The organism is Nocardiopsis quinghaiensis, assembly GCF_008638365.1.
Classification (GTDB): Bacteria; Actinomycetota; Actinomycetes; order Streptosporangiales; family Streptosporangiaceae; genus Nocardiopsis; species Nocardiopsis quinghaiensis.
In genome coordinates this window covers 57,350-115,020 of record NZ_VWVU01000021.1, presented here as the reverse complement: position 1 = coordinate 115,020, position 57,671 = coordinate 57,350, and the positions used below count along the sequence as shown (strand labels likewise).

Genomic DNA, 57,671 nt, shown 5'->3' with positions numbered 1-57,671 from the left:
GTTCCCTCCCTGTTCGTGCGGATCGCGCAGCGGCTCATGCTGGTCCGGCTGTGGGGACCCCGTGCGGTGACGGGCTACTACAACGCCCTGAACACCGGACGCACCCCCGAGGGACACCGGGAACACCTGGACCGCGTCCTGAGGATGCTGCGCCCGGCCGACAGGTACCGCTCCGTGTACGACACCATCTACGCGCCCCACGAGGAGGTCCTGGAGGCCGCGGACCTGCGGGCCGGAGCCGTGGTGATCGTGGGCGAGCAGGACTCCGACTGGAAGGACCCGCGCGCCGAGGCCGAGTGGGTGGCCTCGGTGGTCCACGGCTCCGTCGTGATGGTGCCCGAGTGCGGCCACTACCCCCAGTCCCAGCGGCCCGACGTGGTCGTACCCGCCCTGGAGGCTCTGATCGGCAGGGCCGGATCCAGTGCCTAGGGCGGGTCTGACACCGGCGCTGGTGGCCGAGGAGGCGGCACGGCTCAGCGACGAGGAGGGCTTCCGCTCCCTGTCCCTGGCCGCGGTCGCCAAACGGCTCGGGGTCGCCACCCCCAGCCTGTACAAGCATGTCGACGGACTGGCGGGGCTGCACCGGGAGGTGGCGCTGCTGGGCGCGAACGGGCTCGGTGAACGGGTCCAGCGGGCCGCCGTGGGCCGGTCCGGCCCCGACGCGCTGCGCGCGGCGGCCGGGGCCTACCGCCGTTACGCGCACGCCCACCCGGGGCGCTACACCGCCCTGCAGCAGTTGCCCAGGCTGGCCGGAGCCGAGCCGGACCTGACCACCGACCCCGTGCGGGTGTTGGCGGCGGTGTTGCGCGGGTTCGGGATCCCCCAGGACCAGATGGTGCACGCGATCCGGACACTGCGCAGCACACTGCACGGGTTCGTGGACCTGGAGACGCACGGCGGCTTCGGACTCCCCGAGGACGTGGACGAGACCTACGCGCTCCTGGTGGAGGGCCTCGTGCGCGCCCTCCACCAGTGGCCCGGCGCGACGGAACGGACGAACACGAGACGGAGTCGTGGCTGATGCTTGCCGGACACTTCGGAGTGGCGGGGATCGTCAAGGCCTGGCGTCCAGCGCTTCCCATGGGCGCGCTTCTGGTGGCGGCACAACTACCGGACCTGGTCTTCCTGCCGCTGTCCGCGCTGGGAGTCGAGGACATGGAACCGGCCGAGCCCGGTCTGAGCGGCTACGGGTCCCTCCTCATCACCGCGGAGTACTCACACGCCCTGGTCAGCAACCTGGTCCTGGCATTGCTCGTGGGCGGACTGACGCACGTGTTCCTTCGGGACCGATGGGGACGGGACGCCGGCGCGGTCCTGGGTGGGGTGGTGTTCAGCCACTGGCTCCTGGACCTGCTGGTGCACCGGTCGGACCTGGTGCTCCTGCCCGGTGGTGCGGGTGGGCTGCCGTTCCTGGGGCTGGGGCTGTGGGAGTTCCCCGCGGTGGCGGCCGTGGTCGAGGGTGCGCTGGTGCTGGCGGGTACGGTCCTGTACGCCTGGCGCACGTTCCGGGACCATCCGAACCGCACCCGGGCGCGGCTGTACAGCGCTGGGGTCGGCCTGCTCCTGGCGGGCTCCCTCCTGTTCGATCTCCTTGCGGGCTGATCCCTCCGTCCGCCCTGGCCAGGGCGGTGTTCCCTCCGGGTGCGGGCATGGGCCAAGCTGGTGGCACGACCGTCGCCGTTCCCGTGCGCGGTGCCCGAAGCGTTGTGGAGTTGCCTGATGTCCAAGAAGGCCTCGTCGAAGATCGGCGGCCTCATGTCCGCCGTGGTCGGCGTCCTCGCCGTCGCCGCGTTCGCCCTGTACCAGCTGGGAGTGATCGACCTGGACCTGGAGCCGGAGGGTACCGCCGAGTCGCAGACCGGTGGCACGGTCTCCTCCGACCTGTCGGTGGAGCAGGCCCGCCGACAACTGGAGGAGCTGCGGGTGGAGGCGGAGAACGATCCGGAGGGGTACGACCGCGCGCTGTTCCCCCACTGGGACTCCGGTGTCCAGGACGGCTGCACCACCCGCCAGGTGGTCCTGCTGCGCGACGGCGAGGACGTGGAGACCGACGAGGACTGCCAACCGGTGTCCGGCTCCTGGTACAGCCCCTACGACGGGGAGACCCTCACCGACTCACAGGACCTCGACATCGACCACATGGTGGCGTTGAAGGAGGGATGGCGTTCGGGCGCCCACGCGTGGACGACCGAGAAGCGCGGACGCTTCGCCAACGACCTGGACTCCTCACAGCTGTGGGCGGTCAGCGCCTCGCCCAACCGTTCCAAGGGCGATGACGACCCCGCGCAGTGGCTGCCGCCCCTGGAGTCCTCCCACTGCGACTACGTGGTCTCGTGGATCGAGGTCAAGCACGTGTGGGACCTGACCGTGGACCCGGCCGAGGAGACGGCGCTGCGCGAGGTGCTCTCCGGCTGCTGAGGCCGTTCAGCCGGAGTCCCCGGCCCTGATCCCACGCGCGGTGGCCAACAGCTCCTCCTGGCCGATGAGGCCGAAGGCGTCGCGGACCTCCACCGCCACGCCCTCGGCCGGTGTCCAGAAGGCCTCGGTCTCGCCGTGCAGGGCGGTGTGTCCGTCGTTGTGGAACTCGGTGAGTTCCCAGTCGGGCGCGCGCTCGTGGTACTCGGCGAGGAAGTCGCGGACGGCCGCCAGGTCGGTGATCCCGGCACCGCGCATGACCAGGACCTGTAGGACGACCCTGGCCCCTCCTCCCTCCAGGGTCCTCTCCCACACCCGGCTGGAGAAGGACACGCCGCCCCACTCGTACTCGAAGTCGGAGACCGAGGTCCGGTCGTCGATCTGGTCGGGCAGGTGCCCGATGGTGAATCCGTCCAACTCTCCCCCTCGTGGGCTGGTGGCGGCCGGGGCCGCGGTGAGTACGGGCACGAGCGCGATGGCGAGGAACGCCGCGACCCACCGGACAACGCGCATGGTCACCTCCGGCGGCGGTCACGGGACCGTCCCGGACCAGCGCCGTCTCCTATGGTGGAGCGCCGCGAAGGCCACTACCAGGGTGTCCTCCAGCCTGTGGAAAACCCGCTCCGCCACGCGCCGGACCCGTGTCGGAGCGGTCTACCCGCGAGGTCGGGTGACGAACGTGTCAGCGGGGAACTCGGCGATCGCCGGCGAGGACGTGGCCGCGGGCGGGGCCGGTACGAGGGCCTCCCCGGCGCCCCCGGTCCAATGGCGGCGCGCCGGGGCCGGGGCCGGCGGGGCCCTGCGGTCAGAGCGAGCGCAGTCCCACCAGGACGGCGTGCAGGATGTCCTGGCGGCCGAGGGAACGCGAGGGACCGCAGCGCTGGAGCGACCCGTCGGCGACCATGGCGGCGACGATGCCCCTGACCTGGCCGACCGGCAGGCGCACCTCGGCGGCGAGTTCGACCACGGTGCGGGCGCGCAGGGCGTGGCCGAGGATGGCCCCGCGCTCGGGGCGCAGCCACTCGTGGCGGCCCGGGACGCGCGCGGCGACGACCAGGCTGAGCATGTCGAGCCCTGAGGACTCGGGGCCGAGGACCGCGTGGGCGTCGGGATCGCCCGCGGTCACGGCGAAGGGACGCAGGAAGCGTTCCTGCCCGAACTCCTCGTCATGGCTCCGGGCGTCCGGCTCCGAGCGCCGGAACACCTCCTCGGGAAGGGCGCTGGCGGCCGCCCCGCGGCCGTGGACACCGTCAGTTCTCACCGTTCCCCCTCGGTGGTGCGGGATCGGACGGCCGGTACCCCGGGTCCTCGGGGCGGGCGTGCCCGTTGGCCGGGACGGTCCCCTGGGGACCGGTCTGGACGGCCGGCACCGTGAAGGGCTGCGGACCGCCGTACCCGTTGGGCGGAACGGGGGTCTGGGGACCGGTCCGCACCGGCCCCTGGGGCCCGGTCGGGAAGGGCTTCTGCGGGCCGGTCCGCGCCGGACCCCGCGGACCGCCGTGCCCCGGGCCGACCGGTGGGCGCACCGCCCCGTTGACTGGCGAGGAACCGTGCAGCGGTAGGGGGCCGGTCTGGGACACCGTCCCGTACGGGCCTCCTGTGCCGCCAGGCGAGCCGCTGCCACCCGTCGGAGCGCCCGTGACCGTCACGGGGTTCTCCGCCGGTTCCAGCAGCGAGGCGGGGATGAGCGTGGTCGCCCGGGTGCCCCCGTAGGGCGAGGGCTGCAGCCACACCCGCACGCCGTGCCGGTCGGCCAGGCGGGACACCACGAACAGACCCAGGCGGGGATCGTCCGGCAGCGCCATCACGTCGAACTCCGGAGGCTGGGTGAGGGTGCGCCTGGCCTCCGCGTACCCGTGCTCGGACATGCCCAGGCCCCGGTCCTCGACCTCCACCACCAGGCCCTCCGCGGCCGGGGTGCAGCTGACGTCCACGGGGGTGCCCGCAGGGGAGAACTGGGTGGCGTTCTCCACCAGTTCGGCGAGCAGGTGCACCACGTCGGCGACCACCTGGCCGTGCATGAGCACGCGGGGCGCGGAGATCAGGCGGACGCGCTCGAAGTCCTCGGTCTCGGCGATGGCGGCACGCAGCACGTCCACGAGGGGACGCGGCTGGCGCCAGCGGCGGACCGACTGGCCGCCGCCCAGGATGATGAGGTTGTCGGAGTAGCGGCGTGCCCGGGTGACCAGGTGGTCCAGACGGAACAGGCGGCGCAGCGCCTCGGAGTCCTGCTCGTGCTGTTCGATCTCGTCGAGCAGACGCAGCTGGCGCTGGACCAGGTTCTGGTTGCGAAAGGCGATGCCCAGGTAGGCGCGGTTGGCGCCCCGCCGGATCTCGGCCTGGCGTACCGCCGCCTCCACGGCGGTGAGCTGTGCGGCGTCGAAGGCCTCGGCGACCTGCCCGATCTCGTCGTCCCCGCACTCGTCCAGCTGCGGCAGTTCCTCCTGGACGTCGACCTTCTCGCCGCGCTGGGCTCGGTCGACGATGTCGGGCAGGTCCTCGTCGCGCTCCAGGATCTGTCCGCGCAGGCGGGCCAGGCGGTCGGTGAGGCGGCGTGAGGAACGGCCGACCACGGCGATGGCGGCGATACCGCAGACCAGGGTCAGCCCGGCCGCCGCCGCGGCGAGGGAGACCTGCAGCAGGGCGGCGCTCCAGGCCAGGTCGACGGTCCGCCCGGTCTGGGCCCGGACCAGCTCGTCCAGCGCCAGCACGGCCTTTCCCGAGGACCCGTCCCACTCGTCGGCGTCGACGTCGACGTCGGTGTTCCACCGGATGCCGGGCTCGCCGCCCTCGGGTTCGGACGGCTCGGCCGTGTCGGCCGTGTCGGCCGACTCGACCGGATCGGTCCGATCGGTCGGTTCGGGCTCTGCGAGGGGAGGCCGGGTGACCACCTGGCGGCTGAGCTCCTCGGCGCGGGTCCAGGACTGCTGGGAGGCCATCGCGTCGTAGCGTGACCGCACGCTCGGGTGCATGACCGAGTCGGCCGAGTCCAGGGTGTCGCGGTAGGAGGCGGTGAGGTAGGTGAAGTGCGCCGTTTCCTCGTAGCTCATCTCCCCGCGGGCGATGTTCCCCGCGAGCAGGGCGTCGGCGGTGGCGTAGGCGGAGCGCGCGTTCAGGAGTTCGCTGGCCAGGACGACGTCGGTGAGGTTCTCCCCGCCGTCGGTGGTGTGCACGAGCGCGGTGATGGCGCCGGCGGCGGAGTCCAGGACCTCGCCGTAGCGCACGAGGGCCTCCTCCTGTTCGACGGTGTGCTCGTCCAGGCGCAGGCGGGCCTCCGCCAGGGCCTCGGGGGTGTCCAGGAAGGCGGTCGCGCTGCGCTGGACCTCGTGGTCGCGGGTGCCCTGCAGCCGTTCGGCGAAGGCGACGGCGTCCGCCATGGCGGCGTCGGTGGCCTCGCGCTGCTCGCCGAGGGCGGGGCTCGCCTGGGTGTCGGCGCCCTCTCGTTCGAAGCGGCCCAGGTCGATCATGGAGAGTCTGCGTTCGGCGCGCAGCTCCTCGGAGACGTCCGAGAAGACCCGTGTTCCCTCGCGCGCCTGGTTGACGGCGCCCATGAGCTGGACGGCCTGGACCGTGCCGACAGCGGCGACGACGAGCCAGAGGGCGAGGAAACACAGGCTCGGGATCAGCACGATGCGGGTGAGCTGCCCGCGGATCGTGGGCGCGTTGTCGCGGGTACTGCGCATGGCCCCCTCCAGCCTGTGCGGTTGCCGGGCTCCGGGAGGGCGCCTCGGCGGCTTTCGGTCGTGCCGAGGCTATCGAAAAATTCTTGCTTTATGCTGTCAAACGATCACTATCAGTTGTCTTTTCTTTGGCCGTGTCCAGAACTCGGGATGTGTCAGCAGGGTCCCCCGGAGGTGAAACCGCAGGTCCTCCGGCGATGACGAAGGGCCGCCCGCTGCGCGGACGGCCCTCGGGACGCGTGATGCCCTACGGGGCACGGCGTGTCGTGTTCTACACCTGTCCTCAGGCCTCCGGACGGTGCCGTGAGCCCACCGGGGCGGGCAGCTCCTCGACCGTGGGAGGCTGTTCCACCCCCAGCGAGTTCAGGACCTCGGCGTAGCGCAGGGCGGCGATCTTGCCCAGCAGGCTGTCCGAACCCAGGGGGTCACCGAGCCTGGCCCCGAAACGCGCGGCGAGCGCCTCCAGCTCCTCGCGGGGCAGTTCCGGCCCCAGGGCGCTGGGCGCGATCACCGGACGCTGGCAGCCGCCCTGACGCAGCTGGTCCACCATCTGCTCGACCGCCGCCTCGTTCTCCAGGTCGGCGGGCAGCACGGTCAGGCCCAGGCGCGCGGCGAGCAGCACGGCGGTCACCCCGGCGGCCCCGACGGCGCCCTCACCGCCGACGGCCCCGACCACCACCCCGTCCGCCATGGTGGTGTCGCGGGCGACCACGCTGATCAGGCGCATGCGGTCCGCGCGCACGTACCCGGCCTCGGCCAGGCGCAGGTGCAGGACCTCGGCGAGCATCGGATGCGGGCCCAGGCCCTCGGTGACGCGCGCGTCGGCACCGGTCTGGGCGACAGCCGCCTCGATCGCGGCGGACACCCTTGTGTGCGGGGCCGTGACCAGCGGGACGACGACACCGGACAGGGGCCGGTCGTCGGAGCGCTCCAGGCCGCGGAGCGCCTCGACGAGGGGCTGCTCGTCGCCCTCGGTGTGCCCGTAGCGGATGGTGACCTCGGGACGGTAGGCGCGCACGAGGTCGGCCATGCGGGCACCGATCGACTCGCCATCGGCGCACTTAGCCGCTTCGGCCCTGCCTGGGACCGCCATAATCAGGGCGGGGGTACCGAACCAGTTGTCGAAGGACAGAGGGTTGCGGTGGCGGCCGGAACGGCGCTTGGGCAGTTCGCGTGGAGGAAGTCGATCAGAGTTTCGCATACCAGGATTCAGATGAGAGGCGGATGGGGGTGCCCGGTCGGGCCGGTGGTCACTGCCGCGACATTGTAGCGTTCGGCACCCTGTTTCATGGGCGTGTCCCTCCGAACGTATACCGGATCGAATCCGCAGGGAGTGCCCGGGTGGCGCCCCGCGGGGATCAGCCACTCATGACGGGATTCCGGCCCCGGATCACGTGGGTGACCAGCTCGACCAGGACCTCTTTGCAGGACTCGCGCTCGCGGGCGTCGGCCAGGACGACGGGTACCTCGGCGGAGACGTCCAACGCCTCGCGGACCTCCTCCTCACGGTAGACGGTGGAGCCCTCGAAGCGGTTCACCGCGACCACGAACGGTACCCCCCGCCGCTCGAAGAAGTCCACGGCGTGGAAACAGGTGTCCAGGCGTCGGGTGTCTGCCAGGACGACCGCGCCCAGCGCCCCCTCCGCCAGTTCGTCCCACATGAACCAGAAGCGGTCCTGGCCGGGGGTGCCGAACAGGTACAGGACGACGTCGTCGTTGATGGTGATCCGGCCGAAGTCCAGAGCGACGGTGGTGGTGGTCTTCTGCTCCACTCCCCCGGTGTCGTCCACCCCGTAACTGGCCTCGGTCATCACCTCCTCGGTGCTCAGGGGGGTGATCTCGCTGACGGAGGCGACCAGGGTGGTCTTGCCCGCGCCGAACCCCCCGGCGATGATGATCTTGACCGCCTGCGGGATCGCCTCCTGCGGCCTGGTCTCAGAGTCTGCGGATGCCATCGAGAACCGCCTGAAGTACTTTCTTCTCGGGAAGCTGTGTCATGGTCGCCCTGGTCCGCACGTCGCCGTCGGCGAGTAGGTCTCCCAGGAGCACCCTGACGACGGTCAGGGGGATGTCGAGCCGAGCGGAGATCTCCGCCACCGATATCGGTCTGTGGCACAACCGCATGATCGCCTCGTGCTCCGGTTCCCTGACCCGCTCCCTGAGGTCGCGCGCGGTGACCACGATGGTGACCAGGTCCAGGCGCGGGCCGGTGGACGGACGGGTACGGCCCCGGGTCATGGTGTAGGGGCGCACCAGGGGGCCCGCGGGTGCGTCACCGAACGCGACCCCCACCGACGGCCCCTCGGAGGTGGGATGCCCCCGGCCCCGGTGCCACGGCGGCGGCTGGTGGCCGGACGAACGGCCCGGTGGTCCGCCGTCCCCGGGGACGGATGCGCGTACTCCGTAACGCTCGTTGGACGTGCTCACGAACCGGTTCCTCCCGTGGTGGTGAGCTGGTCGGACCTGCGCGGCGCGGCGGTGAGGAACTGGCCCACCCGCTTGACCCTCAGGTTCATCTCGTAGGCGACCAGCCCGACGTCCGCGTCCTCGGTGGCCAGTACGGACAGACACGCTCCCGCGCCCGCGGCGGTGACGAAGAGGTAGGAGTGCTCCATCTCCACCACGGTCTGGCGGACGTCCCCGCCGCCGAAGTGCCGTCCCGTTCCCCGTGCCAGGCTCTGGAACGCCGAGGCCAGGGCCGACAGATGCTCGGCGTCCTCCGGGACCAGCCCTCGCGAGCGTCCGAGCAACAGCCCGTCGGCCGACAGCACGATCGCGTGCTCGGCACCGACGACGCGGTCGACCAGGTCGTCCAGGAGCCAGTCCAGGTTGTCCGCGGCCTTGCTCATGCCCACCATGTCAGTCGCTCTCTCCCATGTGATCGTCGGCGCTCGCGCCGACCTGGCCGTCACTGCTGTGTTCACGCCTGTCGGCGTCAACTTCGGCGTCGATGTCCTCGGCCCGACCGCGCCGGGTCCCGGCGCTGAAGGCGTTCATCATCCGCCGTGCCTGTTCGGGGGTCCTCTCGTCGGAGATCGCCGGGGCGGATTCGGTCCGCTCCACCGCGGGCTCGGTCCTGAGCTGGGGGGCGAGGCTGGCCTGGCGCCTGCGCCTGGGCAGTGCGGTGCGGCCCGGTCCCGTACCGATCCGCTCGGCGGGGGCCGAGGGGTCGGCGTCGGGGCGCGCACCGTGCTCCACGGGCACGGAAGGCGATTCGGGGGCTGGCTGGGGGACCCGGCGCAGCAGCGGGGGGCGGGTGGGGTTCTCGGTCGTGCGCCCGCCGTCGTCACCGTGCCGGGGCACCGGGCGCAGAACAGGACGGACGTGGTGGGGGGTGTTGCCCACGGCGAGCAGGTCGGCGGGCTCCTCCGCCCCCGACGGTTCCCGCGCCGTGGAGTGGGCGCCCTGCCGGACGGCGACGCGGGGCCGTTCGGGTGAGGTGGAGGAGGCGGCGACGAGGGCGTTGGGAACGAGCACCACGGCCCGGGTCCCGCCGTAGGGCGAGTGCCGCAGCTGCACCCGGATGTCGTGCTTGGCGGCGAGGTGCGCGACCACGAACAATCCCAGGTGCGAGTCCGCGCCGGGCGTCATGACGTCGAACTCGGGCGCCTCGCTGAGCGTCCTGTTGGAGTCGGTCAGGACCTGCTCGGTCATGCCCAGGCCGCGGTCCTCGATCTCCACGGCCACGCCCCTGGGCACGGACTCGGTGGCGATGGTGACCTCGGTGTGCGGCGGCGAGTAGGCGGTGGCGTTCTCGACGAGCTCGGCGAGCAGGTGGATGACGTCGGCCACGGCCGCGCCGGACAGTGACAGGTCGGGGACGGAGGTCAGCCGGACCCTGGCGTACTCCTCGGTCTCGGAGATGGCACCGCGCAGGACGTCCACGAGCGGGACCGGCCGGCGCCAGCGCCGACCGGGCTGGGCGCCGCCCAGGATGATGAGGTTCTCGGCGTGACGGCGGCCCCGGGTGGCCAGGTGGTCGAGCTGGAAGAGGTTCTCCAGCAGGTCGGGGTCCTCCTCCTCGCGTTCGACGCGGTCCAGAAGCTGGAGCTGGCGTTGCAGGAGGGACTGGTGGCGGTGGGCGATACCCAGGAAGACCCGGTTGACGCCCGCGCGGATGTCGGCCTGCTTGACGGCGGCGCCCACGGCGGTGCGCTGGGCGATGTTGAAGGCGTCGGCCACCTGGCCCACCTCGTCGTCGCCGTGGTCGAGCTGCTTCATCTCGGTGTCGAGGTCGACGTGGTCGCCCGCCTCCAGACGGCGCACGATGCGGGGCAGGTCGCTGCGCGCGGTGCCCAGGGTGTCGGCGCGCAGCTGGGCGAGCCGGTAGGTGAGGCGTCCGGCGGAGCGTGCGGCCACCCCGTAGGCGAGGGTGCCCGCGAACAGCGAGAGGATGCTGCCGCCCACGGCGAGGGTGAGCATCCAGGAGCTGGCGTCCTCGATGACGGTGACGACGGAGCCCGCGCGCTCGGTGGTCATGTCGCCCATGGCGGCGTTGACCTGGTCGGCGTACTCGCGCCAGCCGTCGGTTCCGGAGGGCGGTTCGGAGTCGCGTGTCTGTTCGGAGGTGGCGGGGTCGACGCTGACGGGCGCCTCGTGGTGGGCGAGGGTGTCGGCGATGGCGAGGGCGTCCTGCCAGGCCCTGCTCCCGGCGAGGGTGCTCACCGCGGAGGGCCCGCGGTCCTCGGCGGCACCGGGGTGAACGGTGTCGACGCGGTGACGGGCGTCGGCGGTGAGAGTGGCGATCCGCGTCTGCTGGCCGCGGTCCAGGGAGTCCCCGGCGAGGACGACGCTGATGAGCGCGTCGGCGTGGCTGAAGCTCTCCTGGGCCCACATCAGGTCGGTGGTGGCGGCGGCCTCGGCGGTGGCGGGCCCGTTGTCCAGGGAGCGTGCCGTGCTGGCGTAGAGGCGGACGCCCTGTTCGACGGCGGTGGTGTAGACGGTGACGGCGTCGTCGGCCGGGCCGGGGTCGGAGAGGCCGTCGGTACGCAGTTCGACGACGGCGTCCAGTGACGCGAAGAAGTCCTCGGCGAGGGGCGCGGTGGCCGGGTCGTCCTGGTCGCCGAGGTTGCCGCGCAGCTCGCGTACGGGCGCGAGCGCCTCGTCGGTTCGCTCGGCCGCCTCGGCCAGCGCCTCGCGCCCGGCCCCTCCGGGCGCGGCGAGGTACTCGGCGTTCAGCCGGCGCTCCTCCTGCAGCCGGCTGAGGGCCTCGGCGAGCTGGATCCCGGCCCGTCCGTCACCGACCGCGGCCCGCAGCGACACCGCCTGGGCGAGCGTGGCCGTGCTGAGCACGACGAACAGTGCCAGGAAGGTGATGCTGGGGATCAGCACGATCTTGTTGATCTGAGCCCTGATGCCGCCTCGGCCGGTTCCTCCCGTGTTCCCCATTGCGTTCCTCCCACGGACTGGTCGCGGACGCCTGTCGAGCGTGGGTGCACCGTGCACCGCGCTGGTACGCCGACGGTCCTCGGCCGAGGGGGCGTCACGGTGCGCACAGGGCACACCACGCTTGGTGCCCACAGACTCAGGACGCTATCGCACTCTCACGGCCCTCGCCGGGTTAATTCCAAAATGGGAGCGAGGAGAACGCGGGCACCGTGGACGCGGTCGCGTGAGGGGGCCGCACGAACGCGTTCGGGCGCGCATCCGGTGGGGACGCGCGCCCGAACGAGGGTGCCGGGGAGAGCCACCGCGGCCGCGGTCCGACCGTTGAGGGGCCCGGCGGGATCAGGCGACGAAGCCCTTCCGGTACTCGTCGATCCCCGAGCGCAGCCGCTCCAGCTGCTCGGCGACCCGGACCGGCGCGGTGCCGCCCTTGCCGGACCGGGAGGCCAGCGACCCCGGCACGGTGAGGACCTCGCGCACCGCCGGGGCCAGGTGCCCGGAGATGGCGGCGAGGTCGTCCTCGCCGAGGTCGGGCAGGTCGATACCGCGCTCCTCGCACACCCGCACGCAGGTGCCCGCGATCTCGTGCGCCTCCCGGAAGGGCACGCGCTCGCGCACCAGCCACTCGGCGATGTCGGTGGCCAGGGAGAAGCCCTGCGGGGCCAGATCGGCCATCCGGTCGGTGTGGAAGGTCAGGGTGGCGACCATGCCGGTCATGGCGGGCAGCAGCAGGTGCAGGGTGTCCACCGCGTCGAAGACCGGCTCCTTGTCCTCCTGCAGGTCGCGGTTGTAGGCCAGCGGAAGCCCCTTGAGGGTCGTGAGCAGTCCGGCGAGGTCGCCGACCAGGCGCCCGGCCTTTCCGCGCGCGAGTTCGGCCACGTCGGGGTTCTTCTTCTGCGGCATGATCGAGGAGCCGGTGGAGAAGGAGTCGTCGAGCGTGACGAAGGAGAACTCCTTGGTCGCCCACAGGATGACCTCCTCCGACAGCCGGGACAGGTCCACCCCGATCATGGCGGTGACGAAGGAGAACTCGGCGACCACGTCGCGGGCGGCGGTGCCGTCGATGGAGTTGTCCACCGAGTCGGAGAAGCCCAGCTCGGCGGCCACCGCCTGGGGATCCAGCCCCAGGGAGGACCCGGCCAGGGCGCCGGAGCCGTAGGCGGAGACCGCGGCGCGGCGGTCCCAGTCGCGCAGCCGCTCGACGTCGCGCACCAGCGGCCAGGCGTGTGCCATGAGCTGGTGGGCGAGCAGCACGGGCTGGGCGTGCTGCAGGTGGGTGCGCCCGGGCATGGCGGCGCCGGGGTGGGCAGCCGCCTGGTCCGCCAGGGCCTGCACCAGGTCCAGGAGCTGGTCGGCGATCTCGCGGGCCTCCTCGCGCAGGTACATGCGGACGAGGGTGGCGATCTGGTCGTTGCGCGAGCGCCCGGCGCGCAGCCGACCGCCCAGCTCGGAGCCGACCCGCTCGATGAAGCCGCGCTCCAGCGCGGTGTGCACGTCCTCGTCCTCCAGGACGGGGGTGAACGCCCCGGACACCACGTCGGCCTCCAACCGGTCCAGGCCCACGAGCATGCGCTCCAGCTCGTCGGCCGTGAGCAGCCCGGCGCGGTGCAGCGCGCGGGCGTGGGCGCGCGAACCGGCGATGTCGTGGCGGGCCAGACGCCAGTCGAAGTGGGTGCTCAGCGACAGCCGCGCCAGGGCCTGGTCGGGGCCGCCCTCGAAGCGGCCTCCCCACAGGCGCAGCGCCTCGGGCTGGTCGGCCATGGAAGTCTCCTTGACGTGTGGTGTGCGGGTGGTGCGGGGCCGGTGCGGCCCCGCACCGCCGGGGTGTTACCTGGTGCGGCGCTGGTCGCGCAGGCTGGCGATCTTCGCGGACATGCCGAAGATGTCGATGAAGCCGCGGGCCAGGGACTGGTCGTAGGTGTCGCCGGTGTCGTAGGTGGCCAGGCCGTAGTCGTACAGGGACGCCTCACCGCGGCGGCCGGTGACCACGGCGCGACCGCCGTGCAGGACCATGCGGATGTCGCCGGTGACGTTCTTGTTGGCCTCGGTGACGAAGGTCTGCAGGGCGTCCTTGAGCGGGGAGAACCACAGGCCGTCGTAGACGAGTTCGCCCCAGCGCTGGTCGACGCCGCGCTTGTAGCGGGCCAGTTCACGCTCGACGGTGACGTTCTCCAGCTCCTGGTGGGCGGCGATGAGGGCGATCGCGCCGGGGGCCTCGTAGACCTCGCGGCTCTTGATGCCGACGAGGCGGTCCTCGACCATGTCGACGCGGCCGATGCCCTGGGCTCCCGCGCGGCGGTTCGTCTCCTCCATGACCTGGAGCGGGGTGAGGTCCCTGCCGTCGATGGCGGTGGGCACACCGGCGGTGAAGGTGATGACGAGCTCGTCTGGCTCGCGCTGCTGGGCGGGGTCCTGGGTGTAGTCGTAGACGTCCTCGATGGGACCGTTCCAGATGTCCTCCAGGAAGCCGGTCTCCACCGCGCGGCCGAAGAGGTTCTGGTCGATGGAGTAGGGCGACTTCCTGCTGACGTCGATCGGCAGCCCCTTGTCCTCGGCGAAGGCGATGGCCCTGTCGCGGGTCATGCCGGAGTCGCGGACCGGGGCCAGGACCCTGAGCTCGGGGAAGAGGGCGGCGAGCCCGGCCTCGAAGCGGACCTGGTCGTTGCCCTTGCCGGTGCAGCCGTGGGCGACCATGGTGGCGCCGTGGTAGCGGGCGGCTTCGGCCAGGTGCTTGACGATGAGCGGGCGCGACAGGGCCGAGACCAGCGGGTAGCGGTCCATGTAGAGGGCGTTGGCCTGGAGGGCCGGGACGCAGTACTCGGTGGCGAACTCGTCGCGCGCGTCGGCGACGACGGCCTCGACGGCACCGCAGTCCAGGGCGCGCCGGCGGACCACGTCCAGGTCCTCTCCGCCCTGGCCGCAGTCGATGGCCACGGCGACGACCTCGGCGCCGGTCTCCTCGGCGATCCAGCCGATGGCGACGGAGGTGTCGAGTCCTCCGGAGTAGGCGAGTACGACGCGCTCGGTCATCTGGTCCCCCTCGGTGCTTCGTCTGGTGCTGCGGGACGGTCCGCGCATACGAGGTTACGGTCTGCGGTCGGCCAGGCGCAGGAGCGCGGCGGCCAGCTCCTCACCGCCCTGGGGGTCGCGGGAGATCACCAGGATGGTGTCGTCCCCCGCGATGGTGCCCAGGATGGTGTGGAAGTCGGTGTGGTCGATGGCCGAGGCCAGGTACTGGGCCGCGCCGGGCGGGGTGCGGACGATGACCATGTTGGCGGAGGCCTCGGCGGAGACCAGCAGGTCCTCGGCGAGCCGGGTCAGGCGTGCGCCGGAGACCTGTTCGAGGTCGAGGCTGTCGGGCCGGGTGCGCTGCAGGCGTTCGCCGCCCTCGCCGGGCAGCACGTAGGCCAGGTGGCCGTCGGCGGTGCGGAGCTTGACCGCGCCCAGCTCGTCCAGGTCCCTGGACAGGGTGGCCTGGGTGACCTGGACTCCCGCCTCGGCCAGGCGCCTGGCCAGTTCGCCCTGGGACCGGACGTCCTCGCGGGTGAGGACCTCGGTGATCCGTGCGTGTCTGGCCGCCTTGGTCATCGGTGCCGTGCCGCCGCTGTCCACCGTCACCGTCGATCGGCCCCGGGGCTGTCGCTGGTTTCGAGCAGGAAGGCGAGCAGGGCCTTCTGGGCGTGGCGGCGGTTCTCGGCCTCGTCCCAGACCACGCTGTGGGGCCCGTCGATGACCTCGGCGGAGATCTCCTTGCCGCGGTAGGCGGGCAGGCAGTGCAGGACGACGGCCTCGGGGTGGGCGGTGGCGAGCAGGTCGGCGTCGACCGCGTAGGGGCGGAAGGGCGCCTCACGCTCGGCCGCCTCGTCCTCCTGGCCCATGGACACCCAGGTGTCGGTGGCCAGGGCGTCGGCTCCACGGGCGGCCTCGCCGGGATCGGCGGTGACCGTGACCGACCCTCCGGTGCTCTCGGCGATCTCGGCGGCGCGGGCGACCACCCCCGGGTCGGGGAGGTGCCCCTCGGGGGCGCCGACGCGCACGTGGAGTCCGGCGGTGGCACCTCCCAGCAGGTAGGAGTGGGCCATGTTGTTGGCGCCGTCGCCGAGGTAGGCGAGGGTGAGTCCGGCCAGGGCGCCCTTGCGCTCGCGGACGGTCTGCAGGTCGGCGAGGACCTGGCAGGGGTGGAACTCGTCGGTGAGGGAGTTGACCACCGGGACGGAGATGTGCGCGGCCAGGCCCTCCAGGTCACTCTGCGCGAAGGTGCGCCACACGACGGCGGCGACCTGGCGCTCCAGGACGCGTGCGGTGTCCTCCAGGGGCTCGCCGCGGCCCATCTGGGTGCTGGCCGTGTCCAGGACCAGTGGGCTGCCGCCCAGGTCGGTGACGCCGACGGCGAAGGACAGGCGTGTCCGTGTGGAGGGCTTGTCGAAGATCAGGGCGACGGTGCGCGGACCGGCGAGCGGCCGGTGGCCGAAGCGGTCCTTCTTCATGTCGTCGGCGAGGTCGAGCACCCGGGCCTGCTCGGCCGGGGTGAGGTCGTCATCGCGCAGGAAGTGGCGGGTCATGTTACGGCTGCTCCTTCGTCGCGGCGGCCTCGGCGGCGTCCAGGATGGTGGGCAGCGCCTCGATGAACAGGCCGATCTGCTCGGGTGTGATGACCAGGGGCGGGGCGATCCGGACGGCTTCGGGGGCCACGGCGTTGACCAGGAAGCCGCGTACGGCCGCCTGCTCCTGCACGTGGGCGGCGTGCGGCCCGGTCAGTTCCAGGGCCCGCCACAGTCCGCTGCCGCGCTGTCCGGCCAGCAGGGGGTGGTCGAGCGCGTCGATCTGCTCGGCCAGCAGGTCGCCCGTGACGGCGGCGTGGGCGAGCAGGTTCTCGCTCTCGATGGTGTCGATGACGGCGAGGGCTGCGGCGCAGGCGACGGGGTTGCCGCCGAAGGTGGAGCCGTGGTCGCCCTTGTGGAAGGCGTCGGCGTAGCGGCCGAAGCCGACGCAGGCGCCGATGGGCAGGCCGCCGCCCAGGCCCTTGGCGAGGGTGAGCACGTCGGGGCGCACGTCCTCGGTCTGGTGGGCGAACCACTGGCCGGTGCGGCCGATGCCGCTCTGGATCTCGTCCAGGACGAAGGCGGCGCCCACGTCGTCGCAGACGCGGCGGACTCCGGCGAGGTAGCCCTCCGGGGCGGGGACGACTCCGGCCTCGCCCTGGGTGGCTTCGGTGAACACGGCGACGCACTGCTCGTCGACGGCCTCGGCGAGGGCGTCCAGGTCGCCGTGGGGGACGAAGCGCACGTCCATGCCGAAGGGGCCGAAGGGTTCGCGGATGGCGTCCTTGCCCGTGAGGGCGAGGGCGCCGGAGGTGCGGCCGTGGAAGCCCTTGGCGGAGGCCACGAAGTAGTGGCGACCGGATCCGGCGGCGCGCTTGACCAGTTTGAGGGCGGCCTCGTTGGCCTCGGTGCCGGAGTTGGCGAAGAAGACCTTGGCGTCGCCGCCGACCAGTCCGACCAGGCGCTCGGCGAGCTCGACCTCGCGCTCGTGGACGAAGAGGTTGCTGGTGTGGGCGAGGGTGGCCGTCTGGTGGGCGACCGCCTTGACCAGGGCGGGGTGGCCGTGTCCGAGGCTGGAGACGGCGATCCCGGCGATGAGGTCGAGGTACTGGCGGCCGTCGGCGTCGTAGACCTCGCAGCCGCGCCCGAGGGTGAGGGCGACGGGCGGGACGCCGTAGGTGGGCATGAGCGAGGCCGCGAAGCGCTCGCGCAGTTCGGAACCACTGGTCACTGTGCGCCTCCTGTGTACGTGGCGGTGGTGTCGTTGGGGCGCCAGGGGCGCGGGGTGTGGCCGTTTCCGGCGAGCAGTGCGGCCTCCAGCTCCGCGTCGGCGACCATGGTGCCGACGCCCTGGTCGGTGAAGACCTCCAGGAGCAGGGAGTGGGGAAGGCGGCCGTCGATGATGTGGGCCTGGGGGACGCCGCCCTCGACGGCGTGCAGGCAGGCCTCCATCTTGGGGACCATCCCCGAGGACAGGGAGGGCAGCAGCGCCCGCAGCTCGTCGACGTCCAGGCGGCTGACCAGCTCGGTGTTGTGCGGGTAGTCGGAGAACAGGCCCTCGACGTCGGTGAGCATGATGAGTTTGCTGGCTCCCAGGGCGACCGCGAGGGCGGAGGCGGCGGTGTCGGCGTTGACGTTGTAGACGCCGCCGTCGTCGGCGCGGGCGACGCTGGAGACCACGGGGACGCGGCCGTCGGCCAGGAGCGCGGCGACGGCGCCCGGGTCGACGCCGGTGATCTCGCCGACGCGGCCGAGGTCGACGGTCTCGCCGTCCACCTCGACCGTCTTGCGCCGGGCGGTCAGGAGGTTGGCGTCCTCGCCGGACATGCCGACGGCGAAGGGGCCGTGCTGGTTGACCAGTCCGACGATCTCGCGGTTGACCTGGCCGGTGAGGACCATGCGGACGATGTCCATGGCCTCGTCGGTGGTCACGCGCAGTCCGGCGGTGAAGGTGGACTCCACCCCGGCGCGGTCGAGCTGGGCGCTGATCTGGGGCCCGCCGCCGTGCACGACGACGGGGCGCAGGCCCGCGTAGTGCAGGAAGACGATGGACTCGGCGAAGCGGACGCGCAGCTCCTCGCTGACCATGGCGTTGCCGCCGTACTTGACCACCACGGTGCGGCCGTGGAAGCGGGAGAGCCAGGGCAGCGCCTCGATGAGGTTGGCGGCCTTGTCTATGGCGACGTCCCGCGCCTGGTTCTCGGTGGACGGGGTGGAGCGCGCGATCATGAGTTCTGGGCCCGGTCGTGGTCGGTGGCGGGGGTGTCCGTGGCGGGGGTGTCGGCGCCGATCTGGGTGGCCAGCTCGGCCAGCACCTCGGTCAGCAGCGCGGCGAGGGCGTCCTCGTCGGGAGTGGTGCCGCTGGCACCGCTGGCCATGAGCAGCACGGTGTCGTTGGTGGCGGACAGCGGGTCGAGGGTCTTGCCCGCGGCGGCGGACAGCAGGCGCCGGCACTGGTCGGCGGTGATGTCCGCGTCGGTGGTGAGCACGCACAGTGCCGTGGACAGGGAGGGGTCTGGGCCCTTGGCCATGGCACCGACGGTGTAGCCGTCGCCGCGCCGGAAGGCGATCTTGACGACGGTGTCGGTGGTGCGGATGGCGTCGGCGGCGGCCAGTCCCCCACCGCGCGAGGCCTCGGCCAGGGCCGCGGTGACGCCCTGGCGCAGGGCGTCCAGGGGCGGACGGGTCCCGACGGAGCCGGTGGCGCACAGCACGACCTCGGCGGCGGAGTCGGTCAGCAGGTCGGCGGTGTGCTCGGCCTGGGCGTGGACGTCCTGGAAGCCGGGTGGGCCGGTGCCCGCGTTGGCTCCGCCGGAGGTGAGGACGGCGGCGCGCACGCGCCCGCCCGAGACGACCTGTTCGGACCACAGGACGGGGGCGGCCTTGTCGCCGGCGGTGGTGAAGACGGCTCCGGCGGCGCGTGAGGGGCCGTCGTTGACGACCACGGCGACGTCCCGGGCCCCGTCGTCCTTCAGGCCCGCGGCGACTCCGGCGGCACGGAAGCCCTGGGGCGCTGTGACACTCACGGTGTTGCCTTCCTAGGGTGCGACCGCGGCGAGCGGCAGACCGGTGGCCTCGGGCAGGCCGAGGGCGAGGTTGGTGCTCTGGAGGGCGCCGCCCGCGGTGCCCTTGGTGAGGTTGTCCAGGGCGGCGACGGCGACCATGCGGCCCGCGTCGGGGTCGACGGTGACCTGCACGAGGGTGGTGTTGGCGGCCAGTGTCATGGCGGTGCTGGGCCAGGTGCCCTCGGGGAGCAGGTGGACGAAGGGCTCGTCGGCGTAGGTGGCCTGGTAGGCGGCGCGGACCTGGTCGGCGGTGGTGCCGGGCTTGAGGGGCGCGGTGCAGGTGGCGAGGATGCCGCGGGGCAGCGGGGCCAGGACCGGGGTGAAGGACAGCCTGACCGGCTCGCCGGTGACCGAGGTGAGGTTCTGGACGATCTCGGGGTTGTGCCGGTGGGTGCCGCCGACTCCGTAGGGGCTCAGGGCGCCCATGACCTCGCTGCCGATGAGGTTGGGCTTGGGCGCCCTGCCCGCGCCGGAGGTGCCGGTGACGGCGACGACGGTCAGGTCGGGCTCGACGAGCTGTTCGGCCAGTCCGGGCAGCAGGGCCAGGGTGGCGACGGTGACGTGGCATCCGGGCACGGCGACCCGGCGGGCCCCGGCGAGCCGTTCGCGCTGCCCGGGCAGTTCGGGCAGACCATAGGGCCAGGTCCCGGCGTGCGGTGTGCCGTAGAAGCGTTCCCAGGCGGCGGCGTCGTTGAGCCTGAAGTCGGCACCGCAGTCGACCACGAGGGTGTCGTCGCCGAGCTGCTGGGCGATGTCGGCGGACTGGCCGTGCGGCAGGGCGAGGTAGACGACGTCGTGGCCGCGCAGCTCCTCGACCGTGGTGGGCGCCAGGACCCGGTCGGCCAGCGGCAGCAGGTGCGGCTGGTGCTGGATCAGGGGTGCCCCGGCGTTGCTTCCGGCGGTGACCGCGCCGATGGCGATCTCGGGGTGGTCCAGGAGCAGGCGCAGCAGCTCGCCTCCCGCGTAGCCGCTGGCTCCGGCGATGGCCGCTGTGTATCCCATGGTGGTGCCCCCTGGTCGAAACTGACTGGACCATCATGCATGACCATGCAAATTTATGCAAGCAGCTGCGGGGGCCGCACCGCCCCCGTGGGCGAGGCCCCTCGCGCGAGCGCCCGGCTGGGCCTCAGCGGCCAGAGATGCGGGTGGCGATCCCGGCGAAGCGGGAGGTGTGGGCCCTGTCCTCGGTGCGGGACTCACGGCGGTCGGCGGTGCGGTACAGCCCGTAGATGACCTGGGTGCCCACCCAGCGCAGGGGCTCGGGCTCCCAGCTGCGGATCTGGTGGCCGACCCAGGGCAGGCGGGTCAGGTCGGTCTCGCGGCGCAGGATCAGGTCGCGCAGGGTGCGCCCGGCCAGGTTGCTGGTGGCCACGCCGCTGCCCGCGTAGCCGCCCGCCCAGCCCAGGCCGGTCCCGGTGTCCATGTGCACGGCCGGGCACCAGTCGCGCGGCACCCCCAGCACACCGGACCAGGCGTGCTCGACCGGCACCTCGGCCACGTCGGGGAACATGCGGATGAGCGCATGCCACAACTCGGCGATGACCTGCGGCTGGGTGGCGCCGTCCTGGTCCTGGGCGGAACCGAAGCGGTAGGGGACTCCGCGTCCGCCGATGGCGATGCGGTCGTCGGCGGTGCGCTGGGCGTAGACGTAGGAGTGGGCGGCGTCGCCCAGGACCTCGCGCCCCTCCCAGCCGATCTTCTCCCACAGCTCGGCCGGGAGCGGCTCGGTGGCGATCATCGAGGAGTTCATCGGCAGCCAGTCGCGGCGCTGGCCGCGCAGCGTGGAGGTGAAACCCTCGGTGGCGCGCACGACGTGGTCGGCGTAGACGGTGCCGTGCTCGGTGACGGCCGCCGGACGCGTCGTCGCACCGCGGGGGCGGATCTCCTCCACGGCGGTGCCCTCGAAGATCGTCACTCCCAGGTCCTCCACCACCCGGGCCAGGCCGGTGACCAGCTTGGCGGGGTGCACGCGGGCGGCGTGCGGGGAGTAGGCGGAGGCGACCGCGCCGGACACCGACAGCCGGGGCTCGTGGTCGCCCTCCACCAGGTGGATGTCGTCGGGCCAGTAGCCCCACTCCTGGAGGTACTCGATGTCCTCGGCCAGGCGTTCGCGCTGGGCGGCGTTGGTGGCCACCAGGCGCATACCGCCGCGGACGATGTCGGCGTCGACGCCCTCGGCCTCGGCCACCGAGATCACCTCGGTGACGGTGTCCATCATCGCCCGCTGCAGGGCGACCATCGCGGCCTTGCCGTGTGACTGCGCGTAGCGCTCGCGCGAGCCCGCGAACTCGGCCGACAGCCAGCCCCCGTTACGCCCGGAGGCGCCGAAGCCGGCGAACTCGCGTTCGACCACGGCCACCCGCAGGTCCGGCTGTTCCTTCTTGAGGTAGTAGGCGGTCCACAGGCCGGTGTAACCGGCCCCGACCACGCAGACGTCGTAGTCCGCGGTGCCGGGCAGGGACGCACGGCGTTCGGGGAGCCCGGTCTCGCGGAACCAGAAGGACACGGATCCGTTGGCGAAACGTGAGGACCGGGGAATCGCCCTCATCTGCGCGGCAGTGGTGAACAATCCCATCTTTCCCCCCGAAACCTGTGTGCTCACGGTGCACCCCGCGTGGGACCCACGAACTCCCGCCAACTTACACCGGAACGACGGTTTGTGGGATGTTTCCGTGCCTTCGCGGGCACTGGAGCCCCGGAGGGAAGCGGATTCGGCTACCCGCGGTGTCGAGTCGAACGCACCGTCAGCAGCAGGAGTGGTCACGGAGGGTGCGCGCGATGTCGGCGAGCCGACGGACGCCTTCGTCGCCGAGCGGGGCCAGGACGTACTCGCGCAGCCGTTCGACGTGCTTGCCACGCGCCTTTCCGATGAAGTCCAGGCCCTTGTCGGTGAGCACGGCGTAGACGACCCGGCGGTCGGAGGAGCAGTTCTCGCGCTCCAGATAGCCCTCGCGCTCCAGGCGGTCCGCGAGCTTGGTGAACCCGCCCGTGCTCAGGCTGACCTCGCGGGCCAGGCAACTCATGGGCAGCCGGTGACCGGGGGTGCGCTGCAGGCGTATGAGCACCTCGAACCAGGGACCGGCCATGTCCTTGCCGTCGGGGGTGATACCGCCCAGGAGCCTGGGTTGGACGGTGTTCATCGCCTCGTGGACCAGTCCCCACGCGGTGATGAGGTCGTCGTCGCTCGGCGCGGTTCCCGCTCCCGCCGCGGTGTCGGTCTGCCGTGTGCTCATGTCCGCTCCCTGTCCCTGACCGGGCGGACGCCGGAGCGCATCTCACCCACAAGAAATATCTTCCCAGTAAATTTTACTCCACAGCGGACGTTTCGCCCAGTGTTTTTCCCACGGACACATCACACCCGGCGCGCCTCGTCACGCGCCGGGTCAGTACACCGGTGTGGGATTGGAAAGATACTTTCCATGGGGTCCCGCCGCGTCCCTCGGGGGCGGCGGGACCCCATGGTCAGTGACGGGCCGCGACCGCGTCCAGCGCGGCCGCCAGGGTGGACACCAGGTGGTCGATCTGCTCCCAGGTGATGATCAGGGGCGGCGAGACGAGCAGCGCCGTCGGGATCGGCCGCAGGATCGCCCCGCGGGCCCGCGCCTCGGCGAACACCTCCGCCGTGGTGATCCCCCGCCCGACGAGGGCCTCCTCCGTGAGTTCCACCGCGCCCATCACCCCGAGACCCGAGCGGACCTCGGCCACCAGCGGGTGGTCGGCCAGGCCGCGCAGCGCGCCGTCCAGGTGGCGCTCGACCTCCAGCGACACCGTGAACAGGTCCTCGCGCTCCAGGATGTCCAGATTGGCCATCGCCGCCGCGCAGGCCGTCGGGTGCCCGGCGTAGGTGGTCCCGTGCATGAACGGATTGCCCTCACCGTTGTAGAAGGGGTCCGCCACGCGCCCGCTGACCACGACGCCGCCCAGCGGCAGGTATCCGCTGGAGACGCCCTTGGCGAAGACGATCATGTCCGGGTCGACCCCGAAGCGCTCGATCCCGAACCAGTTACCCATACGTGCGAAACCGCAGATGACGCTGTCGACGACGAACAGCACGCCGTACTTGCGGCAGATCCGCGAGACCTCGGCGAAGTAGCCCTCCGACGGCGGGAACACTCCGCCCGCGCCGACCACCGGCTCGGCGAAGAAGGCCGCGACCCGCTCGGGGCCCACCCGCAGGATCTCGGCCTCCAGGGCCTCGGCCGAGTCGTGGGGCACCACCGAGGTGTCCTCGACCAGCTTGCCGTAGCCGCTGCGGAACCGGTCCATGCCGGAGAGGCTCGTGCCGAAGCCGTGCAGGCCGTGGTAGCCGCCGGTCCGGCTGATCAGGTGGGTACGCCCGGGCTGGCCGGTGACCGCCCAGTACCGCCGCGCCAGCTTGGCGGCGGTGTCGATGGACTCTCCCCCGCCGCAGGTCAGGATCACCCGCGGATCGACCACGGGCGCGTGCGCGGCCAGGCGCTCACTGAGCTCCGCCGCGGGACGGTTGGTGAAGTCCCCGTAGACGGTGTAGGAGTCCAGGGTGCTGATCTGGCGGTGGACCGCGTCCGCGATCTCGGTGCGTCCGTGTCCGACGTTGCAGTACCAGAGACTGGCCGTGCCATCCAGGTAGCGATCGCCGGAGTCGTCCCAGAGCCACACGCCCTCGGCACGGGCCACCATGAACTCCGGGCCCTTGGCCACGGTGTTCATATCGCAGAAGGTGTGCCACAGGCGGCCGGGTTCCCTGTGCTCCCGGGGAGCGAGTGCGGACGAGACAACCGTTTCGGTCATATGGCGACCTCCGAGCCGAGTCATGCGCCAAAGCGCAGCGGAAAACTCAGGTTGATCTGACCTGCACCCGGGCGCCCGATGTTGGCAGGTGCTTGCAGGCTAATCCGGCGACCCGCTACACAGCAAGAGACAAAACGACGATTCATGCCCCGAAACCCAAACTTCATGCCCGCTACCCTCCGGGAGCAGCGAGAAAACCCTTCCTGGCCTGGAAAAACTGGCCAAAAAATAATCCGGGATCCGGCTGTTCCATCGGAGCTTTCGGAAACACTCGGAGCGTCGCGGCCACGCCGCGCGGCCGTTCCCCCGCAGAAGAGGGGCGGGGCCGGCCGCTCCCCCGTCTCCGGGAAGCGGCCGGCCCCGCACGGGTCCGGTCACGGGACCGGGCACCGGCCCCTTCACGCGTCTCAGCCGCGCAGGACCGCCCCCGTGCGCTCGGCGGCCGCGGTGACGGCCGCGTCGCGCGCGGCGCCGGCCTCCTCCGCGGTCAGCGTCCGGTCCCCGGCCCGGAAGCGCAGGGCGAAGGCCACCGACTTGCGGCCCTCCCCGACCTGCTCCCCGGTGTAGACGTCGAACAGGCGCACGCTCTCCAGCAGTTCACCCGCGCCCTCGGTCAGGGCCTCGCTGATCCGGCCCACCGGCACCGAGGAGTCCACGACCAGGGCCACGTCCTGGGTGGCCACCGGGTAGGTGGACACCTCGGGAGCGGTGGCGGGGACGCGGGCCCTCTCGATCCGGTCGAGCTCGACCTCCACCGCCACCGTGCGCTCGGGCAGCCCGAAAGCCTTGACGGTGCGCGGGTGCAGTTCACCGGCGTGCCCCACCAGCAGGCGCTCGCCTCCCGCGCGTACGTACAGCGCGGCACAGCGGCCCGGGTGCCACGGGGCGTGCTGGTCGGCCTCGACCTCCAGCTCGACCCCGGCGACACCGGCGGTGTCGCGGGCGGCCTGGACGGCGTCGGCCCAGGTGGCCTCCCGGCCCGGGCCCCACCATCCGGCGCGCTCGACGAGTCCGGAGAGCACCGCGCCCACCCGGCGCGGCTGCTCCGGCAGCGCGGCGTCGACGCGGGCCAGCTCCTCGGCGCTGGGGCCGCGGTCCACCGGCAGCATCGGGGCTCGGGCGGTCCCGGGCCCGGGCCGGTAGACCAGACCCATCTCGTACAGGGCCACGTCGGTGAGGCCGCGCCCCACGTTGCGGGCCAGGGCCTTGAACAGGCCGGGCAACAGCGTGGTGCGCAGCAGCGGCTCGCCCTCGTTGAGCGGGTTGGCCAGGCGCAACGCCCTCCTGCGGTCGTCGGCCGCCCCCAGCTGGAGCCCGTCCAGGTCGCGCTCACCGACGAACGGGTAGTTCAGCACCTCGTGGAAGCCGGTGTCGGCCAGGGTGCGGCCGACCGCGCGGCGCAGGCGCTGGCTCGCGGTCAGGCCCCGGCCCGAGGCACGCGGGCGGATCGAGGGGATGTTCTCGTAGCCCTCGAAGCGGATGACCTCCTCGGCGAGGTCGTTGGGGTCGGTGATGTCGGGACGCCAGGTGGGCGGAGTGACCCTCAGCAGGTCCCCGTCGGCCTCCACGGCGCAGCCGATCGCGCGCAGCCACCTCTCCGTGGTGCCCTCGGGATAGTCCATCCCGGCGACGGAGCCCGCGTGTGAGGCCCTCACCCCGATCGCCTCGCGGGGCGGGGTCCGGTCCAGGTGGGTGTAGGCGGTCTCGACGGTGGCCCCGCCCAGTTCCGCGAGCAGCTCGACCGCACGGCTGGCCGCGGCCAGCTGCACCGCGGAGTCCACACCGCGCTCGAAGCGGCGGGAGGACTCCGAGGACAGCTGGTGGCGGCGCGAGGCGCGGGCGATGTGCATGGCGTCGAAGTGCGCGGCCTCGACCAGCACCTCGGTGCTGTTCAGGGAGATCTCCGTGCTCAGGCCGCCCATGACGCCCGCGATGTTGACCGGACCGCTGTCGTCGGCGATGACGATGTCGTCGGCGTCCAGGGAGCGCTGGACGTGGTCCAGGGTCTCCAGCTTCTCCCCCGCCGAGGCGGCGCGCACCCGCAGGCCTCCCCGGAGCTGGGCGCGGTCCCAGGCGTGCAGCGGCTGTCCGAGTTCGAGCATCACGTAGTTGGTGACGTCCACGGCCAGGGAGAGCGGGCGCACACCGCTCTGGTGCAGGCGGCGCTTCATCCACAGGGGGCTCGGCGCGTCGGGGTCGAACCCGGTGGCGCCGCGCAGGACGTAGCGGTCGCACAGCGCCGGGTCGATCTCCGCGGGCGTGCCCTCGCCCACGGGTTCGGCCACGGCGAGGTCGGCCGGGTCGCGGAAGCCGACCCCGTACAGCGCGGCCGTGTCGCGGGCCACGCCTCGCAGGGACAGCGCGTAGCCGCGGTCGGGGGTGACGGCGATGTCGAGGACGTCCTCGCGCAGGCCGAGCGGGCCGATGGCGTCCTCGCCCACCTCGCCGAAGCCCTCGGGCAGGACGACGATGCCGGTGTGGTCCTCCCACAGGCCCAGCTCGGTGGCCGAGCAGATCATGCCCGCGGACATCCTGCCGTAGGTCTTGCGGGCGCCGATCCGGAAGCCCCCGGGCAGTTCCGCACCGGGCAGGCAGACCACGACCAGGTCTCCCTCGGCGAAGTTGCGGGCACCGCAGACGATCTCCTGCGGCTCGCCGGTGCCGTTGGCTCCTCCCACGTCCACGAGGCAGAAGCGGATGGGCTTCTTGAAACCGGTGAGCTCCTCGATGGAGAGCACGCGGCCGTGGACGACGGGGCCGCTGATGTCGGTGCCGAGCTCGTCGACGGTCTCGACCTCCAGGCCCGCCAGCGTGAGGCGGTCGGCGAGGTCGCGGGCGGTGACGTCGGCCGGCAGGTCGACGTACTCCCGCAGCCAGGTAAGGGGGACGCGCATCAGTTCTCACTCCCGAACGCCGAGGTGAAGCGGATGTCGCCCTCGACCATGTCGTGCATGTCGCGCACGCCGTGCGCGAACATCAGTGTCCGTTCGATTCCCAGGCCGAAGGCCCAGCCGGTGTACGCCTCGGGGTCCACTCCCGCGGCGGTGAGCACACGCGGGTTGACCACGCCGCAGCCGCCGATCTCGATCCAGCCCTCGCTGGAGCAGGTGCGGCAGACCGCGTCGGGGTCGCCCACGGAGGCGCCCCGGCACACGAAGCACTCCATGTCCACCTCGGCGGACGGCTCGGTGAACGGGAAGTAGGAGGCCCGGAAACGGGTCCGCAGCCCCTCGCCGAAGACGCCCTCCACGTAGGCGTCGATGGCACCGCGCAGATGGGCCAGGGTGACGCCCCTGTCCACGACCAGGCCCTCCAGCTGGTGGAAGACCGGGCTGTGGGTGGCGTCGAGCTCGTCGGTGCGGAAGGTCTTGCCGGGCGCGACCACGTACACCGGCAGCTCACGGGAGAGCAGCGCGCGGACCTGCACGGGCGAGGTGTGGGTGCGCATGACCAGACCGGACTCGCCGCCGTCGGGGCCCTCCACGAAGAAGGTGTCCTGCATGGTGCGCGCGGGGTGGTCGGGCTGGAAGTTGAGGGCGTCGAAGTTGAACCACTCGGCCTCGACCTCGGGGCCCTCGGCGATCTCGAAGCCCATACCGACGAAGAGGTCGGCCACGCGCTCGGCGACGGTGGTCAGCGGGTGGCGGGCACCGCGCGGGGCGCGGTCCCAGGGCAGGGTGACGTCGACCCGCTCCTCGATGAGGACGCGCTCGTCGCGCTCGGCCTCCAGGACGGCCTGACGGGCCTTGAGGGCCTGGCCGACGTCGCGCCGGGCACCGCCCACGCGCTTGCCCGCGTCGGCCTTGGCCGCCGGGGGCAGGGCGCCGATCTCCCGGTTGGCCAGTGCCAGCGGGGAGCGGTCCGAGGCGTGCGCGAGGCGGACCTCCTTGAGTTCGGCGAGGTCGGTGGCGGCCTCGATGGCGGCCAGGGCCTCCTCGCGCATGCGGGCGACCTCGTCGGGGTGCAGAGGGGTCACCTCGACCGGGTCGAAGGAATTGTTCGGTGCAGACATGGTTGGTTGCCTCGCCGCCGGAGTCCCCGACCAGGACGGGGGAACAGGCGGCAGTCACGGTCCGCGACGGGGCGGACGAAGCCGACAGGGAAAGCAGGCGGATTGCGGGCATGCCCGGAAAAAGGATCCGTTACGGGACCGGGAGCACGCCGTGGCGCCCACCGGGGAGGCTGGAGGGTCCGAAGGGTCTTCAGACGAACTCGGGCGTCCCGGCGGGCATGGTAAATCGGAACTCGGCGCCGCCGCTGGGGGCGCGTCCGACGGTGATCGTGCCGCCGTGGGCCTCCACGAGGCCCTTGACGATGAACAGTCCGAGGCCGGTCCCGCTCCGGCGCTTGCTGCGCCAGAACTGGCGGAAGACGCGCGGAATGGTCTCGGGCGCTATGCCCTGGCCTTCGTCGCGCACCGACACCGCTGTTCCTCCTTCACACGGCTCGATCACGATACTGACAGTACCAGCGCCGTGCCGCACGCCGTTTTCCACCAGGTTCAACAGGATCTGCTCGATCTTGTCGGGATCCAGCCACATGCGCGGAAGCTCACCGCGGGCCTCGACGCGGAAGCGCTCCTCGGGCTCGCCGGAGGCCACACGCCCGGCCACGACCCGGCGTACGGCCTCGTGCAGGTCGACGACCTGGCGGCGCACCTCCAGGCGGCCGGACTCGATGCGCGAGACGTCGAGCAGGTCGTGGATGAGGCGGGTGACGCGGTCCGCGTCGGCGTTGACCGTCTCCAGCATGAACAGCTTCTGCTTGTCGGTGAGCCGTTCCCACTTGGTGAGCAGGGTGGAGGTGAAGCCCTTGACGCTGGTCAGGGGCGACCGAAGCTCGTGGGCCACCTGGGAGACCAGGTCCGCGCGGGTGCGTTCGGCGCGCGCGGAGGCGTCCCGGAGGGTGACGACCAGGCGGACGAGCTCGCCGCCGGGGCGGGCGCGCACGTAACGCGCGGCGACGAGGATCTCGCGGTCGTCGGGTAGCAGGAGGGCGCGCTCGGGCTGGCGGACGCGGTCGCGGGCGCCGCCGTAGGGGTCGCTGGCCTCCCACCAGTCGTTGCCGTCTATGCCCAGCAGCGGCAGGACGGAGCGGTAGTCGCGTCCCAGGGCCGCGCCGACGGGGATGCCGATGAGCTGGGCGGCCTGGGCGTTGAAGAGCACGACGTGGCCACGCGCGTCGGCCACCACCACACCGTCGGGCAGGTCGTCCGGATGCAGGGGGCCGGTACCGGTGAAGGAGCCGTCGACCTCCTGGAGGACGGCTGCGGACCGGGTGCCGGAACGGTCGAAGGCGCCGGGTGCGCGGTCGTCCTCGGTCCCGGGGGAAGCGTCCGGGGGGTGTGCGGTCCCGTCACCCGAGTCCTCCGCCGGGTGGTCCGCCTGCCGGCCGCTGCCCACGCCTCTCCCCGCTCCCCTCGAAGGTCCACGACCACAGGCTCCTGGGCCGAGGACCGCTGACCGGTGGTCGCCCCGTGGGCACCACCGCAGGTTGTCTACCCTGCACTTCCGCCTGGTACGCCTCGCGGCCCGGGATCGGACGCCCGGCGGGAGAGGAGCGTACAAGCCCTCTCCAGGCGCCCCGCCACCCGGGAGACAGGGACCGCCGATCCGAGCGCGTCACGCGTGGTCACGCGGTGTCGTCAAGCCTGCCGGGTGGTCCGGGTCGGCACGGCGCCCCACCCGTGACACGGGTGGGCACGCCGGGTCCTACGCGTCACGCGCATGGACCCTCCGCGGTCCCTCTCCTACCGACCCTATCGGCACCCGGGCCCCGTGCACGTGCATTTTGGATGGACGGGCGCATGAACTGAGCACGCGTGTCCCTGTCGCGGCGTCTGCGGTGGGGGTGGATCGAGCATGACAGGCCTGTCACACAACGTAATCACCCGAGGTCAGCGCCGGGGCGTTCCGGGATCGCCGGGACCGGCTCAGGAGTGCCGCTGCTGCCGTGCGGTGGTGTACAGACACACGGCCGCAGCCGTGGCCAGATTCAGGCTTTCGGCCCCGCCGTAGATCGGGACGCTGACCGCGCCGTCGGTCAGGGTGACGACCTCCCCGGGCAGGCCCCAGGCCTCGTTGCCGAACACCCAGCCCACGGGGCCGTCCAGGTCGCCGTCATCGGCGACGCTGTGCAGGTCACGGGGGCCGCCGCCGTCGGCGGCCCACACCCGCGCACCCGCCTCGCGCAGGAAGCCGACCGCGCGCGCCACCGGGACGCCCACGACCACGGGCAGGTGGAACAGGCTTCCGGCCGAGGCCCGCACGCACTTGCCGTTGTAGGGGTCGACGGAGGCGTCGGTGAAGATCACCGCGTCGGCACCGGCCGCGTCGGCGGTACGCAGGACCGTGCCCGCGTTGCCCGGATCACGGACGTGGGAGAGCACGACCGCCAGGCGGACGTCGCCGAGGCCGTCCAGGGGGACGTCGACGAACTCGCAGACCGCGATGACCCCCTGGGGGGTGACGGTCTGGGCCAGCTCCGACATCACGTCCAGGCTGACCCTGTGGGTGGGCACGTCCGCCGCGCGTGCGGCGTCCACCAGGTCGATGTGGCGCTGCATGGCCTCCGCGGTGGCGTAGACCTCGACAACGCACGGGGCGGCCCCGTGGGGCCGCCCGTCACCGCCGCTCGCGGCGGTCAGCGCCTCCCGTACCGCCTGCGGCCCCTCTGCGAGGAAGCGCCGCTCGCGCTGGCGGAAGGTGCGCTTGGCGAGCCGCCGAACCCCCTTGATCCTGGGTGAGCGGATACTCGTGAACTCGTGGCTCGCCATCGCTATTCGCCGCTCACTTCCGCCCTAGGCCGCGGCCTCGGTGGGGAGGGCCTTCTTGGCCGTCTCCACCAGGCTCGCGAAGGCGGCCTCGTCCCTGACCGCCAGCTCGGCGAGCATGCGACGGTCGACCTCGATGCCGGCCAGCTTCAGGCCCTGCATGAAGCGGTTGTAGGTCAGGCCCTGGGCCCTGGAGGCGGCGTTGATGCGCTGGATCCACAGACGACGGAACTGCCCCTTGCGGTCCTTGCGGTCCCGGTAGGAGTAGGTCATCGAGTGGAGCATCTGCTCCTTGGCCTTGCGGTACAGGCGCGAACGCTGACCGCGGTAGCCGCTCGCCCGGTCGAGAACGACCTTGCGCTTCTTCTTGGCGTTGAGAGCCCGCTTCACGCGTGCCACTGGAACTCCCTCGTTGTCTCTTCCGGCGCGCGCGGCGCGCCGACCGGCCCGGCTCCGACGAATCCGGCGGCCGTGTTGCTTCGTGTGGTTCCCTCCCGGGGGCCGTCACCGTGCCGACTGGTTCGGCGCGCGGGCGCTCCCGGGGAGGGAGAGGGTCCTCGGAACTACCTGCCGAGCAGCTTGCGCATGCTCTTGGTGTCCGCGGGGGAGAGCACCGCCTCGTTGCTCAGCTTGCGCTTGCGCTTGGAGGTCTTGTGCTCAAGGATGTGGTTCTTGTTGGCACGACGGCGCATGATCTTGCCGGAGCCGGTGACCTTGAAGCGGTCCTTGGCCCCACTGTGGGTCTTGTTCTTCGGCATGTCGCCGCGTCTCCTACTCCGTCGGCGTGTCATCCGTTCCGGACGGATGACACGGTTCTTCCGCTGCTTTGGCGGGGGACCCTGCGCGCCGGTGCGACGCATCCGGGCCGTGCGAGCACAGCCCATCCCACCACCCGGTGCCTTCCCGGCGACCGGGCGGTGGGTACTTCCCGTCGCTAGGCGTCCGAGCGCTGCTCGCGGCGGGACTTGTCCTCCGCCGCCGCGCGGGCCTCGGCCTTGTGGTCGGACCGCCGCTTGTGCGGGCCGATCACCATGACCATGTTGCGGCCGTCCTGCTTGGGCTGCGACTCCACGGTGCCAAGATCCTGGACGTCCTCGGCCAACCGCGCCAGCAGTCGGCGGCCCAGCTCGGGCCTGGACTGCTCACGGCCTCGGAACATGATCGTCACCTTGACCTTGTCCCCGCTCTTGAGGAACCGCACCACGTGACCCTTCTTGGTCTCGTAGTCGTGCGGATCGATCTTCGGGCGGAGCTTGATCTCCTTGATGATCGTGTTCGACTGGTTCTTGCGCGACTCACGGGCCTTGACCGCGGACTCGTACTTGAACTTGCCGTAGTCCATCAGCTTGGCGACCGGCGGGCGCGCGGTCGGAGCGACCTCGACGAGGTCGAGGTCGGACTCCTGGGCCAGACGCAGGGCGTCCTGCACGGAGACGATTCCGACCTGCTCACCATTGGGTCCGACGAGACGGACCTCGGGCACCCGGATGCGGTCATTGATGCGGGGCTCGGCGCTGATGGGACCCCTCCCTAGCTTTCTCGGATTACCTGGAATCGGCCGTCCGCCAGGCGGTGGACGGCTCTGCTGGCCGAGCCGTCCTCGTCCGTCGGACCGCTCGGCCTCGTCGGGGTCCGCACACAGCAAAAACCCCGCCAGCGTATGCAAGCGGGGTGATCCGACCGGTTGTTCCGGCGAGTACGGGCACGCGCTCCGGGCACCCCGGACACGGGTGCCCGGTGAACAGAGCGTGGCGTGCTCGATTCGCCGGACCGGAACCTACACGAGCTGTACCCGGCAGGTGGGAGGATCATCTCCGCTTGCGGCCCCGGTGTGGAACACACCGGAACAAGTCGATACCTCATCGTACCAGGAGTCGGAACCTCCTCGGCCCGTCGCTCCGGCAGGCCGACGGACCAGCCTTCCGGCCGCGTCGGTGGACCGCCGGGGCCGTGGGACGGACCGGTCCGCTCAGGCGGGTACGGCACGGCGGGCCAGCTCCGCCTCGCCCGCCCCGCGCATGGCCTCCACCGGCACGTCCTCGGTCCCGGTCATCAACCGGACCTGCTCGACGGCCTGGTGGAGCAGCATCGGGAAACCGCCGACCACGCGGCCGCCGCGCGCGGCGACGGCCGTGGCGGCACGGGTGGGCCAGGGCGAGTAGACGACGTCGAACAGGTCTGCGCGCGAGGCCGCGAACCGGTCGGCGTGGCGGTCGGCCGCGCCCGAGGGCAGGGAGGAGACCACCAGGTCCACGTCGAGGTACTCGTCCAGTTCCGAGAGCGGGGCGATCCTGAGCGGGTGGCCGAGCCGCCGGGCGGCCGCGGCCACCTCCCCGGTGCGGTCGGGGTCACGGGCCAGCAGGGTGACCGGTGAGGTCAGGCCGAGCCGGCGCAGCGCGGCGAGGGCGGAGGCCGCGGTGGCCCCGGCGCCCAGGACCACCGCGTCGCGCGGGGCGTTCACACCGGCCTCGGCCAGGGCCGCGGCGATCCCCGTGACGTCGGTGTTGGTGGCCTCCCATCCCCCGTCCCCGCGGACGAGGGTGTTGGCGCCGCCCACCTGCCGGGCCAGGTCGGTGACCGTGTCGGCCAGGTCCAGGGCGCGGCGTTTGAGCGGCATGGTCAGGGACAGTCCGGCCCACTCGCCGCCGAGCCCGGCGAGGAAGGACGCGAGGTCCTCCTCGCCGCACTCGTGCATGCCGTAGGACCAGTCCGTCAGGCCCATCGCCGTGTAGGCGGCGGTGTGCAGGACCGGTGAGAGCGAGTGGGCCACCGGCGACCCCAGTACGGCGGCGCGCACTAGTCCCCCACCCAGTTCTCCTGGAACTCCTCCTTGAGTTTGAGGAACTCGTCGTGGCTGCCGGTGAACTCGGTGACACCGTTCTCCGGGTCGGTGGCGACGAAGTACAGCCAGTCGCCCTCGGCCGGTGTCAGGGCCGCCTCCATGGCGTCCTGCCCCGGTACGACGTAGGGACCGGGGATGAGGCCCTTGCTGTAGTAGGTGTCGAACCCGCTGGTGTCCAGTTCGCACTGCCTGAGCTGCTCGTTGTTGAGCGCGATGCCGTGCTCGCCGATGGCGTAGAAGCAGGTGCTGTCCATCTGCAGGGCCATGTCGATGTCCAGGCGGTTGTGGACCACCCGGGAGATCTTCGGCATGTCCTCGGTGTTGCCGCTCTCGGCCTGGATGATGGAGGCGATCGCCATGATCTCGTTGGCGTCGTAGCCGAGCGCCTCCGCCCGGCCCTCCAGATCGATCTCCTCGGCGACCTGGCGGTGCCGGGTCACCATGGTCTTGAGCACCGACAGCGCGTCCATGTTCGAGTCGAACTGGTAGGTGTCCGGGAACAGGTAGCCCGCGGGGCCCTCGGCGGCGTAGTCGGGCAGGCCGAGCTCGTCGGTCCGGGCGTAGGCCTCGTTGAACTCCTCCTCGGTCAGCCCGGTGTTCTCGGCGAGTTCCCCGATGATCTCCTCCGAGCGCAGTCCCTCCCGGATGGTGACGCGTCCGCCGACCCGGCTGGCCGGATCGAGGAGGGCGGACACGGCGGCCTCACCGCTCATGCTTTGGGCCAGGGAGTAGGTACCGGGAACGAGCCCGTCGCCGCGCTCCTCCTCGGGGACGGCCTTCAGGGCGTTGAGGAACGCGCCCTCACTGGCCACCACCCCCTTGCCGACGAGGTTGGAGGCGATGGTGGCGCCGGCCTGTCCCTCCTCGATGACGAAGACGACCTCGCCGCTGCCCCGTCCCTCGTAGTCGTCCGGGAAGAGGTAGACGCGCATGATGCCGTAGCCGCCGCCCGCGATCACGAGGACGAGGACCAGCGCGAGCAGGATCATCATGCCCTTGCCGCCCCCGCGGCGGCGCTTCCTGCCGCCCCTGTCCGCCTGGGCACGTGCCCGTTTGAGCTCCTTGGCCTTCCTCCGGCTGCTGCGGCCGCCGCCATAGGCCGCGGCGATGTCGGCGAGGGCGGGTTCCTCGTAGTCGTACTCGTCCTCCTCCGGCGCCTCCTCAGGCACCTCGGGTTCCTCGCGCCGACCCCGCCTGCGACGGCTGCTGCGGCGGCTCCGCGCCCCGTCCTCCGCCCCGCGCCCACGACGCGCGCGACGGCTGCGGGGCCCGGGCTCCTCCTCCGGGACCTCCGCGGCGAACGCACCGGCGTCGGGATCCTCCTCGTAGGGGGCCTCGGACTCCTGCGGGGCCTCCTCCGCGGGGGCGCCGCGCCTGCGGCGGCCGCCACCGCGGCGGCTCCGCGCCCCGTCCTCGGCCCCGCGCCCACGACGCGCGCGACGGCTGCGGGGCCCGGGCTCCTCCTCCGGGACCTCCGCGGCGAACGCACCGGCGTCGGGGTCCTGGTCGGGAGAGGACGCACCCGCGTCACGGAACGCGCCGGCGTCGGAGAAGGCACTGGTGTCGGCGGGCACGTCCTCGGCGCTGTCGGCACGCGCACGGCGGGCACGGCGGCCCGGGGGCTCGCTGACCGCGGCGAACGCACCGGTGTCGGCGGAGCTGTTCAGGCCGGGGAAGGACCCCGAGTCGAAGAACCCGCTGTCCTCGGGGGCGTCGTCCAGGAAACCGCCGGTGGTCTCCTCCTCGCGCCGGGAGCGTTTGCGGCGACCGCGACGGTCCTGGGGCCGCTCGTCGGCGGGCGGGGCCGCGGGTTCGGCGGGGACGTCCTCCACCGGGGCACCGCGCCTGCGGCGGCTGCCACCACGGCGGCCCGCGGGTGCGTCCTCGTTCCCGCGGCTCCTGCGGCGGGGCTCGGGCTCGGGTCCGGGCTCGGGCTCGGAGCGTTTGCGGCGGCCGCGCCGGGGCGGCTCCTCGGTTCCCGAGGGTGGTCGCGGAGCGCTCTCGGCGGGCCGGGACGGCGCGGCGTTCTCACCCAGGTTGGCCAGAGCGGCGAGGGCTTCCTGGGTCGGATCGCCGGCGGCGCGCCGAGGCGGCGTCGGCTCGTGCGGCCGGGGCTCCTCCGGGCCTTGGGGCTGGGGGCGCCCGGAGCGGGAGGTCCCGGAACGGGCCGCACGGCTTCCGCGCAGGGCGTCGGCCGCCCCGACGCGCCGGGGCGGGGCCCCGGGGCCCTCGATGGGCGGTTCGGCGCGGCGTCGGCGTCCGGACGGCGGAGGGCCGGACCCGAGGGGGTCGTGCCCCTCCCCGCCGCCGGGCGCGTAGCGGGACGAGCGGAACTCACCGGCGTCCGGAGCATCGTTCCGGAACCCGCCCGTGCCGGGGGCGTCGCTCCAGTCCGCGGGTTCGGGGCGCGCCCTACGGCCGCGCGGGGGCGGCTGTGGGGGCGAGGGGTCACTGAGCGGGTCGTAGTCGTACCCGCGCTCGCGACCGGAGCGCCCACGATAGGGATTGCCGGGGTAGTCATCCCTGTCGTTCATTCTTCTCCCTGCCTGGAGTGGACGATCTCGCCCGGGGGATGGCCTGTTGACCGTTCCTGGTCCAAGGCGCTCTGGAGGAGCACGGTGGCCGCGGCCTGGTCGATGACCGACCTGCGGGCCCTGCCGCCCCTGGCCCCCTTCTTGGCGAAGGAGGCTCCGGAGAGCAGCTGACCCTGCGCGGTCACCGTGGTGAGGCGTTCGTCGACCAGGCGGACGGGAACGGGACGCAGGAGCGCGGCGAGCGCGTTCGCGAACTCCCTGGCGGAGCGGGCCGCCGGGCCTTCCTGGCCTGACAGTGAGGCAGGGTAGCCCACAACGACCTCCCGCGCCTCCCGTTCCAGGACCAGCAGAGCGATCCGTTGCAGGTCACCCCTGCCACGCGGAACGGTCTCGACCGGGCTGGCGAGCATGCCACCGGGGTCGCTGGCGGCGACTCCGATGCGGGCGTTACCCGGATCGACGGCCAAGCGCACACCGTGCCTCAAGAGGACCGCTCCCCTGGACCGGGGATGGTACGCGGGCGGGCGGTACCGTTGCCGGCACAGCACCGCGGCTGGGAAATCCTCAACACGGTGGTCCTGTTCGTCAGCTGGATCGCGGGAGAGTCCGCACAGACAGCCGTGTGATCGGCTGTGACGCGCCACAGTATGCCCGATTCGATGACGGTGCGCAGCTTCGCCGACGACGGTCGCGGTACGGGGCCGCAGTCTGCGTCGGCCGCCGCCTACGGACCCGTCCCGCCGGGGCCCGGGTCGAACGCGTTCCGTTTGAGTGTAAGTCACTTCGGCGCCGCTCCGGCGCGGGCGGACGTCCCGGCGGCCGTGGCGTACCGAGGGCCCGGCGTCACCGTTCCTGGTGACGGCGGGTCCGGGGCCCACGGGGAGCACCGTGCCCGGGCATGTCGGAATTCTCCACATCGTCACAGAGTGCGACACTACAGATTCCCCGTGCGCCCGTGCGTCATTTCGCCGCCGTGTTCCGGTTGTGACCGGCCCCGGAGGGCGACGGGAGCGAGGAGGGTGGCACAGGGGCGGTACACACGCCGGGCGTGTGCGAAAGGCCGCTGGAGCGGTCCTTCGCACACGCCCGGAGGAGTGCCTGGGACGTGTGTGCCCTAGCCCCTGGCCACGCGCTCCTCGACGGCGCGCAGGGCCTCGTCGACCTTGTCGGCGTCGCTGCCGCCGCCCTGGGCGATGTCGGGCTTGCCGCCGCCGCCGCCGCCGAGCGCACGGGCCGCGACACCCACCAGTTCGCCCGCCTTGATCCCCGCCTTCTGCGCGGCCTTGTTCGCCGCGATCACCACGACCGGGCGGTCCTTGGGCACGGCGGTCATCGCCACGACCACGGGCTCGTCCTCACCGAGGCGGCCACGCACGTCCAGCACCAGCTTGCGCAGGTCGTCGCCGCTGGCGCCCTCCGGGGCCGGGGCGGCCACGACCAGCGCGGAACCGTGGCGGCGGGCGCCCTCGGCGATGGAACCGGCCGCCTGGAGCACCTGCGCGGCGCGCAGCTTCTCGATCTCCTTCTCCGCGGCGCGCAGTCGGGAGACCATGGTGTCGATCCGCTCGGGCAGGTCCTCGCGCGGGGTCTTGAGCTGCTCGGAGAGCTGGCCGACCAGCGCCGACTCCCTGGAGAGCCGCTTGAACGCGTCCACGCCCACGGCCGCCTCCACGCGTCGCACACCCGAGCCGATGGAGGACTCGCCGAGGAGCTTGACGATGCCCAGCCTGGCGGTGGAGGGCACGTGGGTGCCGCCGCACAGCTCGACGGAGTAGTCGCTCATCTCCACCACGCGCACGCGGTCACCGTACTTCTCGCCGAACATGGCCAGAGCGCCCATCTTCAGCGCCTCGTCCAGGCTCTTCTCCTCGGTCTGGACCGGGATGTCACCCGCCAGGACGGTGTTGACCTCCTCCTCGACCTCGGCCAGGCGTTCGCCGCCCAGCGCGTTGTCGGCGGTGAAGTCGAACCGCAGCTGGCCGGGGCGGTTCTCCGAACCGGCCTGGCCCGCGGAGGGGCCCAGGGAGTTGCGCAGCGCCGAGTGGATGAGGTGGGTGGCCGAGTGCGAGCGCTCGATGGCGTTCCGGCGCCCGGTGTCGATGGTGGCGTGCACGGTGTCGTCCAGGACCACCTCGCCCGAGCGGACGGTACCCCGGTGCACGAACAGCCCGGGCAGCGGCTTCTGCACATCCTCCACGTCCATGACCCCGCGGCCGTCCACGGACAGCGTGCCGGTGTCGGCGAGCTGTCCTCCGCTCTCCGCGTAGAAGGGAGTGCGGTCCAGGACGATCTCGACCCTCTCCCCCGCGCGGGCCGCGGGCGCCGAGACGCCGTCGACGACGATGCCCTTGACGTGCGACTCGCTCTCGGCGTCGGTGTAGCCGAGGAAGTCGGTCGTCCCGGCTCCCTCCAACAGCCGCGCGTACAGGGAGATGTCGGCGTTGCCCAGCTTCTTGGCCTTGGCGTCGGCCTTGGCGGTCTCCTTCTGGCGCTGCATGAGCTCGCGGAAGGCGCCCTCGTCCACGGACAGGCCCTGTTCGGCCGCCATCTCCAGGGTCAGGTCGATGGGGAAGCCGTAGGTGTCGTGCAGCTGGAAGGCGTCCGAGCCGGAGAAGACGGTGCCGCCCGCGGAACGGGTGCGCTCGGCCGCGCGGCCGAACAGCGTGGTGCCCGCGCGCAGGGTCTCGGCGAAGTTCCTCTCCTCGGCGTCGATCACACCGTGGATGACGTCGGCCCTGTCGAGCAGGTCGGGGTAGATGTCCTTCATCGCGTCGATGCTGACCTCGGTCAGCTCGTGCAGGAAGGCGGTGTCGGTGCCCGACAGCAGGCGCAGGTTGCGGATGGAGCGGCGCAGGATGCGGCGCAGGACGTACCCGGCCTTCTCGTTGCCGGGCTTGACGCCGTCGCCGACGAGCATGACGGCGCTGCGCACGTGGTCGGCGACCACGCGGAGCATGACGTCCTGCTCCTCGCCGTCGCCGTAACGGGTGCCGGTCAGCTCGGCGGCACGGTGCAGGACGCGGCCGATGATGTCGGTCTCGTAGATGTTGTCGACGCCCTGCAGGACCGCCGCGAGGCGCTCCAGGCCCAGGCCGGTGTCGATGTTCTTCTTGGGCAGGTCGCCGAGGACCGGGTAGTCCTTGCCGCTGCCCTCACCCCGCTCGTACTGCATGAAGACGAGGTTCCAGATCTCGATGTAGCGGTTCTCGTCCGCCTCGGGGCCCCCCTCGACGCCGTACTCGGGGCCGCGGTCGTAGAAGATCTCCGAGCAGGGGCCGCAGGGGCCGGGGACGCCCATGTCCCAGTAGTTCTCATCCATGCCCATGCGCTGGATGCGCTCGGGCCGGACGCCGACCTTGTCGCGCCAGATCGTCTCGGCCTCGTCGTCGTCGAGGTAGACGGTCACCCACAGCCTGTCGGGGTCGATGCCGAAGCCGCCCTCCTCCACCGAGGAGGTGACCAGCTCCCAGGCCAGCGGGATCGCCTGCTCCTTGAAGTAGGCGCCGAAGGAGAAGTTGCCGAGCATCTGGAAGAACGTCGCGTGCCGGGAGGTCTTGCCGACCTCCTCGATGTCCTTGGTACGGATGCACTTCTGGACGCTGGTCGCGGTGTCGTAGGGAGGCGTGCGCTGGCCCAGGAAGTAGGGCTTGAACGGAACCATGCCCGCGGGCACCAGCAGCAGCGTGGGATCCTCGGCGATGAGGCTTGCCGAGGGCACCACGGTGTGTCCGTTCTTCTCGAAGAAACTGAGGAAGCGGCGCGCGATCTCTGCCGTCTCCATTGATGCCCTCCTGTGCTTGCTCCGCCGCCCGGGGCGACGTGTCCGTCCCTGCGCGGGACCGTTGTCACGCGTGGTCGATAGGGGCCCATCGTAGAGGGAGCCGCCACGTCGGCGCGCGTGGTTTGCGGGTGGCCGCCGGGGGACTCGTCCTTGGGACACCGTCGGCGGCCTGGTTGTTCCCAGGCTATCGCCGCTGACCACTGCCGAGCCCCGGTGAGCACGGCGGAGGAGGGGGCTCCCGCGGCGGCCCCGGATGACCGCGGTGCTGCTGGGGACGGGGGGCGGGGTTCACGTTTCGGCCTTTCCGTAACCCGGTGTGTCAGGGGCACGGCCCCACGGGGAGTCCCGGGAAGGACGCGGAACAGGCAGAGGGGGCGCGGTCCCGGCAACAGCGCGGGGGACCGGCCGGTGCCGGTCCCCCGCGGTTCGACGGGTCGGTGGGCCGTGACGTGTCAGTAGGAGGAGGGGGCCGGACGCGAGTAGTAGGCGCGCGTGCCCTCCAACAGCATGAGCACGATCATGGCGATCGTGAAGGCCAGCGGGATCACCGTGGCGAAGCCGCCGCTGAACAGGTTGAACACCAGGATCAGCGCGGCCAGGCCCTGGAAGGCCACGACCGACCACAGGATGACGGGGCTGCGACGCCCCATGAACGAGGCCAGCGCGATGGACACGACCCCGTAGACGAACGGGATCGCGCCCATGAGTCCGAAGAGCGTCCCGGCCTCCGCGCCGGAGAGCGCCAGGCCCGAGTCCTGCAGCGCGCGCCGCACCTGCTCGCCGAGCTGGCCGCCGCTGGCCGCCAACACGGCGGCGATCCACATCAGTCCGCCGAGCAGCAGGCCACAGGCCCCGCCGACGAACATCAGCACCCGCACGGTGACGGCCGTGCCGGGCATCCCGGCCGCGCTCCCCTGGCCGGGGCCGGCCGGGGAGTCCGGGTAGCCGCCGTGGTGCGCCGGGTCCTGTGGGTACTGCCCAGGAGGGTACTGACCCCCGGGGTACTGCTCAGGGGGGTACTGGCCGCCCTGGTACTGCTGGCCGCCCTGGTACTGACCGCCCTGGTTCGGGTCACCCTGGTACTGGCCGCCCTGGTTCGGATCGCCCTGGTTCGGGTCGTTCGAGGGCTGCTGCGGGTACATGGAGGGGCCTCCATAACACCTGGACAACGTTAACGTTCCTACGAACGCCCCCTACCCAAGTGCCGCGAAAAGCACCACGACGGCGCGAAGGCACCCTGAGGGGGACGCCGCAGCCCCCTCAGGACGGTTCCGGGGGCTCCTGCCCGGCCTCGGGCAGGGCCCGGCGCCCCCTCTTCGGGGCGTACCGGCTCAGGAGTTCCTCCTCCTGCTCGCGCACGGCCTGCGCCAGGTCCTCGTTGAGCTCACGCAGAGCACCCCGGTACTCGGTGACCTGGCCCTCCACGCGTTCGGCGACGCCTTCCGGGGTCAGGGCACGCCTGAGGCGGTTGACCCGGTGGACCGTGTAACCGCCGATGGCGACCCCCGCGGCGAGGTAGAACAGTCTGCCGATCACCGGTTCGCCTTCCGCCTGCGGGTACGCACCACCGCCAGGTCCCTGCGCTGTCCGAGCACGCGGCGCACACCGTAGGACAGCGACGCCACCTTCACCAGCGGACCGACGAGCACCGACCGGGTCAGCGCGGTCACCGTGGAGACGTCCTCGGAGCTGGCCTGGACGTTGGCGGTGATCTCCTCGACACGTTCGAGCGAGGTGTTGGTGCGCTCCACCGTGGACGCGACGTCGTCCAGGAGCGGCGGGGTGCGATCCCCCAGTTCCGACACGACCTTGGTCGCCTCGTTGATGAGCTTGATCAGTTTGACGAGCGCCACGCACATGAACGTGGCCAGCACCGCCCAGACCACCGCGGCGACGAGCGCGGCGACCTCTCCTCCGGTCAGCATGCGGGCTCCGTGGGCAGATAGAGGGTTACTTCGAGGGTGGGTACAGCCCCCTCGCGCACGCGCCGGGCCTGGGGGGACGACCGGGCTCCCCGTGGTACGCGGGTCGGGCCGGTTTCGGCTGACCCTATCGTGTCCCGGTGCCGCTGGGGCGGACACGCCACGGTGGAGGAGGAAGTGGCACCGGTCACGTACCGGCCGACCGCCCGTGTGATGGCCGGTGGAGGACGCGGGGATCGACGAACGGCCTTCCCTGCAGGAGAATCACTACCAATCGGGATCTTCACTACGATGTCCGGACACTCAGCCGCCCACCGGCCCCTGAAGCACCGACAGGACACCCATGAGCCCTCGTTCTCTCCGAGAGATCTCCGTACTGGTACCGCCGGACCTGGCCCCCCTCTATCCGGACGACCCCTCACGGATCGGTCCCTACCTCGTCCTCGGACGCCTGGGGCAGGGAGCCACCGGCACGGTCTACGCCGCCGTGGACGCCGCGTCCTCCAGCCCGGGCGACCGCCTGGTCGCCGTCAAGGTGCTCGCCTCCCCCGAGCTGGAGTCCCCCGACGTCTACCCCGCCCTGGAACAGCGCCTGCGCGCCCTCTCCAACGTCGACCCCCGGCGTGTGGTCGTCCCCCTGGACTTCGACAGCAACGCCAACCCGCCCTGGCTGTCCATGCCCTACCTGGCGGGCGAGCGGTTGTCGCACTACGTCACCAAGCGCGGCGGGCTGGGCACCGGCAAGCTCATCGCCCTGGCCACCGGCCTGGCCGAGGGCCTGTCCGCACTGCACACGCGCGGGGTGGCGCACGGCTCGCTGCGCCCCAGCGAGGTCCTGCTGGAGTCACACGGCCCGCACATCATGGAGTGCGCGGTCCCGGCCTCGGCGGAGCGGATGCGCGGGTCCGGTGCCACCTGGCTGAGCCCCGAGCGCTTCCTGGGCGGTACGCCCGCACCCGCCTCCGACGTGTTCGCCTGGGGCGCCGTCGTCGCCTTCGCCGGGACGGGGCGCCTGCCCTTCGGCCCCGGCGAACCCGAGGAGATCGCGGAACGCGCCGCGCACGGGTCCTTCGACCTGGACGGGCTGGCCAGGGGGCTGCGACCCGTGGTCGGGCGCGCCCTGGACCCCGACCCCGACCGCCGCCCCAGCCTGCGCGAGGTGATCGGCGCGGTGATCGCGATGTGGCAGGCGGAGAACACGGAGGGCCTGGGGAACGGCGCGGAGTCCCCCCTCGGGGACGCCGCCGGGGCCGGTTCCCCCGGCCGCGACGACCTGGCGCTCATCCTGGAACGCGAGTGGCACGCCGTGGAGCCGCCCTCGCGGGTGCCCCAGGTCATCCGGTTGGAGGGGCGCATGTCCAACCGCCGCCCCACCCGCGCCCTGTTCATGGCCGGGAGCGCGGCGCTCGCCCTCGGGTTCGTCGGCGCCGGCGTGTGGGGGCTCTCCCAGGTGATCGGCTCCGACGAGGACGACACTCTGGTCTCCGACGCCTCGGGAGGATCCGTCGAGGGGGAGCCCGTCGACGAGAGTCCCCCCGCCGAGGACGACCCGCTGACCCTGGTGGTGCGGTTCGACCCCGCCGAGCAGGAGGCCCCCGTGTCGGGCCCGTGGGTGTACACCCCGGTCGACCGCGACGACGAGCCGGTCCGCAACCAGGGGGTGCCCAGCCACAGCGCCTGGGCCGAGCAGTGGGACGAGGCCGGTGAGCCCGGTGAGGCGGTCATCTCCCCCGAAACCGAGGTGCTCTGCGCGAAGTTCTGCGCCGCGCCCAACCACGTCTTCCTCGACGAGGAGGGCCGCGGCACCTGGGAGCTGACCGGCGGCGACTTCATCGACTACCTGTCGTGGGGCCCGGTGATGATCGTGGAGGTGACCTTCGCCGAGGGCTCCGAAGAGGACGGGGAGCCCCGGGAGATCGTCCAGATCACCGAACTGTTCACCGACTAGGGCGCCGGGGCACGGAGCTCAGCCGCGCTGGCCGCCGCCCCGGAGAACGCCCTTGATGCGCTGGAGGACCTCGCTGAAGCGCCGCTCGGCGCCGTGCTGGGTGGGACGGTAGTACTCGCGGTCGGCGAGATCGTCGGGCGCGTGCTGCTGGGGTGCGACTCCGCCGGGGAAGTCGTGGGCGTAGCGGTAGCCCTTCCCGTGGCCGAGTGCGGCGGCGCCCTTGTAGTGGCCGTCGCGCAGGTGGGCGGGGACGGGGCCGGTCCGGCCCGCGCGCACGTCGGCCGTCGCGGCGTCGATGGCGCTGATCACGGCGTTGGACTTGGGGGCCAGGCTGATGTGGATGACGGCCTGGGCGAGGTTGATGCGGGCCTCGGGCATGCCGATGAGCTCGACGGCCTGGGCGGCGGCCACGGCGGTCTGCAGCGCGGTGGGATCGGCCATGCCCACGTCCTCGCTGGCGTGCACGACGAGCCGGCGGGCGATGAAGCGGGGGTCCTCCCCCGCCTCGATCATGCGGGCGAGGTAGTGCAGGGCGGCGTCGGGGTCGGATCCGCGCATGCTCTTGATGAAGGCGCTGACGACGTCGTAGTGCTGGTCCCCGGAGCGGTCGTAGCGGACGGCGTGCCGGTCGACGGCGCGTTCGACGTGCTCGGCGGTGATGGTGACCGGCTCGCCGGAGGGAGGTCCGGCGACGAGGGCGGCGGCCTCCAGGTAGGTCAGGGAGCGGCGGCCGTCGCCGCCCGCCAGGCGTACGAGGTGGTCGGCGCCCTCCTCGGAGAGCGTGTAGCGGCCGTCCAGCCCGCGCTCGTCGGCCAGGGCCCGGTCCACGAGGGCGCGGACGTCGTCCTCGTCCAGGGACTCCAGGGACAGCAGCAGTGAGCGGGACAGCAGCGGGCTGACCACGGAGAAGAAGGGGTTCTCGGTGGTGGCGCCGATGAAGCTGACCCAGCGGTTCTCCACCGCGGGCAGCAGCGCGTCCTGCTGGGTCCTGTTGAAGCGGTGCACCTCGTCGACGAAGAGCAGGGTACGGGTGCCGTGCATGCCCATGCGCCGCCGGGCGTCGTCGACGACGGCGCGCACGTCCTTGACCCCGGCGTTGACGGCCGACAGCTCCACGAAACGGCGCTGGGTGACGCGGCTGACCACCGTGGCCAGGGTGGTCTTACCGGTACCGGGCGGCCCCCACAGGAAGACGGACATGGGCGCGTCGTCCTCGACCAGGCGCCGCAGCGGACTGCCCCGGCCCAGGAGGTGGCGCTGGCCCATGACCTCGTCCAGGGTTCGGGGGCGCATGCGCACCGCGAGCGGTTCCTGCCCTCGGGCGGCCTCGGCTCCGGCGTCGTCGAACAGCGTTTCGGGCACGTCCCCAGGGTAACCGGAGCAGTCAGGTCCCCGACGCCACCGCGGCCCGGTGACGCGCGAGCTCGGCGGAGGAGACCATACGGGTGACCAGGAGTGCGATGTCGTCACCGCGCCCGGCCGGGGCCATCTCGACCAGGACGTGCGCGGCGTCCTCGGGCGACTCGTAGTGCTCGGCCAGGGCCTCGCCGACCCGGGCGAGCCCTTCGCCCATGGGCATCTCGGAGCTCTCCACGAGCCCGTCGGAGCACAGCAGCAGAGAGGTTCCGGGCGAGAGCATGCGGGTGGTGACGGGGTACTCGGCGGTGGAGAGCACGCCCAGCGGCGGACCGGTCTCGGGTTCCCAGATCTCGTAGCCGCCCTTGGAGGCCAGCACGGCCGGCGGCTGACCGGCCCAGGCCGCCTGCATGACACCGCTCTCACGGTCCACGACGAGGTAGCCGCAGGTGGCGAAGACGATCTCACCGGTCTCGGTGAGCAGGCGGTTGGTCTCGCCCAGGACGACCCCGGGATCGGACTGGTTGGAGGCGTAGGCACGGAAGGCCACACGGATCTGGCCCATGGCGGCGGCGGCCTCCACGCCGTGCCCCTGCACGTCGCCGACCAGGAGGCCGACCTTGTTCTCCGGCAACTCGATGACGTCGTAGAAGTCGCCGCAGATACGCCAGTCCGCACGGGAGGGCAGGTACTTGGTGGCGATGTCCATGTCGGGAAAGCTGGCCACCTGGCGGGGCAGCATGCGGCGCTGCACGGCGTCGGCCAGCTCCAGCTCGGCCTGCTGGGCCTTGATGCGCTGCAGGGCCTGTCCGGCGAGCCCGGCGAAGGTGAGCATCAGGGCGCGCTCGTCGCGGCTGGCGTGGTGGGGGCGGTCCCACACCATCTGCCAGACGCCGAGGGCGACCTTGCCGTCGCCGAAGATCGGCACGGTGGCCCAGGCCTGGCCGCGCACCTGGCGCATGAGCTCGACGGCGGCGGGGAAGCGGCTGATGATCTCGGCGCGGCTCTCGAAGAAGCGCGGCTGGCGGTCCTGGATGACGGCGCCCATGGGGAAGTCGGTGTCGTCGGCGCGGCGGCCGTCGATGCTGTTGATGTTGTTGACGCTGCCGCTCCGGCCGTGGGCGTTGGGTGAGCTGCGCAGCACCCCGTTCTCCACGTAGAGGGCGATGGCCTGCACGCCGCCGAAGATCGGCAGGAACTCCTCGCTGAGCAGGTCCATGACCTTGTCGACGGTGGTGGCCGAGACGAGCTTGGAGGACAGCTCGGTGACCAGGCGGCCGTGCTCGGCCTCGGTGCGGCGGCGGTCGGCGAGGCGCCGGACGAGCTGGACGTGCTCGGTGACGTCGTCGATGATGCCGACCAGGCGGTCGGGGTCGCCGGGTACGTAGCGGGCGCGTACGTGCAGGGATCGTTCGTCGCCGAGACGGTCGAAGACCCGGAAGCGCTGCTCGTAGTCGCGTCCGGCGAAGGAGGCGGACATGGCGTCGCGCACGCGCGCGATGTCGTCGGGGTGGACCCGCTCCAGGATGCGTTCGAGCTCGCGGTCGTTCCCGGCCAGCAGGGCACCGAGCGGCGTGGGGCCGAAGAGCTCGCGCAGGCGGCCGGTGCCCAGGTCCAGGCTCCACAGGACGGAGTCGGAGTTGTCGGTGCGCAGCTCGCCGGCCACCCGCAGGTCGGTCTCCTCGGTGGAGAGCACGTGCAGCAGCGCGACCACGCGCGCACCGCCGGTGCTCCCGTCCTTCCGGGGCAGGGAACGCAGTTCGGCCTCCACCATGTGGGCGGCCTTGTCGGCCACGCTCAGGCACAGGCGTGCGCGGCGGCCCCAGTGCCCGGAGAGGGCCTGGTCGTGGGCGCGGGCGCCGCGCTGGGCGTCGTCACCGTCGAGGAGGTCGTACCAGGTCCGGCCGAGGAGATCGGCCTCGTCCAGGCCGAAGAGCTCGGTGAAGGCCAGGTTGGCGTGCAGGATCGCGCCGTCGGCCAGGGCGAGCGCCATGGGCTCGGGGGCGTGGGAGAACGCCTCCGCGAGGGCGCCCTCGGAACCATCGCCTGCAGCGCGTTTTCCGTTCACGTATGACTCATCCTCATGTCGTCTCGGACGTCACACCCGCGCCCGGGCGCGGTCACCCCTGAAACGTTCCGACCGGACCATTCTAGTGTTCGGGACCGGGCCGGTTCCGGTTCGGGCCGGGAAGGGCGCCGGTGTCCGTACCGCCCGGCCACCGCGTGGCCCGGCCGGACACGGGTCTGGCGGTTCACCGGTGGGATGGACTGGCGCCGGATTCCACGCCCCCGGCCGTATTCGGCTGAGCACGAGGTGTGAATCGTTACGCTCGTGTGACTCAATGGCGCAGAAGAACTCCGCCACCGCTTCCGACCGCGCACGGGAAATCCTGTGAATGCAACGTGTTCACTCCAGACACGTGCTCGTCGCGGTTCGAGAAGGGTGATTCGCCCTCAACGGTAGGGGATGACGGCTCTCCGCGCATCCGTACCGGGACGACGCGGCCGTGTCAGGCCACGTTCGCACCCCGGCATCGCCTGATAACCGACGGTTTTCTCCGTGTGACCGAATACGGCGAATCCGAAGCGGGACGAATCCGGGCACGCGTCCTCCGGTACGGAACTCCCCGGCCCTCCGAGGGCCCGCGTGTGCCCCGCGCTCCCCGCAGGTGCCTCGCGAGGCCGCACCGCGCACACGCGACGGGGGCGGTGCGCGGATCCGCGCACCGCCCCCGGAGGGCGTCGTCCCTCAACGTCCTACTTCGACCGCTCCTCGGCCTCGGGGTCGAAGTCCACCCCGGCCTCGGCGCGCTGGGCCCCGGTGATCGGCGTGGGCGCGCCGGTCAGCGGGTCGCCGCCCGAGGCGGTCTTGGGGAAGGCGATGACCTCGCGGATGGTCGGCTGTCCCGCCAGCAGCATGATGATGCGGTCCCAGCCCACGGCCAGGCCGCCGTGCGGCGGCGGGCCGAACTTGAACGCCTCCAGCAGGAACCCGAACTTCGACTCGGCCTCGGCCTTGCTGAGGCCGATGACGTCGAAGATCCGCTGCTGCATCTCGGCGCGGTGGATACGGATGGAGCCCGACACCAGCTCGTAGCCGTTGAGCACCAGGTCGAAGGCCCGGGAGTTGGTGGCGCCCGGGTGGTTCTGGAAGTCGGCCTCGTCCTCCACGGCCGGAGCGGTGAAGGGGTGGTGCACCGGCTTCCAGGAGCCCTCCTCGTCGGCTTCCTCGAACAGGGGCATGTCCGTGATCCACAGGATCTCCCAGCGGGAGGTGTCGATCAGGTCGCGGCGCCTGCCGACCTCCAGACGGGCCGCGCCCAACAGCTCCTGGCTCTCGAAACGCCTGCCCGCGGCGAAGAAGACCGCGTCGCCCGGCGCGGCGCCGACCTTGGCGGCCAGTCCGTCGCGCTCGGCCTCGGACAGGTTCTTGGCCACCGGGCCGCCCAGGGCGCCGTCCTCCTGGACGAGCACGTAGGCCAGCCCCTTGGCGCCGCGCGAGCGCGCCCACTCCTGCCAGGCGTCCAGCTCCTTTCGGGTCTGGGAGGCGCCGCCGGGCATGACCACGGCACCCACGTAGGGCGCCTTGAAGACCCGGAAGGTGGTGTCGGCGAAGTAGTCGGTGACCTCGACCAGCTCCTGGCCGAAGCGCAGGTCCGGCTTGTCGGAGCCGAAGCGGTCCATGGCCTCGGCGAAGCGCATCCGCGGGAACCGCTCCGGCAGTTCGACGCCGCGCACCTCGCGCAGCAGACGGGTGAACAGCTTCTCGCCGACGGCGAAGATGTCCTCCTCGTCGACGAAGCTCATCTCCAGGTCGATCTGGGTGAACTCCGGCTGACGGTCGGCGCGCAGGTCCTCGTCGCGGAAGCAGCGGGTGAGCTGGTAGTAGCGCTCCATGCCGCCGACCATGAGCAGCTGCTTGAACAGCTGCGGGGACTGCGGCAGGGCGTACCAGTGGCCCGGCTGGAGGCGGACCGGGACCAGGAAGTCTCGGGCGCCCTCCGGGGTGGACCGCGTCATGTACGGAGTCTCGACGTAGGTGAACCCCAGGTCGCGCATGACCTCGTGGGCGACGTAGGTCGCCTTGGAACGCAGACGCAGGTTCTCGGCCATCTCCTGGCGGCGGATGTCCAGGTAGCGGTAGCGCAGCCGGGTCTCCTCGGCCACGTCCGCGGCGCTGTCCAGCTGGAAGGGCAGCGGCGCGGCCTCGCTGAGCACCTCGATCTCGTCGGCGACGACCTCGACGGCGCCGGTGGGGATCTCGGGGTTCTCGTTGCCCTCGGGACGGATCCGGACGGAGCCGGTGACCTTGATGCAGTACTCGGCGCGGAGGTCGTGGGCGAGGTCGTCCTCGCGTACGACGACCTGGGCCACGCCGGAGGCCTCGCGCAGGTCGAGGAAGACCACGCCGCCGTGGTCCCGGCGGCGTGCCACCCACCCGGCGAGGACAACGGTGGCGCCGGCGTGCTCGGCGCGCAACGCACCTGCCTCATGCGTGCGTATCAACGGACTTCTCCTTCAGCGTCTTGTTCATGTCAAGTGTGCCCGACCGGCGCTTTGGTACGGGCCTGTCCTGCGCACACGGCCCACGGGTACCCGGGGGAAGGATCCGGGATCGGGCGGTGTGAAGCCACCGGAACCCGCCCTCAGGCGAGGCCGGTGCGGATATCTCGTCCGTCGCGCGGTCGGGGGGCCGGGTGGTGGACGCCTCGGTGCTGCTGGGTGGGCATACGTCGTTCCTGCGGGACGAGGAGGTGGCCGGGACTCTCGGTCAGCCGGCGGTATCGCGCAGGTAGGGGTTGGTGGTGCGCTCGCGCCCGACGGTGGTGGCCGGGCCGTGGCCGGGCAGGACCTGAGTGTCGTCGGGGCGGCCCAGCACTGCGCTGGCGAGGCTGCGCAGCATGGCGGCGTGGTCGCCGCCGGGGAAGTCGGTGCGGCCGACGGACCCGGCGAAGACGAGGTCCCCGGAGAACATCACGGGGACGCCGTCCTCGGTGGTCACCGTGTAGACGACCGAGCCGGGGGTGTGTCCGGGGGTGTGCTCGACCCCGAAGTCCAGTCCGGCCAGGGTGAGGGTGTCACCACCGGAGACCTCCGCCAGGTCCTCGGGCTCGGTGTACGGGCCCGGGCCCAGCAGGGCGGACAGCTGGGCGGCGAAACCGGGGTCGACCCCGGAGGCGGGCTCGGTGAGCAGACCGCGGTCGGCGGCGTGCAGGTGGACGGGGACTCCGTGACGCCCGCCGATCTCGGCGGCCGACCACACATGGTCGAAGTGGCCGTGGGTGAGCAGTACCGCGACGGGGGTCAGGGAGTGCTCGGCCAGGGCCTTGTCGACCTGCTCGGTGGCCTCCTGGCCCGGGTCGACGATGACGCAGTCGCCGCCCGGGGCCGGTGCGAGCACGTAGCAGTTCGCGGCGAGGGGCCCGGTGGGAAGTGCGGCGATGAGCACGGCGGGTGTCGTCCTGTCCTCGGTCGGGTGCGTGGGCACGGGGCAGCGGGTCCGCGGGCCGAACACGCGGACCCCCGTTAGCAGAGCCTACCGAGACGTGGAAGGGGTGGCGACCCGATCGCCGGAAGGCGGACTGCGTTTGATCACCATTCGGTCACCGCGCGCGGTCTGACTCTTTGCCAAACCGCGTGACAATGCCATATTGGTCACCGCCCTTGGTATACACCGAGGCCCCGACCTGCGCCTCTGCTGGGCGGGAGGGCTCCCGGCCGGACTCCCGAGGGCGCGCGGACACCCATGATCTGCGTAGACGTGAATCACGGCGCGGCGCCTACCGTCGAATCGTATGGATATCGTGCTGAGCACGGTGGTTCCCATCACGAACCGGCGAGGACACGACGCGACGACCCGAACCCGTCCCACGGCCGGGCTCATGACAGCAGGAGGACACGGTGACCACGGACCCTTGGGGCCGCGTAGACGACGACGGCACGGTCTACGTGCGCACGAGCGAAGGCGAGCGGGTCGTCGGATCGTGGCAGGCCGGGGCGCCGGAGGAGGCCCTGACCTTCTTCCACCGCAAGTACGACGCCCTGCTCACCGAGGTGGAGCTGCTGGAGAAGCGGCTCCGCAGCACGGACCTGTCCGCCTCCGCCGCGATGGCGAGCATCGACAAGCTGCGCGAATCCGTCCGGGAGGCGAACGCGGTCGGTGACCTGGACGCGTTGACGAAGCGCCTGGACTCGCTGGCGGACCGCGCCGAGGAGCGCAAGGTCGAGCAGAAGCAGGCCCAGGAGCAGGCACGCGGCGAGGCCCGGGAGATCAAGGAGCGCATCGTCGCCGAGGCCGAGCGGGTCGCGGTGGAGACGACGCACTGGAAGTCCGGCGGTGAGCGGATGCTGCAGCTCATCGAGGAGTGGAAGAAGGCCCCGCGGGCCGACCGCCCCACCGAGCAGGCTCTGTGGAAGCGCATGTCTGCGGCGCGCAACTCCTTCTCCAAGCGGCGCAAGGCCTACTTCGCCAACCTGGACCAGGAGCGCGAGACGGTGCGCGTGGAGAAGGAGCGCATCGTGGTGGAGGCCGAGTCGCTGGCGCACTCCACCGACTGGGGGCCCACGGCCCGCGCGTACCGCGACCTGATGCAGCGGTGGAAGAAGAGCGGCCGGGCGGACAGGGCCAGCGAGGACAAGCTGTGGGCGCGTTTCAAGGCCGCGCAGGACACCTTCTTCGACGCGCGCAACGCCACCTTCGCCGAGCGCGACGCCGAACTGCGGGTCAACGCCGACGCCAAGGAGCGCATCCTGGACGAGGCCAGGGCGGAGATCCCCGGCATCACCGATCCGCGCCGGGCGCGTGCCCGGCTGCGCGGCTTCCAGGAGGCCTGGGAGGAGGCCGGTGAGCTGCCGCGCGACGTGCGCGACCAGTTGGAGGGCGCCTTCCGGCAGATCGAGGACGGCGTGCGCAAGGCCGAGGCGGCCGAGTGGGAGCGCACCAGCCCCGAGGCGCGGGCCCGCGCCGAGGACACGGTCGCCCAGCTGGCGTCGGCCATCAGCGGCCTGGAGGCCAAGCTGGACAAGGCCCGGACCAGCGGTGACAGCCGCCGCGTCAAGGAGTACGAGGACGCGCTGGAGGCCCGCCGCTCGTGGTTGGCCGAGGCGGAGAAGGCGCTCGACGAGCTGAGCTGAGCCGAGCGGCGGACGGGCCGCTGTCCCCCTCCCGGGGGAAGCGGCCCGTCCGCGTACGCGCTCTCCGTGGCGCGTCCGGGGGCGCCGCACGTCGCGAGCGGCGTGCGCGTCCGCCGAACACGCCCTAGGGCTGGCCGTCGAGTTCGACGACCCTCTCCGGGCGCGCGTCCACGCCTGCCTCGGGTACCGGTTCGGCTTCGGGCACTGGTCCGGCCATCGGCTGGCGAACACGCCCAGGCCGGGGCTCCGGCTCGGCCTCCGCCACGGGCGCGGGCGCGGGCGCACGCGCGGGCCCTCTCTCCCGGCCGGCCGCCGTCTCGTGGCGGCCGGGCTCCCGGTCCCCCACGTTCCGGTGGCGCACCAGGCCGCCGACGCACAGTGCCACGGAGGCGGCGAACGCCAGGGCCGTGATCACCCACACCAGCGGCAGCGTTCCGTGGACCCGGTGCAGGGCCGCGTCGCAGGAGACCAGTACCGTCCCCGGTCCGGGGCGCGCGCAGACCGTGGTGACCGGGTGCGCGCCCCCGTCACGGACCCCGGTGATCTCGCCGGTGACCCTCATGCTCGCCCGCTCGCCCGGTTCCAGGGACCGCGACCACGTCACCCGTCCCTCCCCCGCCTCGGCCCCGGCCGTCCCGGAGACGTAGCGCATCGTCGACGGCAGGAACTGTACGACCTGGGCGTCGGAGAGGGGCTCGGTTCCGAAGTTGCGCACCCGGACCGTGTACCGGATCCGGTCCCCCGGGCCCAGCCGCTCCTCGTCGGTGCGGGCCTCCAGGTCCACGTGCAGGCTGTCCGCACCCGGCACGGCACCCTCGGCCGCCCTCGCCGGCTGGCCGGATGCGAGGTGTACTCCGGGCAGGGCGATCAGGGCCGCCAGTCCCAGTGCCGACACCGTCGTTGCTGCGGCCATGGTCTCCTCCACGTACGCGCACAGATATAACATTGCGTACATAGGTGATAACACACAGTTGTTATATTGTTCGGGCGCCCGGCGGCGGAACCCGGACCGCGCCCGGGGGGCGGGCGGCCGATCGGCCGCCCGCCCCCGGGACTCGCGTCGGAGACGGACGCGGAAGGGAGCGCGGGCTCAGGCGCCCACGAAGGACCGCAGCGCGGCGGCGCGCTCGGTGCTCTCCCAGGTGAACTCCGGCAGCTCGCGGCCGAAGTGGCCGTAGGCGGCCGTCTTGGAGTAGATCGGGCGCAGCAGGTCCAGGTCGCGCACGATCGCGGCCGGACGCAGGTCGAAGACCTCCTTGACGGCCTTCTCGATCAGCTCCGGAGCGACCCTCTCGGTGCCGAAGGTCTCGATGAACACACCGACCGGGTGGGCCTTGCCGATGGCGTAGGCGACCTGCACCTCGACCCGTTCGGCGAGCTCGGCGGCCACGATGTTCTTGGCGACCCAGCGGGTGGCGTAGGCGGCCGAGCGGTCCACCTTCGACGGGTCCTTGCCGGAGAAGGCGCCGCCGCCGTGGCGGGCGTAGCCGCCGTAGGTGTCCACGATGATCTTGCGGCCGGTGAGCCCGGCGTCACCCATGGGACCGCCGATCTCGAAGCGGCCGGTCGGGTTGACCAGGAGCCGGTAGTTGTCGGACTCCAGGCCGTAGGCGGCCACGACCGGCTCGATGACGTGCTCGCGGATGTCGGGGGCGAGCATCTCGTCGAGGTTGATGTCCGCGGAGTGCTGGCTGGAGACCACGACGGTGTCCAGGCGGACCGGGGTCTGGCCGTCGTACTCGACGGTGACCTGGGTCTTGCCGTCCGGGCGCAGGTAGGGCACCGTGCCGTTGCGGCGGACCCCGGCCAGGCGCTCGGAGAGGGAGTGCGCCAGCTTGATCGGCAGCGGCATCAGCTCGGGGGTCTCACGGTTGGCGTAGCCGAACATCAGTCCCTGGTCGCCGGCGCCCTGCCGGTTGAGGGCGTCGTCCTCGTTTCCGACGCGCGCCTCGTAGGCGGTGTCTACGCCCTGGGCGATGTCCGGGGACTGGGCGTCGATGGAGACGTTGACCCCGCAGGAGTCACCGTCGAACCCCTTGGCGGAGGAGTCGTAGCCGATCTCGAGGATCTTCTCGCGCACGATGGCGGGGATGTCGACGTAGGTCTGAGTGGTGACCTCACCCGCGATGTGGACCTGACCGGTGGTGATCAGCGTCTCGACCGCGACCCGGCTGCGCGGGTCCTGGGTGAGCATCGCATCGAGGATCGCGTCACTGATCTGGTCGGCCATCTTGTCGGGATGGCCTTCGGTGACCGACTCGGAGGTGAAAAGGCGGCGGGACACGTTGCGTGACTCCTTGCAGCGGCTGCTGGCTGACATGTGTCGGCGGCGGTTCCCGGCTGCCTGCCGGGGCCCGATACCGACCGACGGGGTTGGTTATCGGTCCACTGTAACGGGACTGGTGGAGGCGGGCACCCTGTGGCTGACCCGCTGGTCGCCGTGGGCACCGTTCGCAGTGTGGCGTACTCGGCGGTGGGAATCCAGTCCCGAACGTGTGCGACCCGGACCGCGGGGGACGTGCGGCGCCGGCCCGCCGTGGGCGGACCCGCCGGGGTGTGGGGGACCACTCAGTCCAGGCGCTGGCGGACCAGGTCCCAGATCCGGTCGGCGAGGTCCTCCTTGGGACCGGTGGGCACGTCCACCGCGGTGCCGTCCGCACCGAGGATGACGGCCTGGTTGTCCTCGGTGCCGAAGGCGCGCCCGTCACCGACCTGGTTGACCACGAGCAGATCGCATCCCTTGCGCGCCAGCTTGGCGCGGCCGTTGGCGATCACGTCGTCGGTCTCGGCGGCGAACCCCACGATGGTCTGCTCCAGCCGCTCGGCCCCGCGGGAGGCGACCAGCCCGGCGAGGATGTCGGGGTTCTCCACGAGTTCGATGGGCGGGGGCGCCGCACCGGACTTCTTGATCTTGGAGGCGGCACTGGTGACCGGGCGGAAGTCCGCGACGGCGGCGCTCATCACGACCGCGTCGGCACCGGCGCGTTCGGCCTCCATGGCCTCGGCCAGTTCCACGGCCGAGCCCACGCGCACGATGCGCGCACCGGCGGGGTCGGGCAGGGAGACGTTGGCCGCGACCAGGGTCACGTCCGCGCCACGGGCGGCGGCGGTGCGCGCCAGGGCGTACCCCTGCCTCCCGGAGGAGTGGTTGCCCAGGAAGCGGACCGGGTCGATGGCCTCGCGGGTGCCGCCCGCGGAGACGACCACACGCCGACCGGTCAGGTCGGGGGCGGCCGTGCCGCGGCGCAGCGCCAGGCGGGCGGCCTCGAACAGCTCGGAGGGCTCGGGCAGGCGCCCGCGGCCTGTGTCGGCCCCGGTCAGGCGGCCCACGGCCGGGTCGAGGACGATGGATCCGCGTGCGCGCAGGGTGGCCGCGTTGGCCTGGGTGGCGGGGTGCTCCCACATCTCGGTGTGCATAGCGGGCGCGAACACCACCGGACAGCGCGCGGTGAGCAGGGTGTTGGTGAGGAGGTCGTCGGCCAGGCCCGCGGCCGCTCGGGCCAGGATGTTGGCCGTGGCCGGGGCCACGAACACCAGGTCGGCCTCCTGGCCGATACGCACGTGCGGGACCTCGTGCACCCGGTCCCACACACCGGTGGCGACCGGCTGGCCGGACAGGGCGGCCCAGGTGGGCTCACCGACGAAGCGCAGGGCCTCGGCGGTGGGCACGACCCGGACCCGGTGGCCGGACTCGGTCAGTCGGCGCAGCAGCTCGCACGCCTTGTAGGCGGCGATGCCCCCGCCGACGCCGAGGACCACCTGGGGAACAGTTTGCGTGTCACTCACAGACAGGGTTCTACCAGTCCCTGGCAGCCTCTCCCGCGTGAGCCCCTGGCGAAAGCGCGGCACGCGGTCACACGAGGGGCGTGCCGGGGAGCGCGGCTCAGGTGCCCTCGTAGGGCTCAGCGGTGAGCAGGCCCGACCTGACCTCGCGCAGGGCGATGGACAGGGACTTCTCCTGAACCTGGGTCTCCACCAGCGGACCCACGTACTCCAGCAGGCCCTCGCCGAGCTGGGCGTAGTAGGCGTTGATCTGACGGGCCCGCTTGGAGGCCATGGTGACCAGGCTGTACTTGCTGTCCACCAACTCCAGCAGGTCGTCGATCGGCGGGTTGGTGATGCCTTCGGCGACGGGCTCGGTACCAGCCACTTCGAATTACCCCCAGGAATGGTCCGCGGCTCGACGCGGGAGCCGCGGCACGATGGTCGGGTCTACGTGCGCCGCCGGGATTCCCGGTGCGGGCGCGGGCGGCACGGGCCGCGGGGCCCGGCCGCTATCACACCTCGGGCGCGGTGATCAACGCTAGCAGCTCCTCGCACACTTCCTGTACGGACGTGTTGACGAGCGTGGTGTCGAACTCCTTCTCGGCGGCCAGTTCGACCCTGGCCACCTCCAGACGCCGCTGGACGACCTCCTCGGACTCGGTACCGCGTCCGGTGAGGCGGCGCACCAGCTCCTCCCAGGAGGGTGGGGCGAGGAAGACGTGCAGGGCGTCGGGCATCGACTCGCGGACCTGGCGGGCGCCCTGGAGCTCGATCTCCAGCAGGACGGGGACTCCGGCCCGGAGGCGCTCCTCGACGGGCCGGCGGGGGGTGCCGTAGCGGTTGCCCGCGAACTGGGCCCACTCCAGGAGCTGGTCGTCGGCGACGAGGCGGTCGAACTCCTCGTCGGTGACGAAGCGGTACTGGACGCCGTCCCGCTCGCCCGGCCGGGGCCTGCGGGTGGTGACAGAGACCGAGAGCCACACCTCGGGGTTCTCGCGGCGCAGGTGGGCGACCACCGTGCTCTTTCCCACACCCGACGGTCCGGAGAGGACGGTCAGCCGCTTCCGGGCCGGGCGGGACTGGGATCCGGGATCGGACATGTGGTGCCAGGCTTCCCTTTTCGTGTACGAGGTGTCCGCGTACGGTCGCGGGAAGTTCCTTTTATACCACCGGGCCGCGGCGCGGCGGACGGTCGTGACCTGGGGCCACCCGTCCGCCGGCCGCGGCCCGGTCAAAGCTCACCGGGGTCGGCCGCCGATGCGGCCGGTATCCGCCGTGACTGTGGGGGACACGACGAACCGGTGTACTGCGTCCAGGCGCTACTGGTGCCGCCTGGTACCGCGGTACTGCGTGGTGTTACCTGGTGCTACTTGGTGAGGTCGCCGAACTCGGCTTCGAGGGCGGCTCGCTGGTTGGTGCCCAGGCCGCGGACACGGCGCGACTCAGCGATGTTGAGCCGCTCCATGATCTGCTTGGCACGGACCTTGCCAACGCCGGGAAGGGATTCGAGCAGAGCCGAAACCTTCATCTTCCCGATGACGTCGTCCTTGAGGCCGTCGGAGAGGACCTCGGACAGCGAGACGCCGCCGTTCTTCAGCTTGTTCTTGACCTCTGCGCGCTCTTTTCTGGCCTTAGCGGCCTTCTCCAGAGCCGCAGTGCGCTGTTCAGGTGTCAGGGGAGGAAGGGCCACGCCGGGTCACCTCGGTTTTCTACTCGTTTGTAGAGGGCGGACGCCTGCGCAAGTTAGTAGGTCTGACCCCT

At 72.0% G+C, this 57,671-nt stretch carries 49 protein-coding genes (1 of these 49 cut by a window edge); 6 read left to right on the top strand and 43 right to left on the bottom strand.

Annotated elements, in window-relative coordinates; translation table 11 throughout:
• The 4 genes from FYX01_RS20380 to FYX01_RS20365 all read left to right on the top strand — a co-directional run.
• A protein-coding gene (locus FYX01_RS20380) for an alpha/beta fold hydrolase (RefSeq protein WP_150243791.1) crosses the window boundary here: on the top strand, positions 1-429 show its 3' portion. It extends 414 nt beyond the left edge of the window; the window shows 429 of its 843 coding nt (coding positions 415-843); its start codon lies off the left edge, out of view; the stop codon is at positions 427-429.
• Positions 422-1,021, top strand: coding sequence for a TetR/AcrR family transcriptional regulator (locus FYX01_RS20375; RefSeq protein WP_150243789.1), 600 nt, complete (start codon positions 422-424; stop codon positions 1,019-1,021). Before FYX01_RS20380 ends, FYX01_RS20375 begins: the two co-directional genes overlap by 8 nt.
• Positions 1,021-1,602 carry a permease gene (locus tag FYX01_RS20370; RefSeq protein WP_150243787.1) on the top strand — a complete coding sequence of 194 codons (582 nt, stop codon included), beginning with the start codon at positions 1,021-1,023 and terminating at the stop codon, positions 1,600-1,602. The genes FYX01_RS20375 and FYX01_RS20370 overlap by 1 nt, the downstream gene beginning before the upstream one ends.
• Positions 1,603-1,719: 117 nt before the next feature.
• A complete protein-coding gene (locus FYX01_RS20365; protein ID WP_150243785.1) occupies positions 1,720-2,418 on the top strand; it encodes an HNH endonuclease family protein in 699 nt (232 codons plus the stop codon).
• 6 nt (positions 2,419-2,424) lie between these two features.
• On the opposite strand, the gene FYX01_RS20360 is transcribed toward FYX01_RS20365, so the two are convergent.
• From FYX01_RS20360 to FYX01_RS20200, 33 genes are all read right to left on the bottom strand, one after another.
• Positions 2,425-2,832 (bottom strand): hypothetical protein, encoded by a 408-nt coding sequence (locus tag FYX01_RS20360; RefSeq protein WP_150243812.1) that lies wholly within the window; start codon positions 2,830-2,832, stop codon positions 2,425-2,427.
• Positions 2,833-3,220: 388 nt separating this feature from the next.
• Positions 3,221-3,676: a DUF742 domain-containing protein gene (locus FYX01_RS20355; RefSeq protein WP_150243783.1), complete on the bottom strand. Its 456-nt coding sequence runs from the start codon at positions 3,674-3,676 to the stop codon at positions 3,221-3,223.
• Positions 3,666-6,098: a sensor histidine kinase gene (locus FYX01_RS20350; protein WP_150243781.1), complete on the bottom strand. Its 2,433-nt coding sequence runs from the start codon at positions 6,096-6,098 to the stop codon at positions 3,666-3,668. Before FYX01_RS20350 ends, FYX01_RS20355 begins: the two co-directional genes overlap by 11 nt.
• Positions 6,099-6,378: 280 nt before the next feature.
• Positions 6,379-7,296, bottom strand: coding sequence for a sirohydrochlorin chelatase (locus FYX01_RS20345; RefSeq protein ID WP_150243779.1), 918 nt, complete (start codon positions 7,294-7,296; stop codon positions 6,379-6,381).
• A gap of 157 nt (positions 7,297-7,453) precedes the next feature.
• The gene (locus FYX01_RS20340) at positions 7,454-8,050 is read right to left on the bottom strand and encodes a GTP-binding protein (protein WP_150243777.1); all 597 of its coding nucleotides are present in this window, start codon (positions 8,048-8,050) and stop codon (positions 7,454-7,456) included.
• Positions 8,031-8,522 carry a DUF742 domain-containing protein gene (locus FYX01_RS20335; protein WP_190394407.1) on the bottom strand — a complete coding sequence of 164 codons (492 nt, stop codon included), beginning with the start codon at positions 8,520-8,522 and terminating at the stop codon, positions 8,031-8,033. Before FYX01_RS20335 ends, FYX01_RS20340 begins: the two co-directional genes overlap by 20 nt.
• Positions 8,519-8,953: a roadblock/LC7 domain-containing protein gene (locus FYX01_RS20330; protein ID WP_150243775.1), complete on the bottom strand. Its 435-nt coding sequence runs from the start codon at positions 8,951-8,953 to the stop codon at positions 8,519-8,521. The genes FYX01_RS20335 and FYX01_RS20330 overlap by 4 nt, the downstream gene beginning before the upstream one ends.
• Position 8,954: 1 nt before the next feature.
• Positions 8,955-11,483 carry a sensor histidine kinase gene (locus tag FYX01_RS20325; protein ID WP_150243773.1) on the bottom strand — a complete coding sequence of 843 codons (2,529 nt, stop codon included), beginning with the start codon at positions 11,481-11,483 and terminating at the stop codon, positions 8,955-8,957.
• Positions 11,484-11,822: 339 nt separating this feature from the next.
• Positions 11,823-13,241, bottom strand: coding sequence for an argininosuccinate lyase (argH, locus tag FYX01_RS20320; RefSeq protein ID WP_150243771.1), 1,419 nt, complete (start codon positions 13,239-13,241; stop codon positions 11,823-11,825).
• 66 nt (positions 13,242-13,307) lie between these two features.
• On the bottom strand, positions 13,308-14,510 hold the full coding sequence (locus tag FYX01_RS20315) for an argininosuccinate synthase (RefSeq protein ID WP_150243769.1): 1,203 nt from the start codon (positions 14,508-14,510) through the stop codon (positions 13,308-13,310).
• Positions 14,511-14,564: 54 nt separating this feature from the next.
• Positions 14,565-15,098, bottom strand: a complete 534-nt coding sequence (locus tag FYX01_RS20310) for an arginine repressor (protein ID WP_150243767.1) — start codon at positions 15,096-15,098, stop codon at positions 14,565-14,567.
• Entirely contained in the window at positions 15,095-16,042 is a 948-nt protein-coding gene (argF, locus tag FYX01_RS20305) for an ornithine carbamoyltransferase (RefSeq protein ID WP_150243765.1), read from the bottom strand. Before argF ends, FYX01_RS20310 begins: the two co-directional genes overlap by 4 nt.
• Position 16,043: 1 nt before the next feature.
• The gene (locus FYX01_RS20300) at positions 16,044-17,252 is read right to left on the bottom strand and encodes an acetylornithine transaminase (RefSeq protein WP_150243763.1); all 1,209 of its coding nucleotides are present in this window, start codon (positions 17,250-17,252) and stop codon (positions 16,044-16,046) included.
• The gene (argB, locus tag FYX01_RS20295) at positions 17,249-18,250 is read right to left on the bottom strand and encodes an acetylglutamate kinase (RefSeq protein WP_150243760.1); all 1,002 of its coding nucleotides are present in this window, start codon (positions 18,248-18,250) and stop codon (positions 17,249-17,251) included. Before argB ends, FYX01_RS20300 begins: the two co-directional genes overlap by 4 nt.
• The gene (locus FYX01_RS20290) at positions 18,247-19,047 is read right to left on the bottom strand and encodes a bifunctional ornithine acetyltransferase/N-acetylglutamate synthase (protein ID WP_150243758.1); all 801 of its coding nucleotides are present in this window, start codon (positions 19,045-19,047) and stop codon (positions 18,247-18,249) included. The genes argB and FYX01_RS20290 overlap by 4 nt, the downstream gene beginning before the upstream one ends.
• A 12-nt stretch (positions 19,048-19,059) precedes the next feature.
• Positions 19,060-20,088: an N-acetyl-gamma-glutamyl-phosphate reductase gene (argC, locus tag FYX01_RS20285; RefSeq protein ID WP_150243756.1), complete on the bottom strand. Its 1,029-nt coding sequence runs from the start codon at positions 20,086-20,088 to the stop codon at positions 19,060-19,062.
• A 124-nt stretch (positions 20,089-20,212) separates the two neighbouring features.
• On the bottom strand, positions 20,213-21,634 hold the full coding sequence (locus FYX01_RS20280; RefSeq protein ID WP_223830563.1) for an NAD(P)/FAD-dependent oxidoreductase: 1,422 nt from the start codon (positions 21,632-21,634) through the stop codon (positions 20,213-20,215).
• A 196-nt stretch (positions 21,635-21,830) separates the two neighbouring features.
• Positions 21,831-22,319 (bottom strand): MarR family winged helix-turn-helix transcriptional regulator, encoded by a 489-nt coding sequence (locus FYX01_RS20275; protein WP_150243754.1) that lies wholly within the window; start codon positions 22,317-22,319, stop codon positions 21,831-21,833.
• Between the two features lie 229 nt (positions 22,320-22,548).
• The gene (locus FYX01_RS20270) at positions 22,549-23,775 is read right to left on the bottom strand and encodes an aminotransferase family protein (RefSeq protein ID WP_150243806.1); all 1,227 of its coding nucleotides are present in this window, start codon (positions 23,773-23,775) and stop codon (positions 22,549-22,551) included.
• Positions 23,776-24,263: 488 nt separating this feature from the next.
• A complete protein-coding gene (gene pheT / locus FYX01_RS20265) occupies positions 24,264-26,750 on the bottom strand; it encodes a phenylalanine--tRNA ligase subunit beta (RefSeq protein WP_150243752.1) in 2,487 nt (828 codons plus the stop codon).
• On the bottom strand, positions 26,750-27,868 hold the full coding sequence (gene pheS, locus FYX01_RS20260; protein ID WP_150243750.1) for a phenylalanine--tRNA ligase subunit alpha: 1,119 nt from the start codon (positions 27,866-27,868) through the stop codon (positions 26,750-26,752). The genes pheT and pheS overlap by 1 nt, the downstream gene beginning before the upstream one ends.
• 190 nt (positions 27,869-28,058) lie before the next feature.
• Positions 28,059-29,258, bottom strand: a complete 1,200-nt coding sequence (locus tag FYX01_RS20255) for a sensor histidine kinase (RefSeq protein WP_150243748.1) — start codon at positions 29,256-29,258, stop codon at positions 28,059-28,061.
• A 530-nt stretch (positions 29,259-29,788) separates the two neighbouring features.
• Positions 29,789-30,631 (bottom strand): TrmH family RNA methyltransferase, encoded by an 843-nt coding sequence (locus FYX01_RS20250; RefSeq protein ID WP_150243746.1) that lies wholly within the window; start codon positions 30,629-30,631, stop codon positions 29,789-29,791.
• Between the two features lie 24 nt (positions 30,632-30,655).
• Positions 30,656-31,027 carry a 50S ribosomal protein L20 gene (gene rplT / locus FYX01_RS20245; protein ID WP_190394406.1) on the bottom strand — a complete coding sequence of 124 codons (372 nt, stop codon included), beginning with the start codon at positions 31,025-31,027 and terminating at the stop codon, positions 30,656-30,658.
• A 164-nt stretch (positions 31,028-31,191) separates the two neighbouring features.
• Positions 31,192-31,386: a 50S ribosomal protein L35 gene (gene rpmI / locus FYX01_RS20240; RefSeq protein WP_150243744.1), complete on the bottom strand. Its 195-nt coding sequence runs from the start codon at positions 31,384-31,386 to the stop codon at positions 31,192-31,194.
• Positions 31,387-31,562: 176 nt separating this feature from the next.
• Positions 31,563-32,111, bottom strand: a complete 549-nt coding sequence (gene infC / locus FYX01_RS20235; RefSeq protein ID WP_394350492.1) for a translation initiation factor IF-3 — start codon at positions 32,109-32,111, stop codon at positions 31,563-31,565.
• 486 nt (positions 32,112-32,597) lie between these two features.
• Entirely contained in the window at positions 32,598-33,425 is an 828-nt protein-coding gene (locus FYX01_RS20230) for a shikimate dehydrogenase (protein ID WP_150243742.1), read from the bottom strand.
• Positions 33,425-36,004 (bottom strand): endolytic transglycosylase MltG, encoded by a 2,580-nt coding sequence (gene mltG, locus FYX01_RS20225; protein ID WP_150243740.1) that lies wholly within the window; start codon positions 36,002-36,004, stop codon positions 33,425-33,427. The genes FYX01_RS20230 and mltG overlap by 1 nt, the downstream gene beginning before the upstream one ends.
• Entirely contained in the window at positions 36,001-36,489 is a 489-nt protein-coding gene (gene ruvX / locus FYX01_RS20220) for a Holliday junction resolvase RuvX (RefSeq protein ID WP_150243738.1), read from the bottom strand. Before ruvX ends, mltG begins: the two co-directional genes overlap by 4 nt.
• A 629-nt stretch (positions 36,490-37,118) precedes the next feature.
• Entirely contained in the window at positions 37,119-39,785 is a 2,667-nt protein-coding gene (alaS, locus tag FYX01_RS20215; RefSeq protein ID WP_150243736.1) for an alanine--tRNA ligase, read from the bottom strand.
• 452 nt (positions 39,786-40,237) lie between these two features.
• A complete protein-coding gene (locus FYX01_RS20210; RefSeq protein WP_150243734.1) occupies positions 40,238-40,927 on the bottom strand; it encodes a hypothetical protein in 690 nt (229 codons plus the stop codon).
• A 118-nt stretch (positions 40,928-41,045) separates the two neighbouring features.
• Positions 41,046-41,321, bottom strand: coding sequence for a hypothetical protein (locus FYX01_RS20205; RefSeq protein ID WP_150243732.1), 276 nt, complete (start codon positions 41,319-41,321; stop codon positions 41,046-41,048).
• A complete protein-coding gene (locus FYX01_RS20200) occupies positions 41,318-41,710 on the bottom strand; it encodes a DUF948 domain-containing protein (protein ID WP_150243730.1) in 393 nt (130 codons plus the stop codon). The genes FYX01_RS20205 and FYX01_RS20200 overlap by 4 nt, the downstream gene beginning before the upstream one ends.
• A gap of 340 nt (positions 41,711-42,050) precedes the next feature.
• On the opposite strand from FYX01_RS20200, the gene FYX01_RS20195 reads away from it, so the two are divergent.
• Positions 42,051-43,655 (top strand): serine/threonine protein kinase, encoded by a 1,605-nt coding sequence (locus FYX01_RS20195; protein ID WP_150243729.1) that lies wholly within the window; start codon positions 42,051-42,053, stop codon positions 43,653-43,655.
• Positions 43,656-43,673: 18 nt separating this feature from the next.
• Here the strand turns inward: FYX01_RS20195 and FYX01_RS20190 are convergent, their stop codons facing one another.
• The 4 genes from FYX01_RS20190 to FYX01_RS20175 form a co-directional block, all read right to left on the bottom strand.
• Positions 43,674-45,017 carry a replication-associated recombination protein A gene (locus tag FYX01_RS20190; RefSeq protein ID WP_150243727.1) on the bottom strand — a complete coding sequence of 448 codons (1,344 nt, stop codon included), beginning with the start codon at positions 45,015-45,017 and terminating at the stop codon, positions 43,674-43,676.
• A gap of 22 nt (positions 45,018-45,039) precedes the next feature.
• Positions 45,040-47,079, bottom strand: coding sequence for a SpoIIE family protein phosphatase (locus FYX01_RS20185; protein ID WP_150243725.1), 2,040 nt, complete (start codon positions 47,077-47,079; stop codon positions 45,040-45,042).
• Between the two features lie 689 nt (positions 47,080-47,768).
• Positions 47,769-49,517: an aspartate--tRNA ligase gene (gene aspS, locus FYX01_RS20180; RefSeq protein WP_150243721.1), complete on the bottom strand. Its 1,749-nt coding sequence runs from the start codon at positions 49,515-49,517 to the stop codon at positions 47,769-47,771.
• A 265-nt stretch (positions 49,518-49,782) separates the two neighbouring features.
• Positions 49,783-50,460: an MBL fold metallo-hydrolase gene (locus FYX01_RS20175; protein WP_150243801.1), complete on the bottom strand. Its 678-nt coding sequence runs from the start codon at positions 50,458-50,460 to the stop codon at positions 49,783-49,785.
• A 452-nt stretch (positions 50,461-50,912) separates the two neighbouring features.
• Between FYX01_RS20175 and FYX01_RS20170 the strand changes: the two genes are divergently transcribed.
• Positions 50,913-52,145: a DUF349 domain-containing protein gene (locus FYX01_RS20170; protein ID WP_150243719.1), complete on the top strand. Its 1,233-nt coding sequence runs from the start codon at positions 50,913-50,915 to the stop codon at positions 52,143-52,145.
• A 124-nt stretch (positions 52,146-52,269) separates the two neighbouring features.
• Here FYX01_RS20170 and FYX01_RS20165 read toward each other — a convergent pair whose 3' ends face one another.
• The 6 genes from FYX01_RS20165 to mihF all read right to left on the bottom strand — a co-directional run bounded on the left by FYX01_RS20165 (position 52,270) and on the right by mihF (position 57,600).
• Positions 52,270-53,058, bottom strand: coding sequence for a DUF11 domain-containing protein (locus FYX01_RS20165; protein ID WP_150243718.1), 789 nt, complete (start codon positions 53,056-53,058; stop codon positions 52,270-52,272).
• A gap of 177 nt (positions 53,059-53,235) precedes the next feature.
• On the bottom strand, positions 53,236-54,429 hold the full coding sequence (gene metK / locus FYX01_RS20160) for a methionine adenosyltransferase (RefSeq protein ID WP_150243716.1): 1,194 nt from the start codon (positions 54,427-54,429) through the stop codon (positions 53,236-53,238).
• 284 nt (positions 54,430-54,713) lie between these two features.
• Positions 54,714-55,904 carry a bifunctional phosphopantothenoylcysteine decarboxylase/phosphopantothenate--cysteine ligase CoaBC gene (coaBC, locus tag FYX01_RS20155; RefSeq protein ID WP_150243800.1) on the bottom strand — a complete coding sequence of 397 codons (1,191 nt, stop codon included), beginning with the start codon at positions 55,902-55,904 and terminating at the stop codon, positions 54,714-54,716.
• Between the two features lie 124 nt (positions 55,905-56,028).
• Positions 56,029-56,295: a DNA-directed RNA polymerase subunit omega gene (rpoZ, locus tag FYX01_RS20150; protein ID WP_150243712.1), complete on the bottom strand. Its 267-nt coding sequence runs from the start codon at positions 56,293-56,295 to the stop codon at positions 56,029-56,031.
• Positions 56,296-56,422: 127 nt separating this feature from the next.
• Positions 56,423-57,010 (bottom strand): guanylate kinase, encoded by a 588-nt coding sequence (gene gmk / locus FYX01_RS20145; protein WP_150243710.1) that lies wholly within the window; start codon positions 57,008-57,010, stop codon positions 56,423-56,425.
• A 266-nt stretch (positions 57,011-57,276) separates the two neighbouring features.
• The gene (gene mihF / locus FYX01_RS20140) at positions 57,277-57,600 is read right to left on the bottom strand and encodes an integration host factor, actinobacterial type (RefSeq protein ID WP_077691090.1); all 324 of its coding nucleotides are present in this window, start codon (positions 57,598-57,600) and stop codon (positions 57,277-57,279) included.
• Positions 57,601-57,671: the final 71 nt, after the last annotated feature.

Excerpts from the sequence above, each read along its gene's own strand:
- FYX01_RS20275 (WP_150243754.1), bottom strand. The coding sequence starts at position 22,319 with ATGAGCACACGGCAGACCGACACCGCGGCGGGAGCGGGAACCGCGCCG.
- FYX01_RS20370 (WP_150243787.1), top strand. The coding sequence starts at position 1,021 with ATGCTTGCCGGACACTTCGGAGTGGCGGGGATCGTCAAGGCCTGGCGT.
- argF (WP_150243765.1), bottom strand. The coding sequence starts at position 16,042 with ATGACCCGCCACTTCCTGCGCGATGACGACCTCACCCCGGCCGAGCAG.
- mltG (WP_150243740.1), bottom strand. The coding sequence starts at position 36,004 with ATGAACGACAGGGATGACTACCCCGGCAATCCCTATCGTGGGCGCTCC.
- FYX01_RS20270 (WP_150243806.1), bottom strand. The coding sequence starts at position 23,775 with ATGAACACCGTGGCCAAGGGCCCGGAGTTCATGGTGGCCCGTGCCGAG.
- FYX01_RS20325 (WP_150243773.1), bottom strand. The coding sequence starts at position 11,483 with ATGGGGAACACGGGAGGAACCGGCCGAGGCGGCATCAGGGCTCAGATC.
- FYX01_RS20210 (WP_150243734.1), bottom strand. The coding sequence starts at position 40,927 with ATGTACCCGCAGCAGCCCTCGAACGACCCGAACCAGGGCGATCCGAAC.
- gmk (WP_150243710.1), bottom strand. The coding sequence starts at position 57,010 with ATGTCCGATCCCGGATCCCAGTCCCGCCCGGCCCGGAAGCGGCTGACC.
- pheS (WP_150243750.1), bottom strand. The coding sequence starts at position 27,868 with ATGTCTGCACCGAACAATTCCTTCGACCCGGTCGAGGTGACCCCTCTG.
- FYX01_RS20315 (WP_150243769.1), bottom strand. The coding sequence starts at position 14,510 with ATGACCGAGCGCGTCGTACTCGCCTACTCCGGAGGACTCGACACCTCC.
- FYX01_RS20200 (WP_150243730.1), bottom strand. The coding sequence starts at position 41,710 with ATGCTGACCGGAGGAGAGGTCGCCGCGCTCGTCGCCGCGGTGGTCTGG.
- FYX01_RS20280 (WP_223830563.1), bottom strand. The coding sequence starts at position 21,634 with ATGAGGGCGATTCCCCGGTCCTCACGTTTCGCCAACGGATCCGTGTCC.
- FYX01_RS20350 (WP_150243781.1), bottom strand. The coding sequence starts at position 6,098 with ATGCGCAGTACCCGCGACAACGCGCCCACGATCCGCGGGCAGCTCACC.
- argC (WP_150243756.1), bottom strand. The coding sequence starts at position 20,088 with ATGGGATACACAGCGGCCATCGCCGGAGCCAGCGGCTACGCGGGAGGC.
- pheT (WP_150243752.1), bottom strand. The coding sequence starts at position 26,750 with ATGCGCGTCCCCCTTACCTGGCTGCGGGAGTACGTCGACCTGCCGGCC.
- rpmI (WP_150243744.1), bottom strand. The coding sequence starts at position 31,386 with ATGCCGAAGAACAAGACCCACAGTGGGGCCAAGGACCGCTTCAAGGTC.
- FYX01_RS20340 (WP_150243777.1), bottom strand. The coding sequence starts at position 8,050 with ATGGCATCCGCAGACTCTGAGACCAGGCCGCAGGAGGCGATCCCGCAG.
- FYX01_RS20250 (WP_150243746.1), bottom strand. The coding sequence starts at position 30,631 with ATGGCGAGCCACGAGTTCACGAGTATCCGCTCACCCAGGATCAAGGGG.
- FYX01_RS20365 (WP_150243785.1), top strand. The coding sequence starts at position 1,720 with ATGTCCAAGAAGGCCTCGTCGAAGATCGGCGGCCTCATGTCCGCCGTG.
- alaS (WP_150243736.1), bottom strand. The coding sequence starts at position 39,785 with ATGGAGACGGCAGAGATCGCGCGCCGCTTCCTCAGTTTCTTCGAGAAG.
- FYX01_RS20330 (WP_150243775.1), bottom strand. The coding sequence starts at position 8,953 with ATGGTGGGCATGAGCAAGGCCGCGGACAACCTGGACTGGCTCCTGGAC.
- FYX01_RS20195 (WP_150243729.1), top strand. The coding sequence starts at position 42,051 with ATGAGCCCTCGTTCTCTCCGAGAGATCTCCGTACTGGTACCGCCGGAC.
- argB (WP_150243760.1), bottom strand. The coding sequence starts at position 18,250 with ATGATCGCGCGCTCCACCCCGTCCACCGAGAACCAGGCGCGGGACGTC.
- FYX01_RS20345 (WP_150243779.1), bottom strand. The coding sequence starts at position 7,296 with ATGCGAAACTCTGATCGACTTCCTCCACGCGAACTGCCCAAGCGCCGT.
- FYX01_RS20165 (WP_150243718.1), bottom strand. The coding sequence starts at position 53,058 with ATGGCCGCAGCAACGACGGTGTCGGCACTGGGACTGGCGGCCCTGATC.
- argH (WP_150243771.1), bottom strand. The coding sequence starts at position 13,241 with ATGGCCGACCAGCCCGAGGCGCTGCGCCTGTGGGGAGGCCGCTTCGAG.